This is a genomic window from Nitrosomonas sp. Nm34 (genome assembly GCF_900113925.1).
Taxonomy (GTDB): Bacteria; Pseudomonadota; Gammaproteobacteria; order Burkholderiales; family Nitrosomonadaceae; genus Nitrosomonas.
This window is the reverse complement of the sequence record NZ_FORD01000014.1, coordinates 1-57,671: the sequence shown is the minus strand read 5'-3', so window position 1 is coordinate 57,671 and position 57,671 is coordinate 1. Positions and strand designations below refer to the sequence as shown.

At 42.6% G+C, this 57,671-nt stretch carries 57 protein-coding genes, 4 tRNA genes and 1 pseudogene (1 of these 62 running past the window's edge); 33 read left to right on the top strand and 29 right to left on the bottom strand.

Annotated features, from left to right (window positions below; translation table 11 throughout):
• Positions 1–370, top strand: partial view of an FAD-binding oxidoreductase gene (locus BM283_RS08020; RefSeq protein WP_090691823.1) — the end only. Its footprint begins 998 nt before the window's first position; the window shows 370 of its 1,368 coding nt (coding positions 999–1,368); its start codon lies off the left edge, out of view; the stop codon is at positions 368–370.
• A 77-nt stretch (positions 371–447) separates the two neighbouring features.
• Here BM283_RS08020 and cyoE read toward each other — a convergent pair whose 3' ends face one another.
• The 12 genes from cyoE to BM283_RS07960 all read right to left on the bottom strand — a co-directional run bounded on the left by cyoE (position 448) and on the right by BM283_RS07960 (position 14,082).
• Positions 448–1,341 (bottom strand): heme o synthase, encoded by an 894-nt coding sequence (gene cyoE, locus BM283_RS08015; protein WP_090691821.1) that lies wholly within the window; start codon positions 1,339–1,341, stop codon positions 448–450.
• Positions 1,342–1,441: 100 nt separating this feature from the next.
• Positions 1,442–2,023 carry an SCO family protein gene (locus tag BM283_RS08010; RefSeq protein WP_090691819.1) on the bottom strand — a complete coding sequence of 194 codons (582 nt, stop codon included), beginning with the start codon at positions 2,021–2,023 and terminating at the stop codon, positions 1,442–1,444.
• Positions 1,995–2,708 (bottom strand): SURF1 family protein, encoded by a 714-nt coding sequence (locus BM283_RS08005; protein WP_090691816.1) that lies wholly within the window; start codon positions 2,706–2,708, stop codon positions 1,995–1,997. The genes BM283_RS08010 and BM283_RS08005 overlap by 29 nt, the downstream gene beginning before the upstream one ends.
• A 151-nt stretch (positions 2,709–2,859) precedes the next feature.
• Positions 2,860–3,708 (bottom strand): cytochrome c oxidase subunit 3, encoded by an 849-nt coding sequence (locus BM283_RS08000; RefSeq protein ID WP_090691815.1) that lies wholly within the window; start codon positions 3,706–3,708, stop codon positions 2,860–2,862.
• A gap of 31 nt (positions 3,709–3,739) precedes the next feature.
• The gene (locus tag BM283_RS07995) at positions 3,740–3,949 is read right to left on the bottom strand and encodes a DUF2970 domain-containing protein (RefSeq protein WP_090691812.1); all 210 of its coding nucleotides are present in this window, start codon (positions 3,947–3,949) and stop codon (positions 3,740–3,742) included.
• 50 nt (positions 3,950–3,999) lie between these two features.
• Complete coding sequence (locus BM283_RS07990) at positions 4,000–4,530, bottom strand: cytochrome c oxidase assembly protein (protein WP_090691811.1); 531 nt, start codon at positions 4,528–4,530, stop codon at positions 4,000–4,002.
• A 119-nt stretch (positions 4,531–4,649) separates the two neighbouring features.
• On the bottom strand, positions 4,650–6,224 hold the full coding sequence (gene ctaD, locus BM283_RS07985; protein ID WP_090691808.1) for a cytochrome c oxidase subunit I: 1,575 nt from the start codon (positions 6,222–6,224) through the stop codon (positions 4,650–4,652).
• A gap of 62 nt (positions 6,225–6,286) precedes the next feature.
• Positions 6,287–7,120 (bottom strand): cytochrome c oxidase subunit II, encoded by an 834-nt coding sequence (gene coxB / locus BM283_RS07980; RefSeq protein ID WP_090691806.1) that lies wholly within the window; start codon positions 7,118–7,120, stop codon positions 6,287–6,289.
• A 1,084-nt stretch (positions 7,121–8,204) separates the two neighbouring features.
• Positions 8,205–10,964: a valine--tRNA ligase gene (locus BM283_RS07975; RefSeq protein WP_090691803.1), complete on the bottom strand. Its 2,760-nt coding sequence runs from the start codon at positions 10,962–10,964 to the stop codon at positions 8,205–8,207.
• 605 nt (positions 10,965–11,569) lie between these two features.
• On the bottom strand, positions 11,570–11,764 hold the full coding sequence (locus BM283_RS07970) for a hypothetical protein (protein ID WP_090691802.1): 195 nt from the start codon (positions 11,762–11,764) through the stop codon (positions 11,570–11,572).
• A 369-nt stretch (positions 11,765–12,133) separates the two neighbouring features.
• The gene (locus tag BM283_RS07965; RefSeq protein ID WP_090691799.1) at positions 12,134–12,571 is read right to left on the bottom strand and encodes a DNA polymerase III subunit chi; all 438 of its coding nucleotides are present in this window, start codon (positions 12,569–12,571) and stop codon (positions 12,134–12,136) included.
• Between the two features lie 20 nt (positions 12,572–12,591).
• Complete coding sequence (locus tag BM283_RS07960) at positions 12,592–14,082, bottom strand: leucyl aminopeptidase (RefSeq protein ID WP_090691798.1); 1,491 nt, start codon at positions 14,080–14,082, stop codon at positions 12,592–12,594.
• Positions 14,083–14,451: 369 nt separating this feature from the next.
• Here BM283_RS07960 and serB point away from each other — a divergent pair, with 369 nt between their 5' ends.
• From serB to BM283_RS07945, 3 genes are all read left to right on the top strand, one after another.
• Entirely contained in the window at positions 14,452–15,282 is an 831-nt protein-coding gene (serB, locus tag BM283_RS07955; protein ID WP_090691795.1) for a phosphoserine phosphatase SerB, read from the top strand.
• Positions 15,283–15,310: 28 nt separating this feature from the next.
• Complete coding sequence (locus BM283_RS07950) at positions 15,311–15,601, top strand: Bax inhibitor-1 family protein (RefSeq protein WP_090691792.1); 291 nt, start codon at positions 15,311–15,313, stop codon at positions 15,599–15,601.
• Positions 15,602–15,714: 113 nt separating this feature from the next.
• On the top strand, positions 15,715–16,014 hold the full coding sequence (locus BM283_RS07945) for a hypothetical protein (protein WP_139225221.1): 300 nt from the start codon (positions 15,715–15,717) through the stop codon (positions 16,012–16,014).
• 311 nt (positions 16,015–16,325) lie between these two features.
• Here the strand turns inward: BM283_RS07945 and cysM are convergent, their stop codons facing one another.
• The 4 genes from cysM to BM283_RS07925 all read right to left on the bottom strand — a co-directional run bounded on the left by cysM (position 16,326) and on the right by BM283_RS07925 (position 20,782).
• Positions 16,326–17,210, bottom strand: a complete 885-nt coding sequence (cysM, locus tag BM283_RS07940; RefSeq protein WP_090691788.1) for a cysteine synthase CysM — start codon at positions 17,208–17,210, stop codon at positions 16,326–16,328.
• 241 nt (positions 17,211–17,451) lie between these two features.
• Positions 17,452–17,793, bottom strand: a complete 342-nt coding sequence (locus BM283_RS07935) for a ComEA family DNA-binding protein (protein WP_368086413.1) — start codon at positions 17,791–17,793, stop codon at positions 17,452–17,454.
• An 88-nt stretch (positions 17,794–17,881) separates the two neighbouring features.
• Entirely contained in the window at positions 17,882–19,534 is a 1,653-nt protein-coding gene (locus BM283_RS07930) for an MFS transporter (protein WP_090691785.1), read from the bottom strand.
• Positions 19,535–19,648: 114 nt separating this feature from the next.
• Complete coding sequence (locus BM283_RS07925) at positions 19,649–20,782, bottom strand: Do family serine endopeptidase (RefSeq protein ID WP_090691782.1); 1,134 nt, start codon at positions 20,780–20,782, stop codon at positions 19,649–19,651.
• Positions 20,783–20,841: 59 nt separating this feature from the next.
• Here BM283_RS07925 and BM283_RS07920 point away from each other — a divergent pair, with 59 nt between their 5' ends.
• Positions 20,842–21,588, top strand: a complete 747-nt coding sequence (locus BM283_RS07920) for a Nif3-like dinuclear metal center hexameric protein (protein ID WP_090691780.1) — start codon at positions 20,842–20,844, stop codon at positions 21,586–21,588.
• A gap of 232 nt (positions 21,589–21,820) precedes the next feature.
• Positions 21,821–23,059 carry a murein transglycosylase A gene (locus BM283_RS07915; RefSeq protein ID WP_090691778.1) on the top strand — a complete coding sequence of 413 codons (1,239 nt, stop codon included), beginning with the start codon at positions 21,821–21,823 and terminating at the stop codon, positions 23,057–23,059.
• Between the two features lie 61 nt (positions 23,060–23,120).
• Here BM283_RS07915 and BM283_RS07910 read toward each other — a convergent pair whose 3' ends face one another.
• The gene (locus BM283_RS07910) at positions 23,121–23,834 is read right to left on the bottom strand and encodes a DsbC family protein (protein ID WP_090691775.1); all 714 of its coding nucleotides are present in this window, start codon (positions 23,832–23,834) and stop codon (positions 23,121–23,123) included.
• Between the two features lie 283 nt (positions 23,835–24,117).
• Complete coding sequence (locus BM283_RS07905; RefSeq protein ID WP_090691772.1) at positions 24,118–25,290, bottom strand: UbiH/UbiF family hydroxylase; 1,173 nt, start codon at positions 25,288–25,290, stop codon at positions 24,118–24,120.
• A gap of 118 nt (positions 25,291–25,408) precedes the next feature.
• Between BM283_RS07905 and BM283_RS07900 the strand changes: the two genes are divergently transcribed.
• A tRNA-Met gene (locus BM283_RS07900) sits at positions 25,409–25,484 on the top strand.
• 734 nt (positions 25,485–26,218) lie between these two features.
• Positions 26,219–27,757, top strand: coding sequence for a murein biosynthesis integral membrane protein MurJ (gene murJ / locus BM283_RS07895; RefSeq protein ID WP_090691769.1), 1,539 nt, complete (start codon positions 26,219–26,221; stop codon positions 27,755–27,757).
• A 22-nt stretch (positions 27,758–27,779) separates the two neighbouring features.
• On the opposite strand, the gene folE2 is transcribed toward murJ, so the two are convergent.
• From folE2 to BM283_RS07875, 4 genes are all read right to left on the bottom strand, one after another.
• On the bottom strand, positions 27,780–28,595 hold the full coding sequence (folE2, locus tag BM283_RS07890) for a GTP cyclohydrolase FolE2 (protein WP_046851264.1): 816 nt from the start codon (positions 28,593–28,595) through the stop codon (positions 27,780–27,782).
• Between the two features lie 228 nt (positions 28,596–28,823).
• Entirely contained in the window at positions 28,824–30,668 is a 1,845-nt protein-coding gene (gene dxs, locus BM283_RS07885; RefSeq protein WP_090691766.1) for a 1-deoxy-D-xylulose-5-phosphate synthase, read from the bottom strand.
• 50 nt (positions 30,669–30,718) lie between these two features.
• The gene (locus BM283_RS07880; protein WP_090691763.1) at positions 30,719–31,612 is read right to left on the bottom strand and encodes a polyprenyl synthetase family protein; all 894 of its coding nucleotides are present in this window, start codon (positions 31,610–31,612) and stop codon (positions 30,719–30,721) included.
• Positions 31,602–31,868 (bottom strand): exodeoxyribonuclease VII small subunit, encoded by a 267-nt coding sequence (locus BM283_RS07875; protein WP_254776279.1) that lies wholly within the window; start codon positions 31,866–31,868, stop codon positions 31,602–31,604. Before BM283_RS07875 ends, BM283_RS07880 begins: the two co-directional genes overlap by 11 nt.
• Before the next feature lie 397 nt (positions 31,869–32,265).
• Here BM283_RS07875 and BM283_RS07870 point away from each other — a divergent pair, with 397 nt between their 5' ends.
• The 10 genes from BM283_RS07870 (at position 32,266) to BM283_RS07830 (ending at position 42,023) form a co-directional block, all read left to right on the top strand.
• Positions 32,266–32,730: a hypothetical protein gene (locus BM283_RS07870; RefSeq protein ID WP_046851267.1), complete on the top strand. Its 465-nt coding sequence runs from the start codon at positions 32,266–32,268 to the stop codon at positions 32,728–32,730.
• Between the two features lie 150 nt (positions 32,731–32,880).
• The gene (locus BM283_RS07865; protein WP_368086412.1) at positions 32,881–34,080 is read left to right on the top strand and encodes an N-acetyltransferase; all 1,200 of its coding nucleotides are present in this window, start codon (positions 32,881–32,883) and stop codon (positions 34,078–34,080) included.
• 306 nt (positions 34,081–34,386) lie between these two features.
• Complete coding sequence (gene lptF / locus BM283_RS07860) at positions 34,387–35,460, top strand: LPS export ABC transporter permease LptF (RefSeq protein ID WP_090691760.1); 1,074 nt, start codon at positions 34,387–34,389, stop codon at positions 35,458–35,460.
• Positions 35,460–36,524, top strand: coding sequence for an LPS export ABC transporter permease LptG (gene lptG / locus BM283_RS07855; protein ID WP_090691757.1), 1,065 nt, complete (start codon positions 35,460–35,462; stop codon positions 36,522–36,524). The genes lptF and lptG overlap by 1 nt, the downstream gene beginning before the upstream one ends.
• Positions 36,525–36,551: 27 nt before the next feature.
• Positions 36,552–37,772 (top strand): CDP-alcohol phosphatidyltransferase family protein, encoded by a 1,221-nt coding sequence (locus BM283_RS07850; protein WP_090691754.1) that lies wholly within the window; start codon positions 36,552–36,554, stop codon positions 37,770–37,772.
• A complete protein-coding gene (locus BM283_RS19940) occupies positions 37,747–38,748 on the top strand; it encodes a diacylglycerol/lipid kinase family protein (RefSeq protein ID WP_254776278.1) in 1,002 nt (333 codons plus the stop codon). Before BM283_RS07850 ends, BM283_RS19940 begins: the two co-directional genes overlap by 26 nt.
• A gap of 12 nt (positions 38,749–38,760) precedes the next feature.
• A complete protein-coding gene (locus tag BM283_RS19935; protein ID WP_254776277.1) occupies positions 38,761–39,735 on the top strand; it encodes a hypothetical protein in 975 nt (324 codons plus the stop codon).
• A 34-nt stretch (positions 39,736–39,769) separates the two neighbouring features.
• Entirely contained in the window at positions 39,770–40,417 is a 648-nt protein-coding gene (locus BM283_RS07840; protein WP_090691751.1) for a DUF2959 domain-containing protein, read from the top strand.
• Between the two features lie 217 nt (positions 40,418–40,634).
• The gene (locus tag BM283_RS07835) at positions 40,635–41,291 is read left to right on the top strand and encodes a class I SAM-dependent methyltransferase (protein ID WP_090691748.1); all 657 of its coding nucleotides are present in this window, start codon (positions 40,635–40,637) and stop codon (positions 41,289–41,291) included.
• A 351-nt stretch (positions 41,292–41,642) separates the two neighbouring features.
• Positions 41,643–42,023, top strand: coding sequence for a VOC family protein (locus tag BM283_RS07830; RefSeq protein WP_090691745.1), 381 nt, complete (start codon positions 41,643–41,645; stop codon positions 42,021–42,023).
• Positions 42,024–42,217: 194 nt separating this feature from the next.
• Here BM283_RS07830 and xth read toward each other — a convergent pair whose 3' ends face one another.
• On the bottom strand, positions 42,218–43,012 hold the full coding sequence (gene xth / locus BM283_RS07825; RefSeq protein WP_090691742.1) for an exodeoxyribonuclease III: 795 nt from the start codon (positions 43,010–43,012) through the stop codon (positions 42,218–42,220).
• A 336-nt stretch (positions 43,013–43,348) separates the two neighbouring features.
• Between xth and fdxA the strand changes: the two genes are divergently transcribed.
• Positions 43,349–43,672 carry a ferredoxin FdxA gene (gene fdxA / locus BM283_RS07820; RefSeq protein ID WP_046851276.1) on the top strand — a complete coding sequence of 108 codons (324 nt, stop codon included), beginning with the start codon at positions 43,349–43,351 and terminating at the stop codon, positions 43,670–43,672.
• Positions 43,673–43,864: 192 nt separating this feature from the next.
• Here fdxA and BM283_RS07815 read toward each other — a convergent pair whose 3' ends face one another.
• On the bottom strand, positions 43,865–44,962 hold the full coding sequence (locus tag BM283_RS07815; RefSeq protein ID WP_090691739.1) for a transglutaminase-like domain-containing protein: 1,098 nt from the start codon (positions 44,960–44,962) through the stop codon (positions 43,865–43,867).
• Positions 44,963–45,034: 72 nt separating this feature from the next.
• On the opposite strand from BM283_RS07815, the gene BM283_RS07810 reads away from it, so the two are divergent.
• The 7 genes from BM283_RS07810 to BM283_RS07780 all read left to right on the top strand — a co-directional run bounded on the left by BM283_RS07810 (position 45,035) and on the right by BM283_RS07780 (position 48,668).
• Positions 45,035–45,715 carry an alpha/beta hydrolase gene (locus BM283_RS07810; RefSeq protein WP_090691736.1) on the top strand — a complete coding sequence of 227 codons (681 nt, stop codon included), beginning with the start codon at positions 45,035–45,037 and terminating at the stop codon, positions 45,713–45,715.
• Positions 45,716–45,843: 128 nt separating this feature from the next.
• A tRNA-Gly gene (locus BM283_RS07805) sits at positions 45,844–45,918 on the top strand.
• Between the two features lie 106 nt (positions 45,919–46,024).
• A tRNA-Cys gene (locus BM283_RS07800) sits at positions 46,025–46,098 on the top strand.
• Positions 46,099–46,788: 690 nt separating this feature from the next.
• Positions 46,789–46,878 (top strand) — tRNA-Leu (locus BM283_RS07795).
• A 170-nt stretch (positions 46,879–47,048) separates the two neighbouring features.
• Positions 47,049–47,345, top strand: coding sequence for a hypothetical protein (locus BM283_RS07790; protein ID WP_090691733.1), 297 nt, complete (start codon positions 47,049–47,051; stop codon positions 47,343–47,345).
• Between the two features lie 39 nt (positions 47,346–47,384).
• A complete protein-coding gene (locus tag BM283_RS07785) occupies positions 47,385–48,014 on the top strand; it encodes a site-specific integrase (RefSeq protein WP_175492068.1) in 630 nt (209 codons plus the stop codon).
• Between the two features lie 222 nt (positions 48,015–48,236).
• A complete protein-coding gene (locus BM283_RS07780) occupies positions 48,237–48,668 on the top strand; it encodes a hypothetical protein (protein ID WP_090691727.1) in 432 nt (143 codons plus the stop codon).
• A 96-nt stretch (positions 48,669–48,764) separates the two neighbouring features.
• On the opposite strand, the gene BM283_RS07775 is transcribed toward BM283_RS07780, so the two are convergent.
• Complete coding sequence (locus BM283_RS07775) at positions 48,765–49,214, bottom strand: LexA family protein (RefSeq protein ID WP_217646478.1); 450 nt, start codon at positions 49,212–49,214, stop codon at positions 48,765–48,767.
• Positions 49,215–49,445: 231 nt separating this feature from the next.
• Between BM283_RS07775 and BM283_RS07770 the strand changes: the two genes are divergently transcribed.
• The 3 genes from BM283_RS07770 to BM283_RS07760 are packed head-to-tail and all read left to right on the top strand — an operon-like array spanning position 49,446 to position 50,680.
• Positions 49,446–50,027 carry a hypothetical protein gene (locus tag BM283_RS07770; protein WP_139225220.1) on the top strand — a complete coding sequence of 194 codons (582 nt, stop codon included), beginning with the start codon at positions 49,446–49,448 and terminating at the stop codon, positions 50,025–50,027.
• Positions 50,017–50,322, top strand: a complete 306-nt coding sequence (locus tag BM283_RS07765) for a hypothetical protein (RefSeq protein WP_090691722.1) — start codon at positions 50,017–50,019, stop codon at positions 50,320–50,322. The genes BM283_RS07770 and BM283_RS07765 overlap by 11 nt, the downstream gene beginning before the upstream one ends.
• Entirely contained in the window at positions 50,315–50,680 is a 366-nt protein-coding gene (locus BM283_RS07760) for a hypothetical protein (protein WP_090691719.1), read from the top strand. The genes BM283_RS07765 and BM283_RS07760 overlap by 8 nt, the downstream gene beginning before the upstream one ends.
• Positions 50,681–50,882: 202 nt before the next feature.
• Here BM283_RS07760 and BM283_RS20530 read toward each other — a convergent pair whose 3' ends face one another.
• Both BM283_RS20530 and hisN read right to left on the bottom strand, forming a co-directional pair.
• Positions 50,883–51,176, bottom strand: coding sequence for a 3TM-type holin (locus BM283_RS20530; RefSeq protein WP_368086416.1), 294 nt, complete (start codon positions 51,174–51,176; stop codon positions 50,883–50,885).
• Positions 51,177–51,246: 70 nt separating this feature from the next.
• Positions 51,247–52,035 (bottom strand): histidinol-phosphatase, encoded by a 789-nt coding sequence (gene hisN, locus BM283_RS07750; protein ID WP_090691713.1) that lies wholly within the window; start codon positions 52,033–52,035, stop codon positions 51,247–51,249.
• Between the two features lie 297 nt (positions 52,036–52,332).
• Here hisN and BM283_RS07745 point away from each other — a divergent pair, with 297 nt between their 5' ends.
• The 3 genes from BM283_RS07745 to BM283_RS18755 all read left to right on the top strand — a co-directional run bounded on the left by BM283_RS07745 (position 52,333) and on the right by BM283_RS18755 (position 55,988).
• Complete coding sequence (locus BM283_RS07745; RefSeq protein WP_090691710.1) at positions 52,333–54,060, top strand: PQQ-dependent sugar dehydrogenase; 1,728 nt, start codon at positions 52,333–52,335, stop codon at positions 54,058–54,060.
• Between the two features lie 1,034 nt (positions 54,061–55,094).
• Positions 55,095–55,484, top strand: a complete 390-nt coding sequence (locus BM283_RS07740; protein WP_090691708.1) for a hypothetical protein — start codon at positions 55,095–55,097, stop codon at positions 55,482–55,484.
• A 189-nt stretch (positions 55,485–55,673) separates the two neighbouring features.
• Positions 55,674–55,988, top strand: a complete 315-nt coding sequence (locus BM283_RS18755) for a hypothetical protein (protein WP_175492066.1) — start codon at positions 55,674–55,676, stop codon at positions 55,986–55,988.
• Between the two features lie 407 nt (positions 55,989–56,395).
• On the opposite strand, the gene BM283_RS07730 is transcribed toward BM283_RS18755, so the two are convergent.
• Together BM283_RS07730 and BM283_RS07725 are read right to left on the bottom strand one after the other, a co-directional pair.
• On the bottom strand, positions 56,396–56,803 hold the full coding sequence (locus BM283_RS07730) for a hypothetical protein (protein WP_090691703.1): 408 nt from the start codon (positions 56,801–56,803) through the stop codon (positions 56,396–56,398).
• Between the two features lie 148 nt (positions 56,804–56,951).
• Positions 56,952–57,131: a hypothetical protein gene (locus BM283_RS07725; RefSeq protein ID WP_090691700.1), complete on the bottom strand. Its 180-nt coding sequence runs from the start codon at positions 57,129–57,131 to the stop codon at positions 56,952–56,954.
• 262 nt (positions 57,132–57,393) lie between these two features.
• On the opposite strand from BM283_RS07725, the pseudogene BM283_RS07720 reads away from it, so the two are divergent.
• A pseudogene (locus BM283_RS07720) lies at positions 57,394–57,671 on the top strand (IS982 family transposase); the annotation flags it as partial.

Below are 57,671 nucleotides of genomic sequence, written 5' to 3'. Positions count from 1 at the left end.
AATTAATGAAGATGTAGTTGTACCTGTTAATACACTACCTCAGTTTTTAGATGAATTAACCCAACTTGCGACCCAGTATCGCATTGCTAATGTAAATTTTGGTCACGCTGGTAATGGCAATATTCACGTTAACTTACTCATTAATCCTGACGATACAGAAGAAAACCACCGAGCCGAAAAATGTTTGAATGAAATTTTTGATTTAGTCATCAGTCTGAATGGAACACTGTCTGGTGAACATGGTATTGGCAGAGAGAAACGTGCTTATGTCCACAAGGAAATTGATCCTACAACCTTGACTTTAATGAAAAGGATCAAACAGCTATTTGATCCCAACGATATTCTTAATCCTGGTAAATTATTTCCTTGAATATAATAAAAACAAAAAACCCCCGTCCTGAGAACAGGGGTTTTACTTTTCGTTAAAAACGATATATCAATTCTAATTTAGAAATGATAATAATGATCCACAAGTAAAACGACAAATAACAGAGCTAGATAAATAATCGAATATTTGAATGTAGTACGTGCAAGCTGATCACTATATCTGCGATAAATCTGGATGGCGTAGTACAGAAAAATTGCATCCAATACTAATGCCCCTACCAAATAAATCAACCCGCTCATTTGAGAAATATAGGGAAGTATCGTGACCACACAAAGTATGAGCGTATATAGCAAAACATGGAGGCGAGTAAAGTTATCACCATGCGTCACAGGAAGCATAGGCATGCCGATCTGAGCATATTCATGCTTTCTGTATAACGCTAACGCCCAAAAATGGGGCGGTGTCCAAGCAAAAATGATTAAAAACAACAATAGCGCATCAGGAGAAATTTGACCAGTTACCGCGGCCCAACCCAGGACAGGTGGCATTGCGCCAGATGCTCCACCTATCACAATATTTTGAGGAGTGAGTGGTTTAAGTATTACGGTGTAAATAATTGCGTAGCCGACAAATGTTCCTAGAGTAAGCCACATAGTTAAAGGATTTACCCATTGATGAAGTATGAATAATCCTGAACCACCTATCAATCCCAAGAAAAATAATGTTTCTGGAACACTGACTTTGCCCTGTGGAAGAGGACGTCCACGAGTCCGCGCCATCACAGCATCAAATTTTTGTTCTACCAGGCAATTTAATGCAGCAGCAGCCCCAGCGACTAAAGCTATACCGAGCGTACCAAAAAATAGAATATCGATTGGTACCGCGCCAGGAACAGCTAAAAACATACCTATTACTGCAGTAAAAACTATTAATGAGACTACCCGAGGTTTTGTAAGCCGGTAAAATTGATTTATTCTTGATGTTGTTTGTCGCCACACTAAACTAGCACTCATTACATACACCTCCTAAACAATATCATATTTGTCTATTCTTTAATTTACTTATTACATACACTTATGGCATTGCCACACACTAAAACACATGGATAACAACTCAATGTTCGAGATGAGAAAGCTTCAATAGATGTTTTATATCTTTCGAAATTTTCGTAGGATCAGCATCCTTTGGAAATCTCATCATTAAATTTCCCATTGGATCCACCACATAAATATGGTCGTGCTGCGACAGTACAGCAGGAAATTCATTCAACAAATCACTATCTTTTGCACTTAGAAGTACCGTACCCTCGTATTCATTCTTAATATCTTGATCAGGGACATTATGATCATCAATTAACCAGATTCTTTCCACCCGATCTTTTTCTGTATTCTGAACGAGACGAACTTGCCTCATTTGATAAAGCTTTTTTTGACAATACTCACTACATTGTCCAGAATCGATAGTAACCAATGACCATTTTCCGTGCATATTTCGTGGACGAAAAATAGTGTTATTCTCGATATTAAGTGCCTGACCTTTTAGTGGTTTTATTTCCAGCAATTCACCGTAATTGACCGTACCTTCTGGACGTATTTCTAGTACGTGAAAGAAATACGATGCAATGACCGGAGACAGCATCGCTAACATCAACAGAAGGAATTTAATTCTATTTTTTCGAGCTATTTCGTTTGACATTTAATACTAAAAATATAATGCATGTTGTCACAGCTAACAGAAACCATTGAACTGCGTATCCGATATTCTTTGAGGCACCTGAATCAGGCCGTATCCACTGGCGTATCAATCCATCATCAATTTGATTATCCTGCTGCAACAATAAAATGGGTTGTAGTGCAAGCCCTGTTGTCTTTTGATAAAGATCAAAATCTAAATTTATCCAAAGCTTACCCGCTGCTTTCTCTTCTGAGAGCTGCATCGTTCTTATTGTTGGCGAAGTCACTATACCAGTCACTTTTACTTCTTCCTGCGGATAAAAAATAACAGGAAGTTGTGTACGATCGTTGCTTGAGGCTATCCAGCCGCGATTGACTAACACATGCAGAGAGCTATTCGCAATTTTAAGAGGTGCAAGAATTTCGTAACCTGCTACTCCCTGATAGATTTTATTGTCGAGATAGATGGCATGATCCTCAATAAACCTACCCTTTACTTCAACTTGTCGATATTGAAAATCTTCTAATTTAATCGGTGTTGAAGGTAATGCTACCACCGCTTCCCGCGTATATTGCTCAATCCTTTCGTGCCGTAACTCTTTCTCATTTGCTCTCGAAAGCTGCCAAAAACCCAGCCGCGTAAAGATTAATATGAAAATTGCGGTCAATAAAACAACCCACCATCGTGGTTTGAACTGATAATTCATATTTTTTATTTATCGCTCATACCCCAAATGGCCGCATGCAAATTGCCTGTATTTCAATCTACCTGAATAAACTTTGTTCCCAGATCTCTTGACATCCTTAACTAAAGGAAGCAAGAGTCTGGAATATAACTAGCTCTGGCTCAAATTTTGCTTATAGCAAGTAAACAAATATGAACAATCCAAGCCAGACCACATCAACAAAGTGCCAATACCAAGCCACACCTTCAAACCCAAAATGATGTTCAGGTTTAAAGTGTCCAGCAGCGCATCTAAAATAGATGACAGTCAGCATAATGGCGCCTAAGGTCACATGGAAACCATGGAAACCAGTCAGCATATAGAATGTTGAGCCATACGCACCGCTAGTCAGTTTAAGATTGAGATCGGAATATGCATGGCTATATTCATAAATCTGACAAGCAAGGAAAGTAAAGCCTAGTGCAACAGTTGCAAGTAGCCACATTTTAAGCGCTGGACGTCGATTCTCCTTGAGTGCCCAGTGAGCAAGTGTCACCGTCACACCAGAAGAAAGTAATAAAAAAGTGTTAAAGGCCGGTAAACCCCAAGCACCCATAGGGGTAAATTTCTCAGTAATACCAGGTCCTGCAGTTGGCCATCCCCCAGTAAAACTAGGCCACAATAAATTATGTTCTGCATCAGCTAATTCTGGAATGGTAAGTACTCTCATATAATAGAGCGCACCAAAAAAGGCTGAAAAGAACATTACCTCTGAGAAAATAAACCAGCTCATTCCCCAGCGGAATGATTTATCTTCCACTTTTCCATATTTGCCAGCTTCACTTTCTCGCGCCACCTCGCCAAACCAGCCAAACAGCATATAAATAAGAATAGCAAAACCTATACCCAGCATGTAATAGCCTGCCGGTATTTTATTCATTGTCATTGCTGCACCAAACCCTAAAAAGAACAGCGCAGATGATCCTACAATTGGCCATTTAGATGGTGCCGGCACATAGTAGTGTCCAGTTCCTTGACTCATTACCAACCCTCCTGATTTATTTTCTAATGAATTAACTCGTTACTACTTTGACCAACGTCAATATACTCAATACAAAGATTACTCCGCCAATAATCCCGCCAATTACTACCTGATGCGGTTTTATCATTTTTGCATCCCGATCGAGATCATCTTTCTTACGTATACCTAGAAATGACCAAAACACAGCCTTTGCTACTTGTAGCGTTGATGCTTTTCCAGTTTGATGTTCTGTATTATTCATTCATGCAATTCACTGTTAGTTAACCTGCAAGGTTGTTTACTAAACATCTTCTACTTACCTGGTTGTAATGCAAAAAAAGTATAGGAAATAGTAACTGTATTGACATCAACAGGTATTTCAGGATCAATGACAAACTTCACTGGCATTTGCCTAACCTCGCCCGGCTTAAGCACCTGCTTAGTAAAGCAAAAGCATTCAAATTTCTTAAGATACTTCTCCAAGAAGCGTGGGCTATAACTGGGTATTGCCTGACCAGTAAATTCTTGATCAGACATATTTCTAATTTCATACATCACCTCTATTGATTCTCCAGGATGTATTTTTACGCTTGATTGTAGCGGTTTAAATTGCCAAGGCATGCCGCGTACGTTTGCATCTAATTCTATTGCAATTGTGCGCGACATATCTACTTTAATATTTTTATCCACCGCATTCGGTTGTAACAAATTATTTATTCCGGTGACTTCACAAAATTTTTCATACATCGGAACAAGCGCATAACCAAAACCAAACATGATCGCCGAAAAAATCAACAGTTTCTTCAACATGGTTACATTGATGTTAGTTACGCTCTGTGTCATTGTTTTATCATCACCGTTACAAAATAGATTACACCCATCAGGATAAGCAGTAAAAAAGCAGTCCTCAGTTTTTTACGCTTGAGATCTCTATCGTCATCTTGCGACATATACGCTTCGCTTTATTTAATTACTGGCGGGGTTTCAAAGCTGTGATATGGTGCAGGTGAAGGCAGTGTCCATTCCAATGTATTTGCACCTTCCCATGGTTTATCAGCCGCTTTTTCACCGCTACGAATGCATTTGATCACAATATAAAGGAAGAGTATTTGCGACAGTCCAAATCCGAATGCACCAATACTGGAGATCATATTGAAATCAGCAAACTGTAGCGAGTAGTCTGGAATTCGGCGAGGCATACCGGCCAATCCCAAGAAGTGCTGTACGAAGAATGCCACATTAAAGAAGATCATAGATAGCCAGAAATGCATGTTAGCCAATTTAACATCGTACATACGTCCGCACCACTTCGGCAACCAGTAATATACTCCACCGAATATAGCGAACAGCGCGCCCGATACTAGCACATAGTGGAAATGCGCAATGACATAGTAAGTATCTTGTACTTGGATATCAATTGGCACAATTGCACAAATCACGCCGCTGAAACCACCAATCACAAACAGGAAGATAAACCCAATTGCAAACAGCATTGGTGTTTCAAAAGTCAACGACCCGCGCCACATTGTCGCAGTCCAGTTAAAGACTTTCACGCCGGTAGGTACAGCAATCAGCATAGTAGCATACATGAAGAACAACTGACCGACCGTTGGCATACCAGCCGTAAACATATGATGTGCCCATACTATGCAAGATAAAATTGCAATTGATGCGGTCGCATATACCATTGATGCATAACCAAATAACGGTTTACGGGAAAATGTTGGAACGATTTCGGACACAATACCGAAAGCGGGCAGAATCATGATATAAACTTCAGGATGTCCAAAGAACCAGAAAATGTGCTGGAACAGAACAGGATCACCTCCACCTGCCGCATTAAAGAATGACGTACCAAAATGGCGGTCTGTCAGCAACATGGTTACTGTACCGGCCAAAACTGGCATTACCAGCACCAGCAGATAAGCAGTAATCAACCATGTCCACACGAACATCGGCATTTTCATTAACGTCATACCGGGTGCGCGCATGTTTAGGATGGTAGTAATAATATTAATTGCGCCCATAATTGAGGAAGCCCCCAGAATATGAATAGCAAAAATCATCATATCGACCCCTAAGCCACCTTGTGCAGAAAGCGGCGGGTAGAATGTCCAGCCCCCTGCAGCAGCACCACCGGGCACAAAGAACGAGGATATTAATAACATACCGGCTACCGGCAACAGCCAGAAGCTCCAGTTATTCATCCGCGCAAACGCCATATCAGGCGCACCTATCATCATAGGTACTTGCCAGTTAGCTAATCCCACGAATGCGGGCATAATCGCCCCAAACACCATGATTAAACCATGCAGTGTGGTAAACGAATTAAAAAGTTCCGGCTCTAATATTTGTATACCCGGCATGAACAATTCTGCACGAATTCCCATTGCCAGGAAACCGCCAACCAAAAACATAGCAAAACTGAACCACAGATACAGCGTGCCAATGTCTTTATGATTGGTTGTCATTACCCAGCGCATTATGCCACTGGGATGATGGTCGTGATGACCATGAACATCTTGAACTACTGCCATGATTATTCTCCTTAGTACTTACTTCTTTATTTACTGAAATTACATCTCATGCGATTGAAATATTAATTCCCAACTGCCGCCGTGTTAACGACTGCTGCCGATGCTTTTTTCTTATCCGCAGCCCATTGCGCGTACTTGTCTGCCTCCAGCACTTCAACCACGATCGGCATATAGCCATGATCTTTGCCACAAAGCTCAGCACACTGGCCACGGTAAATACCCGGTCTATCTGCCGTAAACCACACATCACGAATAAATCCTGGAATTGCATCTTGCTTGACTCCGAAAGCAGGCACCCACCATGCGTGAAGAACATCATTAGCCGTTGTGATTACCCGAATCTTCTTGCCTACAGGCACAACCAGATTATTATCCACCTCCAGCAAATAATTTTCCCCCTTGGCTTCTTTGCCTTCCAATTGAGCAGTTGGCGTGGACAGTTTACTGAAGAAGCTGATGCCCTCACCTTCTCCCTGAAGGTAATCGTAACCCCACATCCACTGATACCCTGTGGCTTTAATAGTGATATCAGGCTCGGACGTATCTTTCATGGCAACGACAGTTTTAGTGGCCGGAAATGCCATACCAATAAGAATCAGAAGCGGAATAGTCGTCCAGATAATCTCTACAACAGTACTATGATGAAAATTGGCAGCCTTATATCCAACTGATTTACGGTGTTTCAGAATCGAGTAAAACATCACACCAAAAACAACAATAAAAATTGCCAAACAAATCCATAGCGCAAAAATATGCTGATCATAGGTTTCTTGTGCAATTATAGAGTTTGGCTGCGGATGAAAATACTTACTAGTCTCATCTAGCGAAAACGCCATACTTGAGTATAAAGCAAGTGTTGCAGACCCCAGCAGGGCCATTACTGATTTACTGCTCATATATTCCCCCCACATAAATTACTAATTTAAGACTAATTTACTTATTAAAAAAACACGACCATTTGACTCAAATGGCTACACAAAACTACCTGACTGCCAGATTACTTCATGCTAAAACTTTTATTGATCTCTGATAGTTTTTAATCTTACCAAATCACCCAATAATGCTGGCTGGAATTCTAGCATGTCAAATTTGTGCTAACAAGGGAAAATCATGATTTTTATAGAAAAATTCCCCTGCTTTGAATGTGGTGATTTTTTTATTTATTATTCTTTTAGTTTAAAAATAGCATTTTTTTACCAAAAAAAAAGACCTTATTTAACTGTTGCCATAATAGCTTTTTCAAACCTTATCTAACATCATCATAAAGAAAAATTAGATATAAGCAAGTGCTCCTCTTATGTTAAAAATACAAAGAACTGGGAATTCTATAGCTACCCCTAATACTCTTACTAAAAGAGCGATATCAATGCAATTTAGTTACTCCCGACATTCCGCACCCCCATTCGCAATTATCTGAATTTTCTTGAGATATTTTTTCGCACCTATTTTTTTCGGAAAAATTAATGAAGAATTATCAGTGAGTTATGAAAAGGGTGCGGAATGTCGGTTACTCAAAGAGAGATAAACTAATATTAATTAGACCAGTCAGCACCCTAGCAGATTATTGAAACAGAAAATGAACCTATCTCCCTTCTGCTGTAATACTTCCTCTGTAAACCCAGATGAATTATTGTCAATATTCCTGTACCCAGCGAATTTTGTTCCTTCCAAAGACACTGAACCATGTATCGAACTACAAGCGCCGGTACATCCCTATTTACGTCGATCACACAGTCTTTGCATTTCTATCTATCCTTTCCCTCGTTTGGCACCAATAAAAAACTTCGCCGGCGGCAAAAATATCTTATGGTCTATTACATCATCCCTACGATATCGAAAATAATTCAAGTATCAGCAAGCAAATATTGAGATTAGGACTATCAGCGAACAACGAAGTGTTTGCCTCGGCCTACTATAGCATCACTATCAATAACACCAAGACACCAGGCAATGTTTTCTAAAAAAATACATACTTAAAAATTAACTTAATTTTTGCAATTGCTCTGCCAATTTGGTCAACATTGCCTTAAAGCTTGCCAAACGCTCTTTCTCCTGTGTAACCACTTTTTCTGGTGCACGTTGCACAAAAGCCGGATTATGCAGCTTTGTTGTTGCCTTATTGATCTCGCCTTCCAAACGAAGAATTTCCTTTTGAAGTCGCGCACGCTCTGCTGATGCATCTATTTTAATTTTGAGCATCAATCGGAATTCACCGACAACAGCAACAGGCGCGTTTGCATCAGGCAAACCACTTGGCATAATTTCCATATCAGATAACTTAGCCAGTGCTACTAAATAATTAGAAAACCCGGCCAAGCTGGATTGACTACCTTCAATTAGCAAGGGCATTCTCTCTGCTGGTGATAATTTCATTTCTCCACGTAATGCTCGACATGCATTTACAATCTCTTTGAGTAGTGCAATGCGACTACCAGCTTCTTGGTCAATACGCGTGAAGTCGGCTAGTGGATAAGATTGACACATGATGCTCTTACCTTTCTTACCAGCCAGAGGTGCAATTTTTTGCCACAATTCTTCCGTAATAAAGGGAATCACAGGATGTGCCAGACGGAGCGCAGCTTCAAGCACGCGCACCAGCACACGACGTGTAGTACGCTGTTCAATATCTTCCCCTGAGCTTAACTGAACCTTAGCAAGCTCTACATACCAGTCGCAATACTCATCCCAGATAAACTCATAGAGCTCGCGCGCGGCAATATCAAAGCGATAATCACTAAATCCTTGCCTCACGCCCTGCTCGGCTAGTTGCAATCGACCAATAATCCATTTATCGGCGTGAGAAAATGCCAAAGGCAGCGTTTCATCCAAACCGACATCTTTCTCTTCACAATTCATGAGGACAAAGCGAGTAGCATTCCATAGTTTATTACAAAAATTCCGATAGCCTTCGCATCGCTGCAGATCAAATTTAATATCTCGTCCATGTGAAGCCAAACTGGCAAAAGTAAAACGCAGGGCATCAGCACCAAATGCAGCTATTCCCTGTGGGAATTGCTTACATGTATTTCTCTCGATTGATTCAGCCTGTTTAGGATTCATTAAGCCTGTAGTGCGCTTTTTGATCAACTCGGGCAGTAAAATACCATCGATCAGATCAAGTGGATCCAATACGTTTCCCTTGGATTTACTCATTTTCTGGCCTTCCGAATCGCGGATTAATCCAGTCACGTAAACCTCACGAAATGGCACCTTCCCAGTGAAATGCAGTGACATCATGATCATGCGCGCAACCCAGAAGAAAATAATGTCAAACCCAGTTACCAGCACTGAGGTGGGTAAAAAGGTCTTGAGCTCGGCTATGTCCTGTGGCCACCCAAGTGTTGAAAATGGCCATAATGCGGAAGAAAACCAGGTATCAAGCACATCTTCATCTTGCCTGAGATTTTCCTTACCTGATAACCGCTGCGCTTCCTCAAGATTATGCGCAACCGTTACATTGCCATCCTCATCATACCAGGCAGGAATCCGGTGGCCCCACCACAATTGGCGTGAAATACACCAATCCTGTATATTTTCCAACCATTGGTTATAAACATGCGTCCAATTCTCCGGTGTAAATCTGACCTCACCATTGGCTACTACTTCCAAACCACGTTTAGCCATCCCTTCCATCGCCACATACCACTGATCAGTTAACATCGGCTCAATAATAGTTTGCGTACGATCTCCTCGTGGCACCATCAGCTTGTGTGGTCGCGTTTCGACCAACAATTCCTGCGCTTCCAGATCGCTAATAATCTTTTTCCGTGCCTCAAAACGGTCCAACCCTTGATATTCGACTGGCGCAACATCATTGATTTTTCCGTTGAAAGTAAAAATATTAAGTGGAACCAGCTTATGACGTAAGCCGACTTGATAATCATTAAAATCATGCGCGGGCGTAATTTTCACACAACCCGTACCAAAAGTCGGATCGACATATTCATCCGCAATAATAGGAATCGTGCGCTCAGATAGAGGTAATCGGAGATGCCGCCCAACCAGATGACGGTAGCGTTCATCCTCTGGATGAACAGCCACCGCCATGTCTCCTAGCATCGTTTCTGGCCGTGTGGTCGCAACAATTAAGCCACTTCCCTGCAATCCAGTACTGCTATCCTCTTCGAATGGATAAAGAATATGCCAAAGTGAACCTATTTCTTCGGTCGAAATGACTTCCAAATCAGACACGGCTGTTTGCAGCACAGGATCCCAGTTAACCAGACGCTTGCCACGATAAATCAATCCTTCTCGATATAACCGTACAAATACCTCAGTCACTGCTTGGGAAAGCATCTCGTCCATGGTAAAACGCTCCCGCGACCAATCGCAAGAAGTACCCATCCGCCGCATCTGCCGCGTAATAGTTGAACCTGATTCCTCTTTCCATTGCCAAACACGCTTGAGGAACGCCTCACGTCCAAGTTCTCGCCGATTAATATTTTCTTGGTCTAATTGACGCTCGACGACTATTTGTGTGGCAATGCCGGCATGATCTGTTCCAGGCTGCCATAGCGTGTTATCACCCAGCATACGATGATATCGAATCAATGCATCCATCAGAGTGTGCTGAAACGCGTGTCCCATATGCAGGGTGCCCGTTACATTGGGAGGTGGCAACATGATGCAGTAAGCAGCATCCTCCTCCTTATTTGATGGCTTGAAATAACCTGATGACTCCCATATAGAATACCAATGAGCTTCTATGACTTTCGGATCAAAACTTTTTGCAAGTTCCATGAAAATTAAATTATTAAATTAGCAAAAACAGAAAATTTGCCATTATATCGGAAGGTAACCCCGCAGGTAGCAAGGTCATTAATTATTAGCTGATCTAAATGTTTTTTAGAAAGCACCACGATCATGCCTGAGGCAGAGTCAGTTAATCAAAAGAAGCTAGAATTGATTTGAGCATTTAGCAGTCCCTACAGTGAATGTATAACACTTTTAGTCATTCTATTTCTCAATCAAAAATGGCGCGCAGGCGAGCCGCAGACAGCATCAATCATACGGCAAGGTGAAGCCGACAAAGGCCGACAAAATTAGTTCTCATTTAAAATAGAATAAGAAAAAAACTATATTGGGTGGTAGCAAGTTGTTGAAAAATGTACTGGAGGCAGAGGTACTCGATGATAATGATGAGTAAACACAGTCAAAAAACGGTGTTTATAGCTGATAAATCAGTATCTTGAATTTGTTTTTCATTTTAAACCTGTTTTTAATATCGCAGTGGCAATGCAGATAGTTTCTCAAAAGCCTGCTAGTGAACCGCTGCAGGCACCGTTGATCCTGTGATACCGGATAGTGTGGTGGTTCTTTTTTGTTTCTAACCGATGTCAAGACGATCATATTCCAAGCTTGTCTGGCCTCTTCAGCTTCAGGCCGCTGATAAGCTTTATCATCATACAGTTATTACTGTGCAATTGTGGTTGAATCTGATCAAATACATCGGCTAACCGATTAAAGCGCTGAACATAAGCAAGCAACATCACTCGCAAGTCGTGCAGACTAAGCGCGTAAATGATGATCCGCATACTCATAAATACTCTTGATCGCTCTCTACCTGTCCACCACACCGAACAGGTAGAGAGCAGTGATTTCTTTATCGCTAAAACTTCAATTCACGTAATTACTCATTCTTTGGCTATAAAGCAAAGAATATCCCTGATAATGCTTGTGAACATAGAGACAAATCGTTATTAATCGGTCTTGCCGGTGCATCCGTTATTATAATTTATTAAGGTTGGCGGGTACCTTCCTCAATAGTTTAAAGTTATTGATGAACTGGCTTCTATTTCAGCGCTTAATTCGCATTCGAGAGCCAAGCAAGCTTTTTTTCAATCAACCTTAGAATCTCTTGGTTTCTCCATGCCATTTTTTTCCGATTGACTTCATCGTTCTGGTATCGATCAATGCTGACTCTGATCAAGTTTATAATGATGTACACTGAGCCCCTGCTCCTGATAAAAACGATAACGTTTGCGAGCAACCTTCTTGTCCTCGGGCACATTTTCAACGATTTCGATGACTCTTTGAAAGTGATCATAAACTGGAGGTACTTCATCATGCAGGTTAAGCAATACCTCATAAGACCCAATCTGCTGAATTTCTTCGCTATTACTAATTAATATTACCGGTGTCACATTGGCTATTTTGTCATCCCCGTGACAATGCGGAATAAAGCTGATGGGAGAGAAGGTCCAGAGCAATTTATCGAGTTGATTCAGAAGCGACGAATCTGGGATATAAACCATTATTTTAGCCGCCTGTTGAATTACTTTTTCACTTAGCCTGCATGCAACCAATAATTTATCGGATGCCCCCGAATAAAAATCAATTTGTGGCATTGTTTATTTAAATGCTTATTTTATCTATTCGCACGCGAAATTAAAAATTGTGTTAAAAGCGGGACCGGACGACCAGTCGACCCTTTTTCCTTCCCACTTCTCCAGGCCGTACCGGCAATATCCAGATGTGCCCAAGGATATTTTGCTGTAAAGCGTGACAAAAAGCAGGCGGCCGAAATTGTTCCTGCTGAGCGTCCACCAATATTTGCCATATCTGCAAAGTTGCTTTTCAACAGCTCCTGATAATCATCCCACAGCGGCAACTGCCAAGCACGATCCAACGCCAATTGGGAAGCCTGTAACAATTCCTGGGCCAATTGGTCATTATTACTCATTAAACCAGATGCTATATGTCCCAGTGCAATGACGCAAGCTCCAGTCAGGGTCGCGATATCTATTACGGCATCAGGTTTATACCGTTCAGCATAAGTCAGCGCATCACATAAAATCAGCCGCCCCTCAGCATCAGTATTCAGAATTTCAATTGTTTGGCCAGACATGCTTGTCACCACATCCCCTGGTTTGCTCGCATTACCACCAGGCATATTCTCAGTCGCTGGAATAATACCGACGATATTGAGAGGAAGCTTCATTTCTGCTACCGCTGTTAATGTGCCCAACACACTGCCTGCGCCACTCATATCGAATTTCATCTCATCCATTTCAGCTGCAGGCTTTAATGAAATACCCCCTGTATCAAAAGTGACGCCTTTACCGACTAGCACAATAGGTTTTTCCATTTTTGCCAAGCCGCGGTACTCCAGCACGATTAATTTGGCAGGCTGATGACTTCCACGTGAAACAGCAAGCAATGCACCCATACCCGCTTTTTCCATCTCTTTCTGTCCTAGCACAGAAACCTTAAGATCATAGGCTTTAGCCATATCGATAGCTTGCTCAGCAAGATATGTCGGAGTACAGATATTGGGCGCAAGATTGCCAAGATCCTTAGCTACTTTTATACCACGCGCAATTGCAAGGCCCTGCTGTAATGCTTTCTCTCCAGCTTGAAGCGATGCTTGATCATTCACATTTATCGTAATTTTACCAAGAGCAGGCTGCTCTTTCTCTGGTTTACTTTTAAGGCGATCAAAACGATAAGTACTTTCCGCCCCCAGAATCACGGTCTGAGTAATTTTCCATGCAATATTCCGCTCTTTTATTGGAATATCCGACAAGAAGAGGGTAGCATCTGGAGCAGATGTTTGAGATAACGCTTTGAATGTGGCTAAAACTGCTTGTTGATACGCCTTATCATTGAACTCTTTCTCTTTACCTAATCCCACCAACAGCACGCGCTTACTTGTAATGCCAGGAACGTTGTGTAACAGTAAAGTTGTATTAGCTTTACCCTCCATATCACCTTGGCGCAAAATGTTGCTGATGACGCCTTTAGAAGCATCATCCAAGCTTTTGGCAGGCTCGGTCAATTTGCGTGATTCAAATACACCCACCACGATACAGGCCCCGCGCTGTTTTTCTGGGGCGCAGAGTTTGATTGTAAAATCCACTTTCTACTCCTTGTTAATTATTTTAAGATGGAAGAATTTCATAAATAAATTTGCATGGATTATCGCTGTACTTAATGTATAAAGTCAAAATAAGCAACCGGGTATAACTGGGATAAACTTTCCACCTTAAAATTAATTCCTAATTAAAAAGCAAGTGCAAAGCAAGGTATTTCATTTTTTCATTTCTAAATCAAAAATGACACGAAGGCGAGCCGCAGGCGGTATCAATCACACGGCAAAGTAAAGCCGACCAATAAAGCCGACCAAGTCAGTTTTGATTTAAAATGGAACTACACCATCTGGAGTACCCTGCTTTACGCTTGCTTTATTAACATCACTATCAATAATTAATAATAATTCGGATACACCATGAACCTCATCATTCAAGGACTAGAAGTTGAAAACAGCGACCTGCGAGCAGTTGCAAAACTCGCACAAGCTAGCCATATTGAACGTATTACCGGGCAAGCGTTCCGCTTAGCCAATGCCAATCCTCATCCCGATATTCCTGAATACTGCTCTGAAGTAAAACTCGATTTTGCTTTTGTTCCGAGCGGAACAAAGTTAACTAATTTTGGGCTAATTGCAATGGATATGGACTCTACCCTCATCGCCATTGAATCAATTGACGAAATGGCTGGTATGAACAATGTCAAGCCCCAAGTTGCAGAAATTACGCAGAGCACCATGCGAGGCGAAATTGATTTCGCTGAAAGCCTGATTCGGCGTACAGCACTTCTAGAAGGATTACCGCAAGAAGCGCTGCAAAAAGTTTATGATGAAAAAGTTAAATCAAACCCTGGCGCAAATAAACTATTACAGCGCATGCAAGCAGTAGGTATCAAGACCATGGTAATCTCAGGTGGTTTCACCTTCTTCACTGATAGAGTCAAAACAGAGCTTGGGTTAGATTATGCCTTTGCAAATACATTGGAAATCAAGGATAAAAAATTAACTGGCCAAGTGCTTGGTAATATTATTGGCGCCGAGGGAAAAGCTGAAGTGTTAAAGCGTATCCGAGATGAGCTAGGTCTAAACAAGGAACAAGTTATTGCGGTGGGCGATGGCGCCAATGATATAAAAATGCTGGAATCTGCAGGTATTGGTATTGCTTACCACGCCAAACCCGTTTTACAAGAGAAAGCAACCTATTCCATTAATTTTGTGGGACTGGATGGCATTGTCAATCTTTTCGAGTAATTAATATGCATTAAATTTTAGCAATGGCATGCAATTGATTGGCACAGCAACAGTCGGAGTGGGTATTATCTTTTTTACTTGGGCAGGAATCTCTACTGTAACTCGTAGAGACTATAGCTTTTTGCATAGTTCCATGATGATTCTTGCTCCACTGGCTCATTTATTCTTTGCGATATCCGCTGTATCGCTTGTAATCTCTGCCGCTACAATATTGCTTTTCTTAGGATTTATCTTGTTTGATGTCAGCCGTATCATAAATAATGACGAGACTAATTATGTAATCACAACTCTGGGTATTTTTACATTAAGGGACCTCTAAAAAATTTCTATTTCTTTACAATACATTGTTTTTCGCAGAAAATGTTTCCTTATTCCATTTCTATTTCATAGGTGCAATAATAGAAGCGACTTATGAAAAGGAGTATGGTGAACTTGGACACGCTTATCCTGCCTCAGGTTAATAGCGATTGCAGGCAGCTATTTCTGGATGAGGCAGCGTCGCGCTATTCCAATGACAGAATGGTTCTGGCGCTCGATGGGGCAGGATGGCATCGTAGTTACACCCTTAAGCTTCCACACAATCTGCGCTTATTTGAGGCTGCCACCTTACTCACCAGAGCTCAATCCTGTAGAGAATATTGGGATGAGCTACGGGAGAAATCATTCCATAACCGTGTATCAATAGCTTTGATACACTTGAAAATCACTAGGAAGCAGCAATGCGCGACATGAAAAAAGATCGTGAATGTGTCCATTCCATCGTTGCATGGCCTTGGATTATAAATTCAATTATGAAATAGAAATGGGATTACATATCAATCGTATGCAGCGCCCATATTTGTTGCTCTCGCTTCGTTTTGTTTAAACTCTGAATTTTTAGAGGTGTCCATTAATATTTATAAATTGTTTATCAGCTTGCTTCAGTAGCTATTAGCTCCCCCAGGCAAAAGAGATGAATTAGTTACTGCATCTCCATAAACTAAAAAGGATAGCCAAAATAGCCATTCTTCTTGTTTAATAGTACATTGGTCAAATCTGGTTTTTTAATTGAAAACGCTGGTAGATAAATAGCGATCGCCGCGGTCGCATACAATAAAAACAATCACTGCATTATCTAGCTCTGCAGAAACTTTAAGCGCTGCAGCTAGTGCCCCACCTGACGAGATTCCCGCAAAGATACCTTCTTCGCGTGCCAAACGCCGAGTCATAGCCTCAGCTTCATACTGAGAAACCAGTATGATGCGGCCCACCCGTTTAGGATCATATATTTTTGGCAAGTAGTTTTCTGGCCACTTACGAATCCCCGGAATCTGCGATCCTTCTTCCGGTTGAACTCCAATAATTTCAATAGATGATTTCTTTTCTGAAAAATAGCGAGCGCATCCCATGATTGTACCTGTGGTACCCATGCTACTTACAAAATGAGTTATTTTTCCATCCGTATCACGCCAGATTTCTGGAGCGGTACCCTCATAATGAGCTAACGGATTATCGGGATTAGCAAACTGATCAAGAATCACCCCCCTACCTTCTTCACACATTTTTTCAGCAATATCACGTGCATTTTCCATGCCTCCTTCCTTAGGGGTTAATATAATTTCAGCGCCAAACGCGCTCATTGCTTGCCGGCGTTCTATACTCAAATTTTCCGGCATAACAAGAATCATCCGATAACCCATCATGGCCGCCGCCATCGACAAGGCAATACCAGTATTGCCACTCGTAGCTTCAATTAAAGTATCACCTGGCTGGATATCACCTCGTTTTTGCGCGTGCTTAATCATAGAAAGCGCTGGCCGATCTTTCACTGATCCAGCCGGGTTATTTCCCTCAAGCTTAGCCAGAATAGTATTACTGGTTTTCCCAGGGATCCGTTTAAGCTCCACTAAGGGGGTACTACCAACAAAATCTTCAATTGTTTTGAACATAGACAATGCAATTTTTGCTAGAGGATTAATTATCGCATATGTCATTAAAGATAAATGTCCAAAGAATCAGAATAATTCCATTTCTAAATCAAACCTGACTTGGTTGGCTTCACCCTGCCGTAATATTCATATTGCCTGCGGCTCGCCTTCGCATCATTTTTGATTTGGAAGTGAAATAAGCAAAAAAAATACCCCCAGAAACTGAAATGTATGTCTGGGGGTATAGCATCACTCCGCTAACTTATGGATTGGGTTCTTCTTTCTGTTCAACTGCTATTTTTTCTCCCTTATCCACTGTCAAATCGCTGCGTATTTGCTGAAGAGTGCCTGCTCCAATACCATTTACTTTTTCCAAATCATCAATCGAACTAAACAGGCCATGCTCATTTCGATATTCAACAATGGCTTTTGCCTTGGCTGGACCAATTCCCTTCAGCGCTTCGAGCTCGGCTTGTGAAGCAGTATTAATATCGACTGCTGCATAAACATCACTACTCAATATAAAAAAGATAATTATCAGTTGTTTCAACCTTACCATAATCACTCCTAAAATTATAAAAAAGTGTTGTTTTGCTTTTGACAAGCCTTTATTGCTTATAAAGCAATCCATATATCGGCGTTTTCTCAATCTTATTGAGAAAATTTTAGATAGATCAAGGTAAAGCCAGCTCTCAAGCGCTACGGAAACGTGTTTGTTTAATCAGGATAATAGCCAGAAAAGGTAGAATAAAGCCAATAACAGTGACTGTTATTAATAGCATACCTAGCTCACTATAGTCAGCTGGTACAGAGATTTCGCTGGTGACAGGATCTCTCACTTCGCGTGTAACAACAAAAATCTGGTTGATATATTTGCTGCCCAACTGAGAAGCTGATAAAGCAAGGTTAGTAAACGATGCCATGACAGCAAAGAAAGTTGCTTTAAGTTTATCTGGCGCTGAGTTAGCGATCCATGCCAGCATAGGAATCATTGCAATTTGGCCCAGTGGTGATTCTATTGCCGTATCTATTATAGCGATAAAACGTGCGTCTACTATTCCTCCTGTTTGTGCTGCTGTCCATTCGTGCAAACCAAAGTACATACCTATGATTGGGAAAGACAACAAAGTACCGGCGATGGTGAGTGCACCTATAATATAAGCCATAGAGCGTTCTGCCATAAAACGGCGGAATATAAACATTCCCACCAACGTTAAGACCGCACCTATCAATGATAAGGTGGCAAGAAATTGCTGATCGAAACCTAGTTGATCGATCATCCACCAGGTTATACCTGCTCCTGGGTTAGGGAGTGCCCGGAATATAAATATCAGAATAGCTGTACCCACCAACTGATTGCGTGCTTCTGCATCAAGCTCACTCGAAAGACGCCAGATCAGAAAAAGAATGATGACAATTGATAAACAAAAAACAATTTCCTCGGCAGCAGCAAACCCACCAAGTCCGATACTTAAAGATACAATCGTAAACGCTGCACCGCCGCCCAATATCCACCAATTAACCGGCGGTGCTTCGGTATGGATAGTCAACAATGCCTCAGCCTCTTTACGATTCAGTCCCTGTGACAAAAAACGTCTCATATTTTGCCGCCGCAACCAGCTCGCAAAAAATACCCCGCAAACCGAGATAAATGGAATCACCAAGGCGAGTTTATAAACCAACAAATAGGCAGCGGTTCTACCTTCTTCTGGCATGGCCCCCACATCGCGCATCAAAACAACATTCGCAATAGAGACAAGTACACTGCCGCCAATGATAGCCACTCGGCCAAGCGTTTGCATTGTGACATGCATTTGTTTGCGCTTTTCTAAAGGCAATGGTTCCCCATTCGCATCTACACGTGGAACAGCTTCGACTGTCATTGCATCGGCCACTACATCTTGGAGAACATAACCAATCGGAGCAAGTAAGGCGGCTGCTACATACCAGCTTTCTAGTGCTGCAACACTTCTCATGGTATCGGTATACCCAAGCAATCCGATCATGATGAGCAGGCTTACCATAATCAAACTTGCTCCCAGATAGACGAGCAAGCTCTTCCAACGCCATATCAAGTCGACGAGATGGCCAATCGGCATTTTGAGCGCCCATGGCAATGCCATCCAGAATGCCAGTCCTGCCAGGAACTCAGCAGAAAGCCCCAACCGCTCTTTAACGTAAAATGTGCCTACAATTCCAGTCAAGCTTGAAATACCAGCAGCCACATAAACCATTAATGGAGGCAAATACGAAAGCCGCATTTCACGGCCGAGCGCAAATATATTGATATCGAACCAACGGTATAAGGCAGCTAGTGCTTTTGAATTTGGTGGCACCACTTTCATTCAGGTTATCCTGTTTCTTTTGATCTATTTCTTCGGAAATATGGCTTCAAACATTTAAATTCACACGCAAAAAAACGTGTATAAGCTATTGATCCAAGCATACTATCCCGCTCATTAAGTAGGACGCTTACCCACTTTAACTTTAACCGACCTTTCCGAGCTATTACGTAATATCGTTAAAGTCACTGTTTTCCCCGGGGTTAAAGCTGCAACCAGGTTGAGCATTTCGGAAGAATCTGCCACTGTTTTTCCATCCATAGCAAGCAGAATATCTCCTGGTTTTATCCCGGCTTCATCAGCTGGACCATTTTTCAGCACACCGGCAATGAGGGCGCCCCCAGCTTTTTTTAACCTAAATGACTCTGCCAGCTCAGGCGTGATATCCTGCATACTCACACCTAGCCAACCACGTGTCACATTCCCGGTTTCGATAATTTGCTCCATGATTTGTTTAGCTGCATTTGCTGGAATAGCAAAGCCTATGCCGAGCGATCCACCTGTACGAGAATAAATAGCCGTATTAATTCCAATCAAATTACCAGCCGTATCAGTCAGTGCACCGCCTGAATTACCTGGGTTAATAGCTGCATCAGTTTGAATAAAATTCTCAAAAGTATTAATGCCTACTTGGGATCGCCCTAATGCACCGATAATTCCCATGGTAACGGTCTGACCAACGCCAAAAGGATTACCGATAGCGAGTACAATGTCACCCACTCTTGCTTGCTCGGATTGGCCAAAAGTGATACTGGGCAGATTATCCAGATCAATCTTTAGTACGGCCAAATCACTTTCCCGATCAGAACCAATGATGCGCGCCTTGGCATTTCTACCATCCACTAAGGCAACCTGGATTTCACTTGCTGCCTCCACTACATGATGATTTGTCAGGATATACCCTTCTGAACTGACAATCACGCCTGAGCCAAGACTGGAAGCGCGCCTCGGTCTGGACTCAAAACGCTCGCCAAAAAAACGCTGAAACATCGGGTCATCCAGTAGCGGATGTGACGGCACCCTGACTTCCTTGCTCGTAAAAATATTAACAACCGACGGCATCGCAATTTCTGCGGCAGCATAAAAGCTACCAGGCCGGGGTGCCGTTTCAACGGACACAGCTTCTTTGACCGTCGCCAACTTGCCACGTGGCGTCCAGGGCAATAACTCAGGCCGGAGCGTGGAAACGACAAAAAAAATCGCCAGCAGTACCGTGACCGATTGTGCAAAAATTAACCAAAGTTTATTCATATCAGCGTATTAATCAGGAGTTACAATATCAATAGGTATATAGTGATCAGGAATAAAAAATGCAACAGGATGAACTTGAGAATTATCTGAACCAATTACTGGATATTTCGCGTTTCCAAGATTATTGCCCAAATGGACTGCAAGTGGAAGGGCGCAATCAAATTCATACTATAGTAAGTGGCGTTACAGCATCAATGGATTTTCTGCAAGCGGCTGTAGCCATGCACGCTGACGCCGTCCTCGTGCACCATGGTTATTTTTGGCGTGGCGAAGATAGAACACTGCGCAGCATAAGGCATCGTCGCATAGCCTTATTGATGAAGCATGAAATCAGCCTTTTTGCCTATCATCTCCCCCTAGATGCTCATCCTGAATTAGGTAACAACGCTCAATTGGGACAAAAACTCCATTTTGCGACAATCGGTCACTTTGGAGAACAAAACATTGCTTCATACGGCGAAGTTATACGCACACTTTCTCTCAATGAACTAGGTAAAAAAATATCATTGGTATTGGTACGCCAACCATTGATCATTGGCGAACCAACTAAACAAATCCGCCGCATCGCCTGGTGCACCGGTGCCGCGCAAAACCATTTCGAAGAAGCTATCCAGTTGGATATCGATGCATTCATTACAGGTGAAATTTCCGAGCAAAATGTCCATACTGCACGAGAATCAGGAGTCGCATTTATTTCTGCAGGACACCACGCAACTGAACGTTTCGGTGTGCAAGCACTTGGAGAACATATTGCCCGTCAATTTGGCATCAAACATCACTTCATTGATCTAGATAACCCGGTATGATCGATGCATTTACAGTTTATAGAAAATTTAGACGCTAAAAGCATGAGTGATGATTTTCCAAGGCCAGTCAATCTTTCTTCTTGCTCTTGTCTTTTTTCTTAGGCAGAGTCCACCAGATGATAAAAATAAACAATCCCAATGCCAGCGCTGCTTCTGCTGCTAATATCCACATATCTCTCAGCTTGTTGTATAGTCAGAATTTATCAAAAAATATAACTTTAATTAAAATTAAATGCAAAGCCAATCAACTTTATCTATTCTCGCATTGCTATTGTTGCTGCTGGTAGCCTGCAAAACAGAGACTATTCCGCCAGCACACATACCTGCCAAACCATCCACTTCCTCAAGCACTAGCAAATTAGCCCCGTCTGCTCCCATTGTACCCCAAGTATCCCCCATATCCCCTAGCACCAGTCAGCTAAAAGCCACTGATTGGTCTCAATTAAAAGAATGGGAGCAAGACATGTTTTTGCCAGCGTGGACTGCTTTTTTACAAAGCTGCAATGTTTTAAATAAGCAACTATTGTGGCGGGAAACCTGCAAAAAAGCCAGCATGATCAAGCAATCCACTGATAACACCATTAAACATTTCTTTAAGCTCCATTTCACCCCTCATCAAGTAATGAATTTGGATGGTAGTGCTGAAGGATTAATTACCGGTTACTATGAGCCACTGCTTAAAGGCAGCCGCACCCCATCGCAGCAGTATCGTTACCCACTTTATGCGCAACCTGATGAACTTCTTATTATCGAATTAGCTGATGTTTATCCAGAACTTAAGAATCTGCAATTGAGAGGCCGTTTAGAAGGACGCAAAGTGGTACCGTATTATACTCGAGCAGAAATTGAGAATGAATCAGCATCACTGAAAGGGCATGAGCTTTTATGGGTCAACGATCAAGTTGAATTATTCTTTCTCCAGATTCAAGGTTCAGGCCGTATCATTCTCGAAAATGGAGAAATTCTCAGAGTGGGTTATGCCGATCAGAATGGCCATCCCTATCAATCAATCGGAAAACTTCTGGTTCAGCGTGGTGAACTTCCCTTAGAAAATGCTTCCATGCAGGGAATCAAGCAATGGGGACAGCAAAATCCTGATAAACTCACTCAATTACTGCATCAAAATTCACGCTATATCTTTTTTCGAGAGCTTCCAAATAACTTATCCGGCCCAATTGGTGCATTGGGTATACCACTCACTGCGGGTAGAAGCTTGGCTGTCGATCCCCGCGCTATACCACAAGGCGCTCCTGTTTTTCTCTCCACCACGTGGCCTAACAGCAACAAACCGCTCAATCGGTTGATGGTAGCCCAGGATGCGGGTAGTGCGATAAAAGGTGGAGTACGTGCTGATTTCTTCTGGGGATTCGGCCCGGAAGCAGCAAGCCAGGCCGGAAAAATGAAGCAAAAAGGAAAAATGTGGGTACTGTTACCCAAAAACTATTCCTCACAACTTCAGGCTCAAAAATAAAAAAAGAATAGGGTAGTTACTATTTCTTGTACAAAAATATAACTATACATGCTCATTCGCTCTATTTTTTTCCCGCGTCATTGAGTCTTTTCTCAATCTCTTCTGCTGGAACCATCCCGGATACAACTGATCCATCAGCAAAGATAAGCGTGGGTGTTCCGTTTACTTTATTTTTCTGTCCTGATTGAAGCAGTGTATTCAACGGCGTTTCGCAGTCTTTCCCTGTGGGCGCAATCCCTCGCAGCATAAAATCATCCCAGGCCTTTAGCCGGTCAACTGAACACCAAATCGCTGTTGCTGTTTGCATTGAGTTTTTTAAGATAGGATAAAGCAGTGTGTAAATGGTAACATCGTTTACTTTGGCAAGTTCTGCCTCCAATTTTTTGCAATAAGGGCAATGTGGATCAGAATAAACGATCAGCGTGCGCTTTCCATTTCCCTTAACCGCCTTGATCGCTAGATCCAATGGTAAAGTATCCAGTGCTATCCGACGTGCATCTCTGAGCTCCTGCATGCGTTCGCTGGTCAAACTTACTCGCGTTTTAGTATCGACGATATGTCCGACGAAAAAATAGGCTGCCTTCTCGTCTGTGTAGAGGATTTCTCCACCAACCACAACCTCATATAAACCCATATAAGGCGTTTTACGAACACTTTCGATCTCGCTACCCGGGAAATGTGTTTGGAGCATGTTTTTCAGCTGTGCCTCATCAGCGAAGGCATAATTGAAAATAAAGCCTAACAGTAGAAACATACAAAAATGATGTAAATGCATGATTATTTTGCTCCTGTTTAAAAAATTAGGATTCGGTATGCTCATTTGACCTAGCCTCCTCAGCTCATCGCTGATGTTAGGTGTTAACATGATGATTATTCTTATCTTTAAAAAAAGATTTCCGCACCCCCTGTTGGATGCAATTGCTTCGGGTAGATTACCTAATTTACGAGCACATGGCTGTGTTATAACTACTTGAATAAAGCGACTATTCCGCTTTGCGGCATCTCATCCTGCCCCATAAAATAGCGCACTTCATTTCATTCAATTGATGAATCCAGGTTTAACTCAGTGCATGCTGCATCAGTCTGTTTTTTAATAAGGGCAAACGATTGGTAATTTCAAACCCCAAGTTTCGTAAACGAATCAATATAGGGTCTGGACTGCTAAATAATTTTTGTAGACCATCGGTTACAAATTCCATCGCAAGAATATCTTCCTTACGTGCTCGCTCATAGCGGCGCAATAACATAAAATCACCACAATCTGATTGCAAGCCTCGATTCATTAGAATGGCAGCTAATTCACGTGCATCACGCAAGCCCAGATTGACGCCTTGCCCTGCTAGCGGATGAATACCATGTGCAGCATCACCAATTAAAACTAGCCGTGGTTTTGCTAGTGTTTTGACGTGTACAAAATTTAGCGGAAAACCTACTGGCTCTGTCACCAACTGGAATTTTCCAAGTATATGGTTGGCAGCTTCCGCTACCTGGCAGCATAATGCTTCATCGGATAAGCCGCGTAACTTGCTAGCCTGAGATTCATTTGCTGACCACACCATCGATACCCGTTTATCAGGCAATGGCAATAATGCTAAAACACCATCTCGCCGGAACCACTGATATGCCGTGTTAAAATGAGAAATTTCAGTGCTAAAATTGGCTACCATACCTATTTGGTGATAGGCATGCTGTGCCACCTCAATTTTTGCTTGCTTCCTTACCCATGAATTAACACCATCTGCACCTATGACTAAAGCAGCTTGTAGCAAGCGACCGTCTGCCAGCTGTATATCAACTCGGGACTCATGCCATACAAGCGAAATACATTGGGCGGGGCAGAAAACTGTCACACTCTCATCAACTATACTGGTAAGTGCCTTCCAGACAGCAGTTTGTAATTGCCGATTTTCAGCGATAAACGCCAGCTCAGATAATCCACTTGCATAAGCACTAAAATCAAGCCTCGCTGCGCCGTCATCGCCGAACACCTTCATCTCGTACACCGGTGTAATGCGTGAATCTTCTACTTGTTGCCATAAGCCTAGCGTTTGCAGAAAAGCAGTACTACCTGGGCTGATAGCATAAACTCTGCTATCCCAGCTCGTATCATTTGGCAATGGAGCAGGCAAGCGCGATTCAATCAGCGCTATTTTCAAGCCGCTTCCTTTAAGTGCCACGACTAGGCTTGCACCCACCAGGCCACCACCGATCACAACAATATCGAATTTCATGATGGAATTATACAGATGCTTTATCTCTGGGAATACAGCAAATATATAAAAGAAACATCAAGTCAATCTTGACAGCATTCCCACTCCAAAGGCAAAATGCACGTTTTATGCGATATATGGCGAATTAGCTCAGTGGTTAGAGCAGCGGAATCATAATCCGTTGGTCCGGGGTTCAAATCCCTGATTCGCCACCACCTCTTACCAATTAACAAGGGCGAAGCGGCTACTATAGACATTAGATATCGCAAATACCACGGACGCCACTGTTTAAATTATGTCCAGCATCGCTCATCTAATCCCATTTCTAAATCAAGCGTGACGCGAAGGCGAGCCGCAAACAGTATCCATCATACGGCAAGGTGAAGCCGACAAAACCATTTTTGATTTAGCAATGGAATGAGGTGTGTCAGGGTTTTATATTATTGGGACATTGATTCATTAGTTTTGGATATTTCTAAAACTTACTCCCAACTAGAATGAACGCAAGTAAAAATGATATGCCATTGTCACACCAGCCTCAAAACTGACAGACTGGCTGCATGACATAACCAGAGCATTTATCAGACTAAAAATACTTAACCATTAAATAGATATAACCAATGACAAAAAAAGCTGCAATAATGATGACAATTTTTTTCAGCATCTTCTATCACCTCTCTAGTTAATTATTAACAGAATTTTTAATATTTTAACAATAAATACCAACCGTGCTTTATCTTTTAGCTATTGTGGGCAGCTAATGGTTAAATCAGACAGAGAATTATTTATATTCAAAAAAGCTGATCTTCTTATTTAATTCCATTTTTAAAATCAAAAACAACTTTGTCCGCTTACCTTGTCGTATGATTGATATTGTCTGTGGCTCGACCTCGCAGCATGTTTGATTTGGAAATGGAATAAGGTCAATTTATTTATATCGTCCACTCAATTGAATCTACTTAGAGCACTTGCCGCAGTCAGCAGCATGACATTAATTTCACGCATCCTAGGATTCTTGCGTGACGTACTCATCGCCAGAATCTTTGGTGCTGGGATGGCAAGCGACGCTTTCTTTGTTGCATTTCGTATTCCCAATCTGTTACGTCGACTATTTGCAGAAGGCGCCTTTTCACAAGCATTTGTTCCTATTCTTGCTGAATACAAAAACCGCCGTACGGAAAATGAAACACGCGAACTGATCGATCATGTGGCGACATTATTGGGAATTGCACTATTTATAGTAACGCTGGCCGGGGTGTTGGCTGCGCCACTCATCATTTATGTCAGTGCCCCAGGATTTTCAGCCGATCAGGAAAAATTTGCGTTAACCATCGAACTACTGCGCATTACTTTTCCTTATATTTTGTTTATTTCTTTTGTCGCGCTGGCAGGAGGGATCCTTAATACCTATAGTAAATTTTCAGTGCCAGCATTTACGCCGGTTTTATTGAATTTATCGTTCATCGGCTGTGCAATTTGGCTTGCACCTCTACTTGATCCTCCCGTCCTTGCCCTTGCTTGGGCAGTATTCCTCGGTGGCATACTGCAGCTTGCATTTCAAATCCCATTCCTGATACGCCTCAAACGAATACCCCGTTTTCATCTGAAATCAAAGGATACCGGCGCGTGGCGCGTGCTCAAACTAATGGGGCCAGCGGTTTTTGGGGTATCTATCGGACAGATCAGCATGCTGATCAACACCATTTTTGCTTCATTGCTAGTGACAGGTAGCGTTTCCTGGCTTTACTATGCTGATCGGTTAATGGAATTTCCGGCAGGCCTTCTCGGTGTCGCACTGGGAACCATCTTGTTACCATCCTTATCGCGCCACTACGCGAGCCATGATAACGAGAGATACTCTCACCTGCTGGATTGGGGTTTACGATTGACTTTTCTGTTGACATTACCGGCAGCCGTAGCATTGGCATTGCTTGCTACGCCACTTATTGCCACGCTTTTTTATCATGGCGCTTTTACAGCGGAAGATGTCTGGATGACCCGTCAAGCACTTATCGCCTACAGCATCGGCTTACTTGGACTCATTCTGGTAAAAGTGTTGGCTCCCGGTTTTTACGCCCGACAGAATATTAAAACGCCTGTCAAAATTGCCGTCATTACACTCGCTGCGACTCAATTAATGAATCTTGCTTTTATCTTTCCATTGGAGCATGCTGGATTAGCGTTGGCGATCGGCCTAGGTGCTTGCCTTAATGCAGGATTACTCTACTATAAACTACGCCATCATGGCATTTATCAGCCGCAACCCGGTTGGGCAATATTCTTACTGAAGATTTTAACAGCGCTAGTTGTCATGGGCAGCACTCTGTGGTTTGCGACAGGTAGCGATCTATCCTGGTTACAAAATCCCGCAATGGAGCGCGCACTACGCTTGGCCCAAGTTGTCTTCCTAGGCGCTGTTGCCTATTTCGCTGCCTTATGGCTATTAGGTTTCCGCCTGCGTGATTTTGCTCGACAAGGAGAAGAATAATATCGCTAGTTGATGCGCAAAATTAAGTATGGGGCAACTCGTTGCATTTATCCCGTTCGATCAATGCATAAGCAGAATGATTATGAATGGACTCGAAATTCTCTGATTCCACCACATAGGCATCAATACGATCATCACTGTTCAGCACTTCGGCTATATCACGTACAAGGTCTTCGACAAATTTGGGATTGTCATAGGCTCTTTCAGTGACATATTTTTCGTCTGGACGCTTGAGCAGACCGTAAAGTTCACAAGAAGCATTCTCTTCGGCTACCTTGATCATATCCTCAATCCAGACAAAACTATTGGTACGTACTGAAACGGTTACATGAGAGCGTTGATTGTGTGCGCCATACTCTGAAATTTTTTTGGAACAGGGGCAAAGGCTAGTCACAGGAACGATCACTTTCATAGTGAATGCATAGTGATTCTGTTTGATTTCACCAATAAAGGTTACTTCATAATCCAACAAACTTTGCACACCAGAGATGGGAGCTGATTTGTTAACGAAGTAAGGGAAGGTCATTTCAATATGTCCAGAATCAGATTCTAGCCTGGTTACCATCGCCCGCAAGATTCCCTCAAATGACTCAACGGAAATCTCGCGTTCGTGGCTATTCAGTATCTCGACAAACCGAGACATGTGCGTACCCTTGAAATTATGCGGCAAATTGACATACATGTTGAATACTGCAACGGTATGCTGCACTCCACCATCTTTATCAGCTACTTTGACTGGATGACGAATGGCTTTAATACCCACTCTGTCGATTGCAATACGCCGGGTATCCAACGAACTTTGTACATCAGCAATCGAAAAATCAGTTTGTTTGTTCATGGTGATTCCTTCTGGAAAGATAGAGACAGCCTGCTTCGCTACTGAAAGCCTTTAAGAATAACAACATGTGTCAGGTTTAAAAGAACTAACCAAGACCGAGTAGGCGCTTTTTGGTCAGACCTTCCTTTACAAAGTTGGTTCTAAGCATGAAACCCATTAAACCCATTAAAAAACATCAATAGAAATCTTCAGTTCACTCAGGTGGAGTCATTACAGATACTCTACCAGTTATTCGGATAGCCTAGCTCGGATGGAGCTAATGACACCCATTTTGTCTAGGCCGCAATCAACCAGCATTTGTGCAGGATCTCCCTGATCAAGGAAACGATCTGGCAAGCCTAACTGAAGCAGCTTAACGACCATTCTTTTGTTTGCCAGTGATTCCATCACAGCACTACCCGCTCCACCCATAATGGTATTTTCTTCAATCGTGACCAGCAATTCATGGGTAGCCGCTAACGCTAGCACCAAATCTTCATCCAATGGTTTGACAAACCGCATATTCGCAACGGTAGCATCCAATTCCTCCGCCGCCTCCAGAGAAGGGGCCAGCATGCTGCCAAAAGCAAGCAAAGCGATTTTGCTACCTTTCCGGCGAATCTCTCCACGACCTAGTGGTAATACTTGCATCTCTTTTTGTATCTTTACGCCAACGCCTGTCCCACGTGGATAACGCACCGCTGTTGGTGTGTTCATCTGGTAAGCAGTGTAAAGCATTTGACGGCATTCATTTTCATCGGCAGGCGTCATCACCGTCATATTCGGAATGCAGCGCAAATAGCTTAGATCAAAGCTACCTGCATGGGTAGGCCCATCAGCTCCCACTAATCCCGCGCGATCAATGGCAAAAACCACGGGTAAATTTTGAATGGCCACGTCGTGAATCAACTGGTCATAAGCGCGTTGTAAAAAAGTTGAATAAATAGCCACCACCGGCTTCAACCCATCACATGCTGCACCAGCAGCAAAAGTCACCGCATGTTGCTCAGCAATTCCTACATCGAAATAGCGATTCGGATATTCCCGGGAAAATCTGACCAAACCCGATCCTTCGCGCATCGCAGGTGTAACACCAATCAAGCGTGGATCTATGGCTGCCATATCACACAACCAATCGCCAAAGATTTGTGTATAAGTCGGGTTACTACCGGGTTTGGAAACAATGCCCCGGGCTGGATCAAATTTCCCCACACCATGATACAAAATCGGATCCTCTTCAGCCGGCTGATAGCCAGCACCTTTGCGCGTCACAACATGCAGAAACTGGGGCCCATCCAGATGTTTGATATTGTTCAGCGTCGTAAGCAGCACATCCAGATCATGCCCATCAATTGGCCCGATATAGTTGAAGCCAAACTCTTCAAACAATGTACCAGGCGTCATCATTCCTTTTACATGCTCTTCGGCACGCCTCGCCAACTCCAGAACGGGTGGCACTACGCCCAATACCCTCTCACCGGCACGACGAGCTGTTGCATAAAATCTACCAGACATCAGCTTGGCTAAATAATTATTGAGCGCCCCGACTGGAGGAGAAATGGACATATCATTATCGTTCAATATCACCAGCAAATTAGCATCCATTACGCCAGCATTATTCAACGCTTCAAATGCCATACCGGCACTCATGGCCCCGTCGCCAATCACAGCAATCGTGCGCCGTTTGATACCTCCTAGTTGTGCGGCCACTGCCATCCCTAAAGCCGCACTGATAGATGTGCTCGAATGGGCTGTACCAAAGGCATCATATACACTCTCATCCCGCCGCGGAAATCCCGCAATGCCGCCGTGCATGCGCAATTTAGCCATTCCTTCACGCCGGCCAGTTAATATCTTATGAGCATAGGTTTGATGACCTACATCCCATACCAGTCGGTCACAGGGCGTATTGAAGATATAGTGCAGCGCAATGGTTAATTCGACAGTACCAAGATTCGACGACAAGTGCCCGCCAGTTTTTGCCACGGATTCAACCAGAAACTGACGTAGCTCATCAGCAAATTGTGATAGTTGTTTACGCTCCAGCTTTCTTAAGTCGGTAGGAGTGTTAACACGGTCAAGTAATGGGTACATGCAAACTTAAATAGAAATGTTAGCTGATTGTAAAAAGAAAAGAATCAGGATTAGAACTCACGCTGAACAATGAAATCTGTTACCTGCAATAATCGATGAGTAGATTCTCCCAGATGTTCCACTGCCTGATAGGCATCATGCTGCAGCGCTTTAGCCAGTTCACGAGCCTGCTTCACTCCTAAAATACTGACATAGGTTGGCTTGTTTTGCTCTGCATCCTTACCTGCAGTTTTGCCCAATGCTGCAGTCGTTGCTTCGGCATCAAGCACATCGTCTACTACCTGAAACGCAAGACCGATACATTTAGCGAAATGATCCAAACGATCCAGTTGTTCTTCGCTTAAATTATCGCCACAATACGCTCCCAGCATGACTGCTGCACGTATAAGTGCCCCAGTCTTATGGATATGCATAAACTCAAGCTCTGGCAAAGTCAGCATCTTGCCTACACTTTCAAGATCAATCGCCTGCCCACCGGCCATTCCCCGTGATCCAGCTGCTTGGGCAAGTTGCTTGATCATTTCCAGCTGCTTTTTTGGGTTATCTGCCAAACTGAATTCAGCCATTAACTGAAAGGCCAAACTTTGCAGACTATCCCCTACTAATAATGCAGTTGGTTCGTCATATTTTATATGGCAAGTAGGTTTACCGCGCCGCAACGTATCATCATCCATACAAGGCAGATCATCGTGAACTAGCGAGTAGACATGAATCAATTCTACCGCTGCAGCTACAACGATGACGCGCGCTTCCTCTGCTCCGTTCAATTCTCCAGCGGCAAAAGAAAGCAATGGACGAATTCTCTTCCCTCCACCAAGTACCGCATAGCGCATCGCCTCGTGCAAGCGCTTCGGCGCATGATTTTCCGCAGGAAGGTGATTTTGTAGGTAAGACTCTATTTGTAACTGATGGCTTTTAACCCAGCCCTGGAAATCAGCGTTCATCGATACCTGATGTAGAAAAATCTTTCAGCATGTCTGCCTCAAGAACACGTATTTGTTGCTGCGCATTTTGCAACGTAGTCTGACAGTAATGCAATAGCTCCACTCCCCGCTTATAAGCTGAAAGCGAAGCCTCCAATGTCATTTGCCCTGCTTCCATTGCGACGACAATGGCTTCTAGCTCGGTTGATGCTGCTTCAAAACTATCTGGCTGTGGTGGGGATGCTGTCATAACTGCTTCGTTGGATTTATTTTTCATGCTTTCTTCTTTTACTTTTTCAGGAGGGCGAAGGAAAACAGTTTGTTCGGTTTATTTTGCTTAAACACAGACAAAATATCGCAATCAGTATAACTCGGTCAATCCTATTTTAACTTTTCCTGCCGTTCTCATCATAAGGATTTAATAAATATCCGATTAATCAAACCCTATTCATCTTTCGGAAACTTATTCCCTCCAGCTTTTTTGTATACTATATCTTTGTAAACTTGATTCCAACAGCAATTGTCGAGGTATGTCATATTGATCCGTGCGCTATCCTATGGCAATATCGATTACAATTTCTACAAGATTGAGCAAATCATTTAATTTTCAAAGAATTTAATATTTTGTATTTATATTTTCTAATTTAACCAATACGTTAAAAGTCGAGGAAATTTTGGATAAATACCTAGATCAAATTACCAATTATTTCATTATGGTCCCGTTGTGGCCATTTACATTACTTGGCTTCATCATCGCTATTGCCATTTTCGTCGAAATTATTAATCGTCGACGACGAGCAGATGCCGTAGAGTATTATGACACCACTTTCAGAACAGAACTTGCTGGCTTATATCCAGTTCCTACGCACTGGCCGGAAGATCTCTCGGCTCATTTACGCACAAGATTACCCGTCATGCGCGAAGCGTTTGAAATTCTGAAAATTTTTATTCCCCAAAAACAGCTGCGTGATTACAACCTCGCTTGGAATAAATTTTATGATTTTTGTCGCATGAATGGTGCAATTGATGAAAAGCAAGCTGATACAACGACACCATCTGAAGCAGAGCACGATGCAAAACAAGCCTTTCATCAGCTTGTAACCGATCTGTTGGCCTATACTGATCAATTTAAACGGTAAAAACAAAAAAGTTTTCCATAAACTTGACTTGAATTAGGCAAGCCATTGAACACCAACAAGCTTTAATGGCAAGCTTGCCGATATTTTTGCTCCGGTTTTGCTTATTCCATTCAACCTCACCTGACATGATGAGAAATTGCCGATGTGCTCATGGTTTCTGCAATATTACATGAGCCTGCCGATCCGCTTTATATCATGAGTGAACAAATAGATCAGCAGAAAAATAACCCTATTTACGTGCATCCTGTCACCTCTTACCGTGAGATGGGTACATTTATTGACATTCCCTGGCAAATTTATGCAAATGATCCTATGTGGGTGCCTCCTCTTCGCTTGGAGCGACGCTTGCATTTTTCCAGATTTAACCCTTTTTTAGAGCATGCAGAATGGCAAGCCTGGATTGCTTATAAAGGCAAACAACCCGTAGGTAGAATTAGTGCACAAGTGGACACTCTTCACAGACAACGTTATGGTGCAGATACGGGGCATTTTGGCTCACTGGAATGTATTAACGATAGCGAGGTCTTTGCCAAGCTCATGCATACTGCCGAAACTTGGCTTGCTGAACGGGGCACACGTCAGGTAACTGGACCTTTTAATCTATCCATCAATCAGGAGTGCGGTATTTTAGTAGAGGGCTTTGAAACACCACCAGTTGTCATGATGCCGCATTCACCTAAATGGTATGGTTCATTACTGGAACAATGCGGCTACCAGCCTGCTAAAGATCTCCTGGCCTATTGGATTGCGGTTGATTTTGAACCACCAAGAATCATGCGTACGGTGATTCAGAAATTTTCAAACCAAATTAAGCTGAGAACGCTACGCCGCGATAGATTCAGTGAAGAAATGGAAATATTACGTGATATTTTCAACGATGCCTGGTCAGAAAACTGGGGATTTGTCCCCTTTACCCAATCGGAATTTGCTGAGCTTGGCAACAGTCTGCGCTGGCTAGTCCCAAGCGAATATATCCAGGTTGCGGAAGTAGAGGGAGTCCCTGTTGCATTTATGGCAGCCCTTCCCAACTTTAATGAAATTTTTGCCCAACTCAATGGTAATTTGTTTCCGACAGGCTGGCTTCGTTTAATTAAGCAGCTAAAATCCAACACGGTTCAGACTGCCCGTATTCCGCTAATGGGTGTGCGCAAGCAATTCCACAATACGCCGCTTGGCATGGCACTGGCTTTTATGGTGATCGATGCGCCGAGAGAAATCGGGCTTGTCAGAGGAATCAAAAAAGTCGAACTGTCCTGGATCCTTGAAGATAACAAGCCTATGCGCAGTATACTCGAAACTATTGGCTGCCAAGAATATAAGCGATACCGGCTTTATAAAAAAACGCTCTAGTTGATCAACGCGAATATTCTTGGCCTTTAATTACAAGATCTTTGGCTGATAGGTAGTACTGAGAATTATCCGCTTTAGCTTTATTATTAACACTAACACAGTGCAAATTGTTTCAGTGAATTGGCTTTTTTATGTTGAAACAATTTCTTTACCCTTTACTCGGGCAGGAATTGATGCTGATAAACTTGATGACTGGTTGTTGATAAAATCTTATTTAGAGATAGTTAAATAACTTCCTGGTTAAATGTTTGGTAATGCGGCCCTCCATTCAAGCCAGATCAATACTTACAAAAATAATCCGATTTAATGAAAATCATCGAGAAATACATCACACGAGAGCTGCTCTTCCCTTTTCTCACTGTACTCAGCATTCTTGTCGGACTTTTCGTTAGCTTTAGTATTGCTCGATTATTGGCTGGCGCGGTCACTGAAACACTCGGCATGGTCGCCATGCTTCAACTAGTGATGCTCAAAACGATCATTGCTTTGGAAGTGTTGATCCCTATCTCATTCTATGTTTCTGTCATTTATGGATTAAGTAGAATGAGCAGGGATCAAGAAATGAATATACTGCGTTCTGTCGGATTCAGCGATTATCGTGTTCTCTATACAGTATTATTGGTTGCGGCTCCTGTAGGCATCATGAGTGGTGCGCTCTCACTTTATGCACGTCCCTGGGCTTATGCTGAAACCTATATTCTTAACGCGCAAGCTGAAGCCGAACTCAATGCCAATCGTTTCCAGGCAGGACGTTTTTACGGCAGTGAAAAGAGCGGGCGCGTGGTTTTTGTACAAGCCAAGGATAATTCTGGCATGCGTCTGGAAGAAGTATTTCACTTTATCAAGAAAGAGGGTATCAGTGAGATTGTCATAGCAAAGGAAGCCATTCAGCGGCAACAGATATCCCTGGAACAACGGCCGCATATCGAATTGTTTGACGGCTATATTTATCGTATTGCCTACCCAAAAGATAGTGATAGTGCGATTCAATATGAAAAAATGACCTATTTTACTGAAAGCGAGCAATCAAAGTGGCATCGTCGCAAAGCTGCACCCACACGTATGCTATGGGGATCCGAAAGAACGCATGATATTGCAGAGCTTCAATGGCGGCTTTCCCGTCCAGTTGCAACTATTCTGCTGGCTTTGATCGCTGTCTCGTTTACGCGCGTTTCTCCCCGTCAAAACAAAAGCGATAAAACCTTTCTAATTGCCGCCACCGTGTTTGCTATTTACTATAATCTCAGCGGATTGGCTCAAACATGGGTAGAACAAGGCATCGTCGCCGCCATACCGGGTATATGGTGGCTATATCTGCTACTTTTTATTATCGCCGGACTGCTTTTGCCTGGCTCAAGACAAAAATTGTTTAAAAGATAATGAAAACTGCCTCCCGTTATATTGCCAAACAGATAGTAATGGCTATGGCCCTCGCTACGCTAGTGTTATTACCGTTATTCAGTTTCTTCGATTTATTGGAGCAACTCGATGATGTTGGCAAAGGCACTTATCAGACGAGAGATGCCTTTCTGTATGTTGCCATGCTGATGCCACGCCGGTTTATTCAGATTGCGCCCTTTATCGCTCTGCTGGGCACAGTTGGTGCGCTAGGCAAATTAGCCATTAATCTCGAATTAGTGGCCCTACGGGTCGCCGGATTGTCACCCGCCCGGCTTAGTATCGTCCCTGTTGGCATTGGGATGGCGTTCATTCTGATCATCGCTGTGATGGAACAATTCATCGCTCCACAGCTTCAGCAAAGCGCTGTTGCACTCCGGGCGACTGCAATGGATAAAACCGCTGAGCTAGGAAAGGGGCTTGGGATCTGGACACGCAATGAGCATAATATCCTACGTATCGGTGAAATCCTGCCTGGAAACATCGCAATTGATATTGAAATCATGCATTTTAATGAACAGAACTTGCTTGCTACGCATACACATGCAAAGTTTGCGGATAACCTCAATAATGAATTATGGCGATTAAATAATGTAACTGTCAGAACATTCACAGAGAAAAACATCGCACTAACCACTGCCAGCACCGTAGAATGGCAATCCTTTCTTAAAGCAGAAGATATTTCTACATTGACCAAGCCTCCCGAAAGCCTTTCCCCGGTGGAGCTAATACGACATACAGAATTTCTGCAAGAGACTGGCCAGAAAGCCGATGCATATCTCATGGCTATCTGGCGTAAGATAGGGAACGCACTCATGATCATCGCCATGATATTGCTGGGCATTCCCTTTATTTTCGGTTCGGTCCGTGAGGGGTTGGGAGGTAAACTGACTCTGGCTACCGTCATCGGAGTCGGGGTTTATCTGCTCGACCAGATCATTGCTAATGCGGGCTTGTTGCTGCAATTGAATCTGGTATTGACATCCATTCTTCCCAGTTTAATCCTTATTACCTTGATCATTCTGTGGTTGCGGCGAATTTATTAATTTTTCACCCCATTTCAATTTTAGTTCATGTCGACAACTTATATTTATATCCTCGGTGAAAGCGAAGCCAGCCTCTGGGGATTGAGTGGCCGCGAACGGCTGCTACGTACGGTAGCATCTCTCAAACAAACCCATCTGATTGATAACCCAGCAGACATTCCGGGCGATGCGCCTGCGCTGCTGCTGCGCGCCGATCATCTGTATGATGCCAGGGTGATTACTGCTTTGATTAACTTGCAAGAAGACATCGTACTATATCAAGGCGACATGGCCGTTGCCATACGCACTATCGGAAAAAATATACCCACCCTGCTTCGAGCCTTAAGCAGTGCAAATATGCAAGCATTCTCCTTTATGAAGGAATACGCTCTGAAAGATTTACAGCTAGGTATCCAGCAGAATCTGAAGAAAAAAGACCCCCCCTATATCCTCCCGATCAGCGCAGCTAATCGGGAGGCACTTGAATGGGAATTGTTCGCAGGCTCTTATAAAGGCGTAACCGACCTCGTCACCAAATGGCTATGGCCTATACCTGCATTTTGGGCAACTCACCTCTGTGTGCGCTGGAAAATAACGCCCAATCAGGTGACGTTGTTCAGTCTGCTATTAGCAATTTTCGCAGGAGTGGCCTTCTGGTACGGTTACTACGCAAGTGGCTTGGTCATGGGATGGTTAATGACTTTCCTCGATACGGTGGATGGTAAACTGGCACGCGTCACGCTTAGTTCAAGCCGGCTGGGCGATGTACTGGATCATGGCCTGGATATTATTCATCCACCGTTATGGTACGTTGCCTGGGGTGTCGGTTTAACGACCACTGCATTCCCGCTAGCGAATCTGGAATTATGGGTCTGGCTGATATTTGTCGGTTACATTGGTGGACGTATCTGTGAAGGGTTATTCGAATTCTGGCTTGCGCCTTTTGTCATGTTTATGTGGCAACGCATTGATTCGTTCAATCGCCTCATCACTGCGCGGCGTAATCCCAATCTGATTCTAATGACAGCAAGTTGGCTTGCTGACCGACCGGATATCGGATTCTTAATGGTTGTGGGCTGGCATGGCTTATCAACACTTTTTCTCGCCTGGCGAGTGCTCGTTGCCTGGCAAGTCCGACGCCTAGAGGGACCACTCACCTCGTGGATGGAAGCAATTGACCCAATACGAGACAGACAGCAACTGGCGGTCAAAGTATTTACCCGCGTTCCCCTTGCTGAGAAAAATGGTAGCGCCATTACGCATTCATAGTCTGGAAACAGGAACAGCCCGTGTCGGATTGATCCTCAATCCATTGGGCGGAAAGGCACGGAAACGTTATAGCCTGATCAAGCAGTTACTGGCTGAGATACCCGGTATCCACCAGTGGATCGTCACTACTGCCGCAGATTTCGATGCTTCAGTAAAAGCACTCATTCAGGCAAAGATTGACTGGCTAATTATCCTTGGAGGGGATGGTACCTTTCAAGGGATACTCAATCGCCTCTATGCCTGGTTACCGTCTGAACAATGGCCGGTTCTGACGATCATTCCTGGCGGAACGACCAATATGACTGCACTTGATCTGGGCATGCGCGGCAAACCGGATCATATCCTGCGCCGCTTAAAACACTATCTGCAGCAACCTGCTCCACGTCCAGCTCCCGTACTTGTTGAACGACCGGTATTGTGTATTGAACAAACAGGACGGGAAAAAATCTATGGCATGTTTTTGGGGCTGGGGCTGATTGCGCGCGGAGTCAAATTCTCGCGCAGTCCCATCAAACAAATAGGCATTACCGGGGATATTTTTACCACACTCATCGTATTACGCTCTTTATTAGGCACCTTTCTGGGGCGGCCGCAGCCCGAATGGGCACCGGTACAAATCACTATCGAAGACGAAACGGGAACAAGACGCGAGGAACGCTATTTATTAGTTCTGGTCAGTGCGTTGGAACAGCTATTGATGGGCATTCGCCCTTATTGGGGAAATGAATCAGCACCTCTGCATGTTACTTTTGTTCGACAGTATAGCAAAAAATTCTGGTGCTCGATTTTGCCGTTAATCACAGGTCGTGGACATAACCTCAAGAAGGAAGACGGCTATGTCAGTTACAATACCCAGGTGCTGGAATTACCGCTGGATGATGAATACATCATAGATGGCGAGCTGTTTCATGCCTCGCGCCAACATGGACCCCTACGCATCTCGGCTAGCGGACCCATTACCTTCCTCGTACTGTAACTTGAGTTAACGATGAAAAAGAACAAATCACTCCACACTGAGCAACCACCCGCACCATTGGTAGAAATTATCGCTTCACAGAATGCCCAAACAGTTTCCCCTGATTTCGAGTATCTGACTGAGGCAATCAAACAGCGCTTTGCTGACTCGCTGGATGCCATCATCCTATATGGATCCTGTCTACACACCAGCAATCTGTCTGAAGGCATCGCCGATTTCCACGTACTGGTCAATGATTACCGCAATGCCTACGCTAAGCGTTATCTCGCTTATCTGAATACCTGGCTTCCTCCCAATGTATTCTATTTGGAAGTCACCCAGCAGGAAAAAATCTTCCGTGCCAAGTATGCAGTCTTCTCAACCGCCGATTTCGAATACGGCAACCGTTACTGGTTTCATCCCTATCTCTGGGCACGCTTTGCTCAACCAGCACGATTACTCTATGCGCGTGATGATTTCATCCGTCAACGCGTTGATGTGGCTATGGCGCAAGCAGTCGTTAAATTCCTGAAATCGAGTCTGTTAGCACTTGAAGCACACGCATTAAATACTGAAGAAATCTGGACTCAGGGCCTGATGTTGACTTACGCCGCAGAACTACGCGCCGAACGGGCCACGCGAGCACGTCACCTCGCTCAGCTTAGTCTCAATCATTATGAACGTTTGACGGCTGCCGCTCTGCCCGCTTTAAATGGCCTGCTGACTGTTCAAACCGATGGGCCTTATTACTACTGTCAGGCTACGCCATCAGATAACCGACGAGCCCGCTTGTGCTGGCGTCTCAGGCGCTGGCAGGGAAGAATCCTCTCGATATTACGCTTGAGTAAAGCTACACTGACATTTCATGACTACCTCAACTATGCTGCGTGGAAAATAGAACGCCATAGCGGTGTCCGGGTTGAAGTTACACCCATGCTGCGACGCTACCCGATCCTGTGGGGATTCAAGGTCATGTGGCTAATGCTGCGGCGAGGGATCCTCCGTTAATTTTTCATTGACTGATTCTTTTGAGGAAAACATCATGATGAGCTTATCTCGCTTCTTCGCTTGCCTGCTATTATTTTCTTTATCTGCTTGCTCCACCCTCTATTACAGTGGGCTGGAAAAAATCGGAATTCCCAAGCGCGATGTGCTAGTGCATCGAGTGGAAAATGCGCGTGACACCCAAGAAGAAACCAAAGAGCAGTTCAAATCAGCTCTGGAGCAGTTCACCGCCGTGACCAACTTCAAAGGTGGTGACCTGGAAGCAGTCTACAAGAAATTGAACAGCGAATATGAAGCCAGTGTCGCTAAGGCAAACGAAGTCAGCGATCGCATTGCTGCTATCGAAGATGTCTCCCAGGCATTGTTTGACGAATGGGAACAAGAAATCACCCAATATTCCAACGCATCACTTAAACGCAGCAGCCAGCAGAAACTATTAGCCACCCAAGCGCACTACCAGCAATTGATCACCACCATGAAAAATGCCGAAAGCAAGCTTCAACCGGTGCTAACGGTATTCAAGGATCAAGTCATGTACCTCAAACATAACCTGAACGCACAAGCAATCGCTTCATTGAAGGGAGAACTCGGCACACTCCAGTCTGATGTATCCTCACTCATTAGTTCGATGGAAAAATCTATCAATGAAGCTAACGCGTTTATTAAGACTATGGAGAAGAAGTGAGTATGTAGTTTGAAAGCTAACTCATTCATCTGTTAAGAAACAAAAGCAGCACGGTGAGAATCACGATAGTCGATACCATTTTTACGTAATAGCAATATGGCTTCTGAGGTTGATACTAGTTAGCTGCCATAGGCCAAAAATAGGCAGCTCAACAAATTTGAGCCTCGACCATAACATGCGGCCTTCTAACTTATCGAAGCACTCATTAAACTTTTCTATGAACCGCGACTCATACAACAGGATTGCCAGTCAATGGGATGAATCCCGTAAAGAATTCTACGGGCGCGAGCAAGATTATCTTGATTTACTGTTGTCCGATTTACCGGGTCATGCTTTAGTGTTAGATCTTGGCTGTGGTACCGGTCGTCCCATGGCAGAGTACGTGATTTCCAAAGGCCATGAGATACTTGGCATTGAACAGGCCGAAGAATTAATCAAGCTTGCCAAGAAACGTTTTCCAGATGAGCAGTGGATTCTGTCCCCTATTGAACAGTATGACTTCAACAACGATTTCCATGCTGCTATCATCTGGGATTCTCTATTTCATATTGATCGCTCGCGGCACACCATTATCTTGCGCAACGTTGTCGAGAAACTGCCAGGAGGGGGAAAGATCATGCTTACAGTCGGCGGTTCTGCACACCCAGCATTTATTGACACCATGTTTGGGCAAGAATTTTTTTACGATTCGAATACGCCAGAGGATACTAACCATATTCTTCGTAGTCTAGGTTGTCAAATATTAGTAGGAGAATTCATGAACTTTCCCACCAAGGGTCGAGATAAAGGACGCTATGCAATCGTCGCGCAGAAAGTTGACAGGCAGCAAACCGAAAATAAATTTAATGCAGTGCAAAAGCAAGAATTTATCTAAAACACCAAGAAAAAGAAGATTAACGATAGCCATATATGCCGATCCTCATCATATCTCTTCTAATGAAGAGTATAAAAATCCAGCGCATATCCGTTTCTCATTTTTTTGTTGCCATCCTTAACTACCTTAAGTAATTTGGATAATTCCATTTCTAAATCAAAAATGACGCGAAAACGAGCATAGACAGTATCAATACAATAATACGGCAAGGTGAAGCCGAAAAAATCCGTTTTGATTTAAAAATGGAATAAGGTACTCGGTAACCGACGGCATCAGTAGTTCATAAAAAGTTAAAGATCCTGAACTCATTCTTGTGTTAACACATGATTTGCATTTTTAGGAGATATTCAAGTGAGCAATAATCCAGTGGGATGGTTTGAAGTCTACGTGCAAGATCTCGAGCGAGCTAAGCGTTTTTATGAAGCTGTTTTTGAGGTTAAGCTGGAACAGCTTAACTCTCCGCCGGAAATGAAAATAGAACTATGGGCTTTTCCGATGGAAAAGGATGGAAGAGGAATAACTGGCGCATTGGTCAAGAAGGAAGGCGTTTCATCCGGTGGAAACGGCGTATTGGTTTACTTTATATGCACTGACTGCGCATTTGCGGCTGCTCGTGCGGCCGCTTCTGGAGGAAAAATAGTGCAAGAAAAGAAATCCATTGGTCAATACGGCTTTATTTCTTTGGTGGTGGATACCGAAGGCAACATGATTGGTCTGCATTCGATGGAATAGCGTTACTTTGAGAGATAACTCAGAAATATCTCAGGTTCGGCAAACGCATTGAAATGTTTCTGAATAAATCACTGGGCTCGTAACAGAGGGTAATCGGCTTATTGATTTCTGATTCAGCTTGCGTGAAAACACTCAATCGGGATGATCCAAATCCTCCCGCGCCGAACCTGACCAGCTGTTAACGAGTTGTCCGGTTAGTTACAGGATCGAGCTTGTTCCAAGTCCTGGGCAATTTCAACTATAACGGGCGTATGATCAGAAGGCCGTTCCAATTTTCTGGGCTCCTTATCGATCATGCAGCTTTTACAGATACTGGCCAGCTCATTGCTGAGCATGATATGGTCAATACGCAATCCCCTGTTGCGGCGGAAAGCAAGCATACGGTAATCCCACCACGTGTATGATTTATCTGGCTGATCAAATAAACGAAAACTGTCAACGAAACCGAGCTTTAATAATTCCTGGAAGGCATTTCTTTCGGACTCACTGCAAAGTACCTGACCTCTCCACAAATCGGGATCATGCACATCTCGATCTTCCGGTGCAATATTAAAATCTCCGAGCAAAGCTAAGCGCGGATATTGCTCCAGCTCCTTACTGAGCCATTGGTTCAGTGCGTCTAGCCACATTAACTTATATTGATACTTATCCGATTCAATACTTTCCCCATTGGGCACATACACACAGACGACACGTACATCTTCATAAGTTGCCGCGATGATTCGCTTCTGGCTATCATCCAAATTGGGAATTGCCGTAACTACATCAGCTCCATTTTGCTTACTTAATAGCGCAACGCCATTAAACATTTTCTGTCCGGTATAAACGGATTGATAGCCAAGCGCTGCAATCTCAGCGGCTGGAAAAAACTCGTCCTGCAGTTTAGTTTCCTGTAAACATAATATATCTGGTTGATGAGCCACTAACCAGTTAATGACCTGCGGCAGACGAACTTTAAGTGAATTAACATTCCAGGTAACGATTTTCATAGTATTCAGTATTTATTTTTATTATTCATCTGTTTCTGCAGAACACATGATATCCTCTGCATGCAACCCGTCGCAATGCCCAGCATAATATTCGTTAATTCAGTGAGTTATTAAAATGAGCACAGGATATGTTTTAATAAGCTTGAGTCAATGCAATAATCTTCTATATTCAAAATAACCATGTGTTCTGCTTTTGAAACATTAAATTAATCTATTTTTACAGCATTATTCCGACTCTCTCCTTGAGAAGCCCGTCGACAGAGTAGTAGAGCCCCCTCAATTTCTGATAAAATTCAGGATTCTGAATCTTATAAGTACCACGCAAGGAATTCCATCATGACTTATGTAGTAACTGAAAGCTGTATCAAATGTAAATATACTGATTGTGTCGATGTATGCCCGGTGGATTGCTTCCGCGAAGGTCCCAATTTTCTAGTAATTGACCCTGATGAATGTATTGACTGCACGTTATGTGTAGCTGAGTGCCCTGTGGAAGCGATTTATGCTGAAGATGATGTTCCTGACAATCAACGCGGCTTCATTGCCCTTAATGAGGAATTATCCAAAATCTGGAAACCTATCATCGAGAAAAAAGATGCGCCGCAGGATGCTGATGAATGGGCCACTGTTAAGGACAAATTGGATAAACTAGAGCGCTAACTCGTATTTAAATATACTCTCATGCCGCCTTACTCATTATTATCTGTTCAACGGCATCAGCAGAAACCAATATTCAAGATCATAAGCACTGATTGACACTCATTGCCCTGATGAGTCTTTATAAGGGCAATGAGTTTATCTAACACAAACCCACTTCCTCATTATCCTGTGCACGAGATTTTTTCTGATTATTTAAAGTTTTGCTCCTGTACCAATTAATGCTGCTGACACAATTTTATATGAAAATGTCTGCGGATCAAGGCTATCCAATTGCTTTCCATCTATTTCAGCATGTGGATACAGGAAGAAGGGTACCTTTCCTGCTTTGCTATTCTGACCCAAAGTAATATTTTCTCCATGGTTAAAAGCCACCCAATTCATTTCCCAAGTGCCGAACAATTTCTCTCTCAACGCGGTAATTTGCTCATGATTGCGCGGCAAGTTATCTAATGCGATGACTTCACACACACCAGCCGGATCAACGGGCACCCAGCCAGGACCGGCAAGGTAAAACTCCGCACGGCAATGCTGCGCTGTACTGATATCGCCAAACTTACCTAAATTTTTGTTCAACGCTGATTCGTCCATCCGGATACCAAATTGCTGCCGTGCAGGAATGCCTGAAGCGCGCGCCAAGCCAACGAATAAGGCATTAATGTCCGCACACTTTCCTTTCAGGTTGCCATTTGCCAGCATTTGCTTAATATCGCCCTTGCCTCTACCCCGCACGCTCTGGTCATGAGTAGCATTGTCAATTACCCAATTGTAAATAAGCCTGGCTTTCTGCAAAGGAGAACTGTTCTTACTTTCTTTGGTAATGGCAGAAGCGGTTTGGTGCACAATCCCATCTAATGGTACTTGTTGCGTAGATTGCAGAAAATGTTTGATATTGTCAGGAATAATTGCTTTGGCTGGTGCATTATAATGTTGCAGATCAATTTGCCGTTGTGCAGTCTTGACGATGCTGCTCACTGTGACAAGGCGCTCTCCATCCCCGTTCCATTCAGCATAAAATGCAGGAAAATCCGTTTGGGGAAGGGTATAAAACTTTGCTGATTTGGCGTTACCATTCCAAACACTCCCTTGAGTAAACTGATAAGGCGTGTCGTTGGTATCCGGCAGTGGTAACCAAAGACGTGCATGCTTACCCGTTGGAGGTAACGTTACCTGATATGACAAACGATAACTGCGCCATTTACTAGAACTCGTGGTTTGCGCAAAAGTTGATGGAGTGATAGGAAGCAAGGTAATACTTGCACCGATCAATTTGATAAAATCCCTGCGTTTCATGCACATCTCCTGTAACCTGTATAGCTTTTGAAAAACAAATTTTATTATTAATCGAATCAATCAGTCTCTATCATGCTCCCCCCTTTATCACAGCAACTTCCTGCAATTGAGCTAGAAACAGGCGCACAACCAACTCATTCAATTTTGTGGATGCATGGGCTTGGCGCTGACGGTAATGATTTCGTGCCTATTATACATGAGCTCAAGCTACCACCTGACACCGCAATACGTTTTATTTTTCCTCACGCACCCAAACAACCGGTCAGCATTAATCAAGGCTTTATTATGCGTGCCTGGTATGATATCAAGTATACGAATCTAACTCACTATGAAGATGAAGCAGGTATTCGCCGCTCCCAACATGCAATTACAGCACTGATTGAGCGAGAAAATCAACGTGGCATTTCTTCTAACCATATTGTATTAGCTGGGTTTTCTCAAGGAGGCGTCATGGCTTTACAGGTTGGCCTGCGCTATCCAGACAAATTAGGAGGCATTATGGCACTATCAAGTTATCTACCATTAGCGCATACCCTTGCCAAGGAAACACATCATGCTAATACCTCTACCCCCATTTTTATGGCGCATGGCAGCCATGATCCGATTGTACCAATCCACCTAGCGAAAACTTCCCAGCAACAGCTAGCAGAAGCCGGTTATCAAGTTGAGTGGCATGAATATCCAATGGAGCATTCTGTCTGTTCTGAGGAGCTGGCTGATATAAGCAGATGGTTACAGCAAGTGTTGCGATGATAGATCAAACCGAAAAATAACAATTTAAGGAAGACTGGATCCATGCGTTTCTTGACAAAATAAACAGCATCTTTATAATCCTCTCTTTATTTCTGAATTGTGTTGTTGAGTACGTAAAACTCAAAATTGCGGGAATAGCTCAGTGGTAGAGCACAACCTTGCCAAGGTTGGGGTCGCGAGTTCGAGCCTCGTTTCCCGCTCCAATATCGAGATAAATTGGATTTTTTAACAAATAGATAAAAAACCCATATCATATTATTCATCGTGGTGTTACGATACAGACCACATTCTGATCTTAAAAAAATAATTGGCGGGGTGGCAGAGTGGTTATGCAGCGGCCTGCAAAGCCGTCTACGCCGGTTCGATTCCGACCCCCGCCTCCAAAAATTCAGCCTGTTTCGATTGCTGTATAGGAAAATTGGTAGACACACGGGACTTCAAACACGCGTATACTATCCTTGCACTCGAATCGCTCAGGCTTAACTATCAATTAGTTACCTGAATTAGAGATTCTACCATTCTTTGCTACCAACACCTCATTCACCATGAGGTGAAATATAGCTTCAGTAAAAGCAAGATCTATTTTAATTTCTGCCAAATACCTTCTAAAGTTAATAACTTTATCGCCGATATAAATTGACTATGTACAGATAAAGCAAATCTGAAAACAGTAAATTTTATTGCCACGAAGCTAAAATGATCTGCTGGCTTTAGCTTATTTGGACTGATCCATTTTTATATTAGCAAAGAAGATTTTTTAGACTAAATCATATAGACACAGAAATAGCTCCAACTTTCAGTTTTTATTAGACAGCAATTTTTGCCAATTAAAGAATAGGTAAAGTAAGGGTATGCTGGACGCATCTTGGTTTAATTCGCGACGAGGACTCACCACCACCCCATCAAATAAAAATTGATTTGAACGGATTCATTTTAATTAGATTCACACAATCTGTTCACAATAATAGATTCTCTAGAACGTTATTTCGCAGTATAATAACAAATTCTTAGCAATATTACCTTTAATACCAATCTATTGATAGTAAAGAAAAAATAATATTCTAATTTTGATTGCCCGGATGGTGAAATTGGTAGACACAAGGGACTTAAAATCCCTCGGACCTTATACGTCCATGCCGGTTCGATTCCGGCTCCGGGCACCACCGACTATTTTGACAGCAATCACCAAAAGTCAAAAAATCCCCAAAAAGCATTGTTTTAAGAGCCTCTTAATAGTTTTTCCTTCTCTCTAGTTTCAACAAAGATTCACAAGATTTAACAAATTTCCGGTAGTATTCACGGATAAATTACGGTTAAATTCACGGATGAATCTATGGGTACTATCAGGAAGAAAAATAACGGCTATGAAGCTGCGGTCTTCAAGATGGGTATCAGGAAGTCCAGAACCTTCCGCACCAAAGCCGAAGCCAATATGTGGATTGCTGAAACAGAGAAAGAAATTTTATCTGGAAAGTTTAATACTATACCTGATAAAACGTTTGGCGATCTCATGGATAGATACGGCAAACAAGTATCACCAACTAAGCGCAGTGGATCATTTGAGCTTAAGCGTTTTAGCAAGCTGTCTGAAGATGAAATCTCAAAGATTAAATTAAGCGAACTAAACTAGACGCATTTTGCAGCATGGCGGGATAGAAGGTTGCAATCCGTGAAAGCTGGTACCGTGCTCCGTGATTGGAACCTGATTACGCATGCTTTAAATATAGCAAAGAACGAATGGAAGTGGCTTTTGGAAAACCCTATCAAGGAAGTTAAACGGCCAAAAGAACCGCCGCACAGAGAGCGACGTATTGAGCAAGACGAAATAGACCGTCTACTGTTTGCGCTTGGTTATGAGTATACAGAGGAGCCAGAAACTATATCAGCTAGAGTTGGCGCGGCTTTAATATTTGCGATTGAGACAGCCATGCGCACAGGTGAAATTGCTTCTCTTACTTGGACTTATGTTGATATTGAAAAGAGAGTCGCGCACTTACCAATGACAAAGAATAGTTTTGCTCGAAATGTGCCATTGTCTAGTGAAGCGATCAGGATTATCGAGCAATTAAAATCCGTGAATGAATCTGCGGAATCCGTGTTTAATCTGCGTACAAGCCAGATTGATGCGTTGCTCAGGAAGGCTAAAGGCAGGGCAATGATTGAAGACCTGCATTTTCATGACACCAGGGCAGAAGCTATCACTAGACTAGCCAAGAAGGTGGATATTTTAACGCTTGCGAGGATATCTGGTCATCGTGATATGAGACCAGCTTCAAATTTACTACAGAGAAAGTATTGAGGATATTGCCAAGAGGATTTAATGTGCAATAAGCAATGTGCATTTTTTGCAAATTGCTCAGTAACCATTAAGATTGGTAAAGTAAAATATATTTTCAAAGTTCCGAATACTGCAGCTCTTAATGTCGGCAGAGCTGTATAAGTGTCTCTTGCCAGATAATCATCTTATAAAAAATGGATCAGATCGGCCTGACGGAATCAGGTAACTAAAGGGAGAAGTAAAATGGACCCGGTGTACATTATAGAAGATGGCTTTATCATTGAAGAAGATTATATTGATTTGATTGAATCCTTTGCAGAAAAAATTACAACTCCTTCAGGTGTTCGAAGGAAAAACTATGTAGATGAAGCAATCTGGTTTAGAGTTTCCGGAGATCTCTTTGAAGAAAAATCAGAAGCTGAGCTTGTTACTGATAATATCTTTAAGCATACGGGCTCAAAGCCTGAATTAGAAAAAGTGTTGCGGTATGAGGGTTGTGAATGGAGGGATCAAGGAAATTTTTGTGACAAAATAAGTGTATTTGACACTAAGGAAAAGGCTTATGAGTGGCTTTTTGATTGTGCTGTCAATAATTTTAAAAATAACAGTAATTCACCTCTTATATTCAAAACCAAAAAGGATGCAGAAAATTACCTGGAGGATTTGTCAGAGTAATTTCTTTATGTGAACTAGCACTAAATTGTGCTAGTTCAGTAAGCATTATTTATTACCAACCGCTGCGAATGCGAAGCTAGTAAATATCAGACATAATTACACTATAAAGCGTGCTACTGCACCAACTACAACTCCCCACACTTGCAATTCATCATTTTTACGGAATCGAATAGCAGGATAAGTCGGATTAGCAGCATGAAGCTCAATCACACCACTGCAGGAATACAATCGCTTTACAGTATATTCATTGTTAATTACTGCCAGAACGATATGCCCGTGTTTAGGTTTGATTGAGCGATCAACCACCAGCATATCACCATCATGAATGCGAGCACCGATCATAGAATCGCCCATCACTCGGAAGAGATAGGTAGAGGCTTTATTGCGTACCAGATAATCACTGATATCCAGCCCTTTCTCAGAATATCCCTCTGCAGGAGATGGAAACCCAGCGGGAATTCGATACTGCAAAACAGCAATAACAAGTGACAGGGTTAAGCTTTGCTCGCTCCAGAACAGGCAGGATCGATTCGCTACTTGGTTCAACTGGAGTATTAATTATCATAACAATTTCTAAAGCGCTTGATGAATAGCGCAGTATAAAGCACCTATTCGACGAATAACAATACGATGAAATGTGCAAACGTTCTACCCTTCTTTAAGTCGATTATTCAATCTAGATAATGTTTGATATAATTCACGCCGCTTTTAAGGATAAGAAATTTCTTATTAACAACTCCTTTTTGTGTGGGCTCTAATGCAACTCATTATAAATATATGGATTTAATATCTGATTTAGAACTCATACACTTAATTGATGATTCTGCTTATACCGATATAATTTCCATATATGCAGAGAGCAACAACAATGCATTAGATAGAACATTAAAATTAAAGAGATTTATAACTAAAGATGAAACTGGAGAAATAAAGGCACTATTGAGATTAATAAGTTTCGTGACTGATGCACGAAATTATGAAGATGCTATTTCAGATCTAAACGATACTATAGATCGTCTATCTGAAAGCAGTCCAGAAGCTAGAAATGGATGGCGAAAACTAAATCATTCTATCTCTCAACTTGAAAGCTACTTTCTAGATCAAAAAATAGAAAAAATTAAAGACAGATATAGCAGAATAGAAAATTTTCAAATCACTACTGATGTTCGTCCAATTTTTGATATTAGAAGAAAAGAAATAGTAACTAATTTATACCCTTATATCCTAAAAATTAACACTGTAGACGAGCAATCTTTTTTATGCGAGTTTTACGAAGATACTATTGATGATTTAATAGAAGAATTGAAAATCGCAAAAAGTAAAGCTGAAACTTTACGGATAAAATTTAGTGGCAAATAATTTAGAAAAATTCGCTGATGTCGATTTAGAGCAACTCAATATAGCTCTCGCAACGATTTATAAAATATTAAAGACTATAATAGACAACGAATTAGCATTTTATGTTGTTGTCGGTATTATTTTTTATATACTATGTTCTAATCTTATTAAAATGATTGCCAATCTATTTAATGAAAATAAGTTAAGTAAATTAATAAAAGATAATAATTTTGCACTCGGGAAAATTTCTACAGCTTTAGCTACGTTTGATAACCATGTGAGTGAACTAAAAAGGGGGAGAACTAGCAATGACTGATTTAACTATAGTATTAACTTTGGCCGCGGCATTATCTATTTACAAAACTATTAAAGATCATAGAGAAAGAGAAAAGAATTTTCAGAATATTGAATCGGAATGTAAAAAAATTGGATTTCTTGCTGACAATATAATTAATAATCTAAACCAAACTCCGATAAACAATAAATCTGATATTGACTGGCTATATTTAGTCAATGCATTTGAGAACCAATCCTTTTCGAAAAGCAGGATTTCTTTTTCAAAATCAGGATATACTCAGCTAGAAATACATGAAAAAAAAGTATCAAAGCGAATTTATGAGACTAATATAATTGAGGAACCTACTCAAGATTATCTTTTGTTAATGCCTACTTAATAGTAATAGAATATTTTTTAGGAATAATATTCATCTAATTATCATGAGACAGTGACACAAGATAAGATCCCTTATTCAGTCATTATGGTTCTGTTATTAATTTGGTAATAAAGAATAATTAGACTAGTGCAAAAACTTCACTAGTCTAATAAGCATCATTTATTATTAACCACCTCAACCTATACCTACACCTTTCAGTCAATTACTTAGCAACGCCCTTGATCTTCTCTACCATCCTCACCCCGCTAAACCCTAGCATAGCCAATACTAATTCTAGTAAGTAGTCAGTATGAATATTCGGCAGGGTCTTAAATGGGAGCTCAAAAGCCTGCACAATCCAAAGCATGAAGGGCTGTCCAATGAAGGCCCAAAAGCACCCAAACACGCAACACCAACCCAAAGCAGAACGCCAGCTAGCCACAAATACGGAAGAACTAGTCGCCTCAATTTTATTAACGTGAGTTCGGCATAAGGAAAGGTGAGTTCCTTCTAACATTCCGCGCGGATGAAGTCGTCGGCGAAAGCAAGTTGGCGGGTTTTGTTGGTCATGGAAACTTGCTGAATGATCAAGCGCAGCCATTGAGCAGGCGCAGCGCCTCGAAATGCAGGGTCGGCGTTGCTGAAACGAGGACGGATCCACCCTCCTCGGCCCGTTTACCATCCAGCCGTGTCACGACGCCGCCGGCTTTCTCGATAATGGGGATCAGCGCTACGATGTCGTAGGGCTGAAGCGAGGGTTCGACGGCGAGGTCAATGCGCCCCGCCGCCAGCATAGCAAGTGCGTAGCATTCGCCGCCATAGCGGGTCATCCGCACCGACGCGGCGAGGCGGTCGAACCCTTGCTTTAAATCGCCGTGATAATCCTCGGGCGAGGTCGTGTGCAGGATCGCCTCCGACAGCGCACCGACATTGCGGGTGAAAAGACGCTGGCGCTTGCCAGCGCGCTCGTACCACGCACCCTCAACGTCTGCCCAGAAGCGTTCGCCGATAAAGGGCTGGCTCATCATCCCCATCTCGGCCCGGCCGTCGACGGTAAGGCCGATCAGCGTCCCCCATACGGGAAGACCGCAAATGAAGGGACGGGTTCCGTCTACCGGATCCAGCACCCAGCGAAAAGAGCCGTTACCAGTCTGACCCAATTCCTCGCCCAGGATCGCGTGATCAGGGTATTCGGCTTCGATCGCGGCGCGAATCGAGATCTCAGCTTCTCGATCCGCCTCCGTAACAGGATCGAAGGTGTCACCCTCGTTGAACTTGGTGTCGACTGCAAGCTCGGTCCGATAGCGTGGCATCGTCTCGGCGTCGGCGATGTCCGCCAGGCGGTGAAGGAAATCAGCGTTAGGCAGTTTGGACATGATCAAGCTCCATTTGTGCATGTTGGGCGCGCGAACAATCATCCACGCTAATATTAGTAAGAAAAATTGTATGCTGATGCATTATTGTCTGTCTACTGGTTATTCCTTAGCATCATTAAGCAAAAATTTGGATGGGTTTGATCCATTACCTATGTTTTTTCGTTCAAGCGCTGCTCGACCAAAATAATAGCGCCACCCCATAACTGATTAATAATCTGAAGTCTCCAACCATCCTTATGCGTCAAGAAGCGAGGATTGAATCTGTAAAAACTTATTTGTGGTACAGGGAGGTTCAACATGAAAATTTATTATTCTATTCTGTCTTTACTGCTATTGATATTCATTTCTACCAAATGGTCAGAGATTAATGCTAACCCAGCGACATCGGGTGAACCTGTGACTTCAGCATCAGAACAACGCTTTGATGATCCAATTCTAGCGCCAATTCAAAGAGGATCAGTCCGATTGAGATTGAAACAGATAGCGAACGGCTTAACTGCGCCAAACTGGGCAACCCCTGCTCCAAATGATCCTGATCATTTATATGTTAGTGATCAGAACGGGAAATTATGGCGCATCAACCTTACTACCAACAATAAAGAAATTTTCCTGGATTTTTCTGATCTGTTAGTACCGTTAGGGGTGTCTGGAAGCAATTCATTTGATGAGCGAGGCTTTCTCGGCTTTGCCTTTCATCCCCAGTTCGCTGAAAATGGTTTGCTGTACACCTATACTTCAGAGCCCGCAGGCGAAAAAAGTGATTTTTCTACACTTCCTCCTGGCGCCAGCCCTAATCACCGCTCAGTAATCAGGGAATGGCGGCTAAATCCTAACAATTTGAATCAGGCCCAGGCTAATGTGAAAGAGATGCGAGTATTGATGACTGTGGATCAACCCCAATTCAATCACAATGCAGGGGCACTTAATTTTGGTTCAGATGGCATGTTATATATTGCTTTCGGGGATGGTGGCGGCGCTGATGATCGTGATGGTCAGGATTTTGGTGGCAGTCAAATGATGGAGCATGGCCCCAATGGCAATGGTCAGAATACCGGCAATCCTCTTGGTAAATTGCTGCGGGTTGATCCAGTTGGAAGTAATTCGAATAATGGGCAATATGGTATCCCAAACGATAATCCTTTTGTCGGTTCAGACACTGCGCTTAAAGAGATTTATGCTTATGGTTTTCGTAATCCATTCCACTTTTCATTTGATCCGGAAACGAACTTGCTCGTGCTTGCCGATGTAGGACAAAACGATATTGAAGAGATTAATCTGGTTCAAGCTGGCGGGAATTATGGCTGGGGGTTAAAAGAAGGAAGCTTCCGTTTTGAGCCCAACGGTAATGAACCAGGGTTCGTTACCGATGCCGAGATTGCGGGCAATTTCATCGATCCTGTCATTCAGTATGATCACAATGAAGGTACCGCTGTCATTGGTGGTTTTATTTATCGGGGTAAGGCCATCCCAGCTTTAGAAGGTATATATCTGTTTGGGGATGTGGCCAAGACTGGGAATGGCGATGGCAGGATATTTTATTCTGATGGCAGTAGCATCCTGGAAATGGATCTGACCGAGCATGCACAACCTGGCTTTTGGGTGCTTGGTTTCGGGCAGGATATCGATAAAGAGCTTTATGTACTCGGCAATATGACCGGAACTCCGTTCGAAACCACGGGTGCAGTGTATAAACTGGTGCCCAATGCCAGTTTTGATTCTGCCGTTCTTGAGATACCTGCAGTAGATGTCAATTTTGATAACAATCATAGCGCTACTTTCCGTGCTCGTCTGCAGCTTATCCAGGATACCCAACCACCACGCTTCAAGCTAACTCAAACTGAACAACTGGCTGATCGTTTTCGGGGAGACAACGCTAGCTTTAATCAAACCACTGGTGAGCTATCCATTCCGTTTGTGAATATCCGTGACACTAATGATATATCCACCTTTGCTGCCCAGCTGCAATTAGTCCCTGATCTGCCAGTACTAACTTTTGAGTTAAAACAAGTTATGCTTGTACGGTAAACGGATAGGAATAAATCTGTTCACTGATGCCCATTGGTGTCTAATTCCATTTCTAAATCTAAACTGACTTTGTCGGCTTCACCTTACCGTATTATTGATACTGTCTGCGGCTCGCCTTCGTGTCATTTCTGATTTGGAAATAGAATTAGACGGGATGTCTGCTTTCCGATTTTCGTCCCGGTCAACCCATACATCGTTATTCAATCTATGTTTAAGCGAATGCCGTTGCGGCAAGCTAGATTATTTGATAACCAAGCGAATCGCAAACCCTTTCAGACTCGCTTGATATTGGAAGAGATTGAATCATGCTATTACAGAAGCATATCGATATAATTCCTTTCCGCAAGGGTAAGTTGTGCATAAGCCATAAAGTCTTCCGTCAGCGGTATGCCGGACTACCTTTTACCATACCTTGCTCTTGGCTGCTTCGGTTAGTAATGATCCCAGCTTGATAGACGGCTTATGCACTTATAATAGGAATTCACCTTCTGCCAACTCACGTTTGATCCTGGATAACTCCAGTTCAAGCTCAACCAGTGGGCTCTGCTTTTTACCTAAAGTTGTGAGCTCGCCTTGCCGGTCAGCATAAACCCAGTTCTTTAACGCTCCTTTAGGTAAAGATCATCGTTTTGCTGCTTCAACCAGCGTCAATTCACTTTCTTTAAAAAACTTGACCGATTGCTCGCGAAATTCCTGGCTATATCGTGTTCGGAGTAATTGTTCCATCTATATCCTCCATTTCATGTCTATATTTTATGAAACTTTGGACTCCATAAAACTCAGCATACCTCACGAGCCAGAATGCTCTAAAACATGGCATGCATATCAGCCATGAAGAAATAAGAAGTAGAAATGCAAAAACCATAGAAAAATACTGGAATAGCCACTATGAAGTCCTGCAATTATTTCCAATAATTTTCTTATTGAATAATGCTGTGCTCCCAGACAGGATGGCTGTTATACTTTATTTTTATGCATTTTTCATGATCTCTCTGGTTATTGGAAGTCCTAATTAGACAGGACTGACTGTTAGAATGAAAAAAATAATTGCGTTATTTCTACTTTTTTCTCTATCGGGCACGCTATATGCCGCGGGACCGTATGATGGCATTTACTCAGTAGTCGTTAGTGGCTTTACTTCAGGCTATGCCACAGTACATGAAGTAGATAATAAAATGGTTGTGATTATAGTTGACCCCGTGCCTAATACCCCATGGGAGCCAATGGTTGGTACCCGGAGAGGTAACAGCGCTTCTCTAACAAATGTTGTCGGCGTAAGTTCTTCTGATATTCAGCTAAAAGTAACTTTTAATTTCAATGACAATGGACCGTCAACAGCCACTATAACTTCGTGCGTCAATGGCGTTTCTCATGTGTGTCTATTTCCGACTGGCTCAAAATTTAACTTAGAAAAATTATTTTAAGGGCGATCTTATTCTCTTTAGTTCTTAATTGAAGTATCCTGCCTTATAACTTTTCTCACACTTATGCAAATAAGATATAAGCATTTGCAATTCTATTTTTCAGTTTATTCAGCTTGTATTCATGATATTCACTGTAAAGTTATTACCAATAGAAGTCATTCTAATAAATAACGATTAAAGAGGTACAACATGAAAACAAGAACTAATATAAATATGGCATTAAAATTTTTATCTGTTATGTTATTAAGCGTTGCTTTAGCAGCGCCCATGGTAGCTGAGGCTAAAAAAGGCCATCGTCATCATCATCACCGCCATCATGCCCATCATCACCATCATGGCCATCAGAGCCATCATCACCGTCATACCCACTATAATCATTACAACACGCAGAATATTTATTACAATCAACCCTATCCGCCCGCGCCCGCATATGGCATAGCAGCGGGCAGGTATTTTTTAGGCGTTAATACGGGCAATGTCGGTTTTGTGTTATCAGGCTATTAACTTGGATATCTCTCTAGGCTGGTATTTAAATCAAGATTACGAATAGAGAGCGTCTTTACAAATATTTTTTAGGTTTTGATTGAAACGCAACGCTGGCTGGTATTTTTGGTTTCTATTTTATAGTGTGAAGCTTTATAAAATACAGTTGGCGTCTGTCTGGATATCAAGCGAGTAAAATTAGTTCATAAACCACTCATAAATAATGTATATGTGATAGCTATTAATCAGGCGGTAATAAGGGTTCAGATTTATGAAAGCCTTATTAACAAACATATCGAGTCCATTAACAAGTTTGTCATTTATATAAACAGCCTATTGGGGTTGATGATTGAGACAATTGTGATAAATGGAATGATTGCTGAGCAGAGCCCGCCAGATCATAAATTATCTGGCGGATTTTTATTAAATTATACTATCACCACCAGTTTCTGAAAAAGCGGATTAATAATTACTGATAAAAAAGTATCCCGGTCTTTTTTGGTGTCGAATTCATAAATATGCCCCTGATGTTCGGGAGACGCATCACATAATGAGCGATCAGGACAAGATAAAATTGCATAATGCTTTTTTACTTCTTCGGTTTTATGCTCCTCCAATTTTTGTAATAATTGAGATAATGAGCAGTTTATTTTATCGCAAAGGTCTCTGCCATTCTCCGTCAGCACACCTATCTCATCATCGTTAGTTAGCCGAACTAGATCGGATAATATCGCAGTGAACCGTTCTAGCTTGGCGATGTCGGTTTCAAGCTGCTTTGCTATACCTTTGGTCGAGATATTGACCGGCTCTGTTGTCGTAATATTTTCCATACTCATTTTTATATCTTCTTAGTTACACCAGAGGATAATCTACAGCATGTAGCATCATAGCTACTTGATTAATGTCAAAGAATATGATGTAAAAGTGAGAAATAGAGAAGTAAAGCGTTGCCCGCTTGCGTGCACAGATTATTCCATTTCTAAATCAAAAATGACGCGAAGGCGAGCCGCAGATAGCATCAATAATACGGCAAGGTGAAGACGACAAAATCATTTTTGATTTAGAAATGGAATTAAACCCCTGAATCGAGGCGCCTTCCTTAGCTGCGAATGATTTACTTCCTGGTAGTGTTTTGTGTGCAAGTGTGGCTGTGATGCTTTTCATTTTGTACTTTCCAATCAATAATGATAAAAAATATATACTTAATACCTAACAAAAGAATTTAGTATTATTTTCTGCGGCTTTTTTAAAATTTATAAGAATGTTTGTATGTATCCATAATAGGATGATACTGTGCGGTTACAGCTCCATACCAAGTAATTATTTAACGTGAGTTCGACATAAGAAAAGCTGTAAAAGAAACCTGAATTCCTTATGATGAAATGGTTTTGCAAAAGAATTTCATCATGAGAGGAGTCAGATTTCCATGGATACTACAACGATTTTTTGTGAGAGTGACGAATTTTGTAAAGAGTTTGAGCCGCGATGGGAGCAGCACTTATTAGAGTCATCGCTGAAACGGCGTCGGCGGCAAGGAGCGCTGTGTCTAAGCGAAATCATGACCATCATGGTGGGGTTTCATCTATCCGGGTACCGGACGTTTAAACACTATTACCTGAATGACGTGTTGAGGTATCAGCGCGATTATTTTCCAGGGTTGGTGAGTTACCACCGCTTTGTGGAGCTGTTGCAAGGTAGCCTGGT

Coding starts and splice junctions, on each gene's coding strand:
- cyoE (WP_090691821.1), bottom strand. CDS start 1,341: ATGAGTGCTAGTTTAGTGTGGCGACAAACAACATCAAGAATAAATCAA.
- BM283_RS08010 (WP_090691819.1), bottom strand. CDS start 2,023: ATGTCAAACGAAATAGCTCGAAAAAATAGAATTAAATTCCTTCTGTTG.
- BM283_RS08005 (WP_090691816.1), bottom strand. CDS start 2,708: ATGAATTATCAGTTCAAACCACGATGGTGGGTTGTTTTATTGACCGCA.
- BM283_RS08000 (WP_090691815.1), bottom strand. CDS start 3,708: ATGAGTCAAGGAACTGGACACTACTATGTGCCGGCACCATCTAAATGG.
- BM283_RS07995 (WP_090691812.1), bottom strand. CDS start 3,949: ATGAATAATACAGAACATCAAACTGGAAAAGCATCAACGCTACAAGTA.
- BM283_RS07990 (WP_090691811.1), bottom strand. CDS start 4,530: ATGACACAGAGCGTAACTAACATCAATGTAACCATGTTGAAGAAACTG.
- ctaD (WP_090691808.1), bottom strand. CDS start 6,224: ATGGCAGTAGTTCAAGATGTTCATGGTCATCACGACCATCATCCCAGT.
- coxB (WP_090691806.1), bottom strand. CDS start 7,120: ATGAGCAGTAAATCAGTAATGGCCCTGCTGGGGTCTGCAACACTTGCT.
- BM283_RS07975 (WP_090691803.1), bottom strand. CDS start 10,964: ATGGAACTTGCAAAAAGTTTTGATCCGAAAGTCATAGAAGCTCATTGG.
- BM283_RS07970 (WP_090691802.1), bottom strand. CDS start 11,764: ATGAGTATGCGGATCATCATTTACGCGCTTAGTCTGCACGACTTGCGA.
- BM283_RS07965 (WP_090691799.1), bottom strand. CDS start 12,571: ATGCCACAAATTGATTTTTATTCGGGGGCATCCGATAAATTATTGGTT.
- serB (WP_090691795.1), top strand. CDS start 14,452: ATGAACCTCATCATTCAAGGACTAGAAGTTGAAAACAGCGACCTGCGA.
- BM283_RS07950 (WP_090691792.1), top strand. CDS start 15,311: ATGCAATTGATTGGCACAGCAACAGTCGGAGTGGGTATTATCTTTTTT.
- cysM (WP_090691788.1), bottom strand. CDS start 17,210: ATGTTCAAAACAATTGAAGATTTTGTTGGTAGTACCCCCTTAGTGGAG.
- BM283_RS07930 (WP_090691785.1), bottom strand. CDS start 19,534: ATGAAAGTGGTGCCACCAAATTCAAAAGCACTAGCTGCCTTATACCGT.
- BM283_RS07925 (WP_090691782.1), bottom strand. CDS start 20,782: ATGAATAAACTTTGGTTAATTTTTGCACAATCGGTCACGGTACTGCTG.
- BM283_RS07920 (WP_090691780.1), top strand. CDS start 20,842: ATGCAACAGGATGAACTTGAGAATTATCTGAACCAATTACTGGATATT.
- BM283_RS07915 (WP_090691778.1), top strand. CDS start 21,821: ATGCAAAGCCAATCAACTTTATCTATTCTCGCATTGCTATTGTTGCTG.
- BM283_RS07910 (WP_090691775.1), bottom strand. CDS start 23,834: ATGCATTTACATCATTTTTGTATGTTTCTACTGTTAGGCTTTATTTTC.
- BM283_RS07905 (WP_090691772.1), bottom strand. CDS start 25,290: ATGAAATTCGATATTGTTGTGATCGGTGGTGGCCTGGTGGGTGCAAGC.
- folE2 (WP_046851264.1), bottom strand. CDS start 28,595: ATGAACAAACAAACTGATTTTTCGATTGCTGATGTACAAAGTTCGTTG.
- dxs (WP_090691766.1), bottom strand. CDS start 30,668: ATGTACCCATTACTTGACCGTGTTAACACTCCTACCGACTTAAGAAAG.
- BM283_RS07880 (WP_090691763.1), bottom strand. CDS start 31,612: ATGAACGCTGATTTCCAGGGCTGGGTTAAAAGCCATCAGTTACAAATA.
- BM283_RS07875 (WP_254776279.1), bottom strand. CDS start 31,868: ATGAAAAATAAATCCAACGAAGCAGTTATGACAGCATCCCCACCACAG.
- BM283_RS07865 (WP_368086412.1), top strand. CDS start 32,881: ATGGTTTCTGCAATATTACATGAGCCTGCCGATCCGCTTTATATCATG.
- lptF (WP_090691760.1), top strand. CDS start 34,387: ATGAAAATCATCGAGAAATACATCACACGAGAGCTGCTCTTCCCTTTT.
- lptG (WP_090691757.1), top strand. CDS start 35,460: ATGAAAACTGCCTCCCGTTATATTGCCAAACAGATAGTAATGGCTATG.
- BM283_RS07850 (WP_090691754.1), top strand. CDS start 36,552: ATGTCGACAACTTATATTTATATCCTCGGTGAAAGCGAAGCCAGCCTC.
- BM283_RS19940 (WP_254776278.1), top strand. CDS start 37,747: ATGGTAGCGCCATTACGCATTCATAGTCTGGAAACAGGAACAGCCCGT.
- BM283_RS19935 (WP_254776277.1), top strand. CDS start 38,761: ATGAAAAAGAACAAATCACTCCACACTGAGCAACCACCCGCACCATTG.
- BM283_RS07840 (WP_090691751.1), top strand. CDS start 39,770: ATGATGAGCTTATCTCGCTTCTTCGCTTGCCTGCTATTATTTTCTTTA.
- BM283_RS07835 (WP_090691748.1), top strand. CDS start 40,635: ATGAACCGCGACTCATACAACAGGATTGCCAGTCAATGGGATGAATCC.
- xth (WP_090691742.1), bottom strand. CDS start 43,012: ATGAAAATCGTTACCTGGAATGTTAATTCACTTAAAGTTCGTCTGCCG.
- fdxA (WP_046851276.1), top strand. CDS start 43,349: ATGACTTATGTAGTAACTGAAAGCTGTATCAAATGTAAATATACTGAT.
- BM283_RS07815 (WP_090691739.1), bottom strand. CDS start 44,962: ATGAAACGCAGGGATTTTATCAAATTGATCGGTGCAAGTATTACCTTG.
- BM283_RS07810 (WP_090691736.1), top strand. CDS start 45,035: ATGCTCCCCCCTTTATCACAGCAACTTCCTGCAATTGAGCTAGAAACA.
- BM283_RS07790 (WP_090691733.1), top strand. CDS start 47,049: ATGGGTACTATCAGGAAGAAAAATAACGGCTATGAAGCTGCGGTCTTC.
- BM283_RS07780 (WP_090691727.1), top strand. CDS start 48,237: ATGGACCCGGTGTACATTATAGAAGATGGCTTTATCATTGAAGAAGAT.
- BM283_RS07770 (WP_139225220.1), top strand. CDS start 49,446: ATGGATTTAATATCTGATTTAGAACTCATACACTTAATTGATGATTCT.
- BM283_RS07760 (WP_090691719.1), top strand. CDS start 50,315: ATGACTGATTTAACTATAGTATTAACTTTGGCCGCGGCATTATCTATT.
- BM283_RS20530 (WP_368086416.1), bottom strand. CDS start 51,176: ATGTTAGAAGGAACTCACCTTTCCTTATGCCGAACTCACGTTAATAAA.
- hisN (WP_090691713.1), bottom strand. CDS start 52,035: ATGTCCAAACTGCCTAACGCTGATTTCCTTCACCGCCTGGCGGACATC.
- BM283_RS07745 (WP_090691710.1), top strand. CDS start 52,333: ATGAAAATTTATTATTCTATTCTGTCTTTACTGCTATTGATATTCATT.
- BM283_RS07740 (WP_090691708.1), top strand. CDS start 55,095: ATGAAAAAAATAATTGCGTTATTTCTACTTTTTTCTCTATCGGGCACG.
- BM283_RS18755 (WP_175492066.1), top strand. CDS start 55,674: ATGAAAACAAGAACTAATATAAATATGGCATTAAAATTTTTATCTGTT.
- BM283_RS07730 (WP_090691703.1), bottom strand. CDS start 56,803: ATGAGTATGGAAAATATTACGACAACAGAGCCGGTCAATATCTCGACC.
- BM283_RS07725 (WP_090691700.1), bottom strand. CDS start 57,131: ATGAAAAGCATCACAGCCACACTTGCACACAAAACACTACCAGGAAGT.